This window comes from Arthrobacter sp. NPDC058097 (assembly GCF_042884885.1).
In the GTDB taxonomy this organism is placed as follows: domain Bacteria; phylum Actinomycetota; class Actinomycetes; order Actinomycetales; family Micrococcaceae; genus Arthrobacter.
Genome location: NZ_JBHVSZ010000012.1, coordinates 114,057 through 171,727, shown reverse-complemented (window position 1 = coordinate 171,727; position 57,671 = coordinate 114,057). Strand labels below are relative to the sequence as shown.

At 66.3% G+C, this 57,671-nt stretch carries 47 protein-coding genes and 1 pseudogene (2 of these 48 cut by a window edge); 15 read left to right on the top strand and 33 right to left on the bottom strand.

Going from position 1 to position 57,671, the window contains the following annotated elements; all coding sequences use genetic code 11:
• Both ACFVTE_RS19895 and ACFVTE_RS19890 read right to left on the bottom strand, forming a co-directional pair.
• Positions 1-301: the 5' portion of a hypothetical protein gene (locus tag ACFVTE_RS19895; protein ID WP_387103396.1), read on the bottom strand. The gene continues 5 nt to the left of window position 1, outside the view; only the first 301 of its 306 coding nucleotides appear in the window; it begins with the start codon at positions 299-301; the stop codon falls past the left edge of the window.
• 123 nt (positions 302-424) lie between these two features.
• A complete protein-coding gene (locus ACFVTE_RS19890; protein ID WP_387103394.1) occupies positions 425-1,360 on the bottom strand; it encodes an alpha/beta fold hydrolase in 936 nt (311 codons plus the stop codon).
• Between the two features lie 74 nt (positions 1,361-1,434).
• On the opposite strand from ACFVTE_RS19890, the gene ACFVTE_RS19885 reads away from it, so the two are divergent.
• On the top strand, positions 1,435-1,584 hold the full coding sequence (locus tag ACFVTE_RS19885; protein ID WP_387103392.1) for a hypothetical protein: 150 nt from the start codon (positions 1,435-1,437) through the stop codon (positions 1,582-1,584).
• A gap of 113 nt (positions 1,585-1,697) precedes the next feature.
• Positions 1,698-2,231: a hypothetical protein gene (locus ACFVTE_RS19880; RefSeq protein ID WP_387103391.1), complete on the top strand. Its 534-nt coding sequence runs from the start codon at positions 1,698-1,700 to the stop codon at positions 2,229-2,231.
• A gap of 305 nt (positions 2,232-2,536) precedes the next feature.
• Here ACFVTE_RS19880 and ACFVTE_RS19875 read toward each other — a convergent pair whose 3' ends face one another.
• Together ACFVTE_RS19875 and ACFVTE_RS19870 are read right to left on the bottom strand one after the other, a co-directional pair.
• A complete protein-coding gene (locus ACFVTE_RS19875; protein WP_387103389.1) occupies positions 2,537-3,757 on the bottom strand; it encodes a thiolase family protein in 1,221 nt (406 codons plus the stop codon).
• A gap of 1 nt (position 3,758) precedes the next feature.
• Positions 3,759-5,165: a class I adenylate-forming enzyme family protein gene (locus tag ACFVTE_RS19870; protein WP_387103387.1), complete on the bottom strand. Its 1,407-nt coding sequence runs from the start codon at positions 5,163-5,165 to the stop codon at positions 3,759-3,761.
• A gap of 60 nt (positions 5,166-5,225) precedes the next feature.
• Between ACFVTE_RS19870 and ACFVTE_RS19865 the strand changes: the two genes are divergently transcribed.
• Positions 5,226-6,122, top strand: a complete 897-nt coding sequence (locus ACFVTE_RS19865; RefSeq protein ID WP_387103385.1) for a neutral zinc metallopeptidase — start codon at positions 5,226-5,228, stop codon at positions 6,120-6,122.
• 183 nt (positions 6,123-6,305) lie between these two features.
• Here the strand turns inward: ACFVTE_RS19865 and ACFVTE_RS19860 are convergent, their stop codons facing one another.
• The 6 genes from ACFVTE_RS19860 to ACFVTE_RS19835 form a co-directional block, all read right to left on the bottom strand.
• A complete protein-coding gene (locus tag ACFVTE_RS19860) occupies positions 6,306-6,638 on the bottom strand; it encodes a metal-sulfur cluster assembly factor (RefSeq protein ID WP_102973549.1) in 333 nt (110 codons plus the stop codon).
• A 16-nt stretch (positions 6,639-6,654) separates the two neighbouring features.
• On the bottom strand, positions 6,655-7,443 hold the full coding sequence (gene sufC, locus ACFVTE_RS19855) for a Fe-S cluster assembly ATPase SufC (protein WP_387103381.1): 789 nt from the start codon (positions 7,441-7,443) through the stop codon (positions 6,655-6,657).
• Positions 7,444-7,541: 98 nt separating this feature from the next.
• Positions 7,542-7,901 carry a non-heme iron oxygenase ferredoxin subunit gene (locus ACFVTE_RS19850; protein WP_377950963.1) on the bottom strand — a complete coding sequence of 120 codons (360 nt, stop codon included), beginning with the start codon at positions 7,899-7,901 and terminating at the stop codon, positions 7,542-7,544.
• 55 nt (positions 7,902-7,956) lie between these two features.
• Positions 7,957-9,198 carry a Fe-S cluster assembly protein SufD gene (sufD, locus tag ACFVTE_RS19845; protein WP_387103378.1) on the bottom strand — a complete coding sequence of 414 codons (1,242 nt, stop codon included), beginning with the start codon at positions 9,196-9,198 and terminating at the stop codon, positions 7,957-7,959.
• Positions 9,198-10,661 (bottom strand): Fe-S cluster assembly protein SufB, encoded by a 1,464-nt coding sequence (gene sufB, locus ACFVTE_RS19840; protein ID WP_387103375.1) that lies wholly within the window; start codon positions 10,659-10,661, stop codon positions 9,198-9,200. The genes sufD and sufB overlap by 1 nt, the downstream gene beginning before the upstream one ends.
• Positions 10,661-11,515, bottom strand: coding sequence for a helix-turn-helix transcriptional regulator (locus ACFVTE_RS19835; RefSeq protein ID WP_387103372.1), 855 nt, complete (start codon positions 11,513-11,515; stop codon positions 10,661-10,663). The genes sufB and ACFVTE_RS19835 overlap by 1 nt, the downstream gene beginning before the upstream one ends.
• A 106-nt stretch (positions 11,516-11,621) precedes the next feature.
• Between ACFVTE_RS19835 and ACFVTE_RS19830 the strand changes: the two genes are divergently transcribed.
• From ACFVTE_RS19830 to ACFVTE_RS19815, 4 genes and pseudogenes are all read left to right on the top strand, one after another.
• The gene (locus tag ACFVTE_RS19830; RefSeq protein ID WP_387103369.1) at positions 11,622-12,590 is read left to right on the top strand and encodes an ABC transporter ATP-binding protein; all 969 of its coding nucleotides are present in this window, start codon (positions 11,622-11,624) and stop codon (positions 12,588-12,590) included.
• The gene (locus tag ACFVTE_RS19825) at positions 12,587-13,345 is read left to right on the top strand and encodes an ABC transporter permease (protein ID WP_387103366.1); all 759 of its coding nucleotides are present in this window, start codon (positions 12,587-12,589) and stop codon (positions 13,343-13,345) included. Before ACFVTE_RS19830 ends, ACFVTE_RS19825 begins: the two co-directional genes overlap by 4 nt.
• Before the next feature lie 7 nt (positions 13,346-13,352).
• A complete protein-coding gene (locus ACFVTE_RS19820; protein ID WP_387103363.1) occupies positions 13,353-14,297 on the top strand; it encodes a heme A synthase in 945 nt (314 codons plus the stop codon).
• A 265-nt stretch (positions 14,298-14,562) separates the two neighbouring features.
• Positions 14,563-15,838, top strand: a pseudogene (locus ACFVTE_RS19815) (IS256 family transposase).
• A gap of 322 nt (positions 15,839-16,160) precedes the next feature.
• Here the strand turns inward: ACFVTE_RS19815 and ACFVTE_RS19810 are convergent.
• Complete coding sequence (locus ACFVTE_RS19810) at positions 16,161-17,108, bottom strand: heme o synthase (RefSeq protein WP_387103362.1); 948 nt, start codon at positions 17,106-17,108, stop codon at positions 16,161-16,163.
• A gap of 519 nt (positions 17,109-17,627) precedes the next feature.
• Here ACFVTE_RS19810 and tkt point away from each other — a divergent pair.
• From tkt to pgl, 6 genes are read left to right on the top strand one after another with little or no spacing between them, the layout of a single operon-like run.
• Positions 17,628-19,745: a transketolase gene (gene tkt / locus ACFVTE_RS19805; protein ID WP_387103423.1), complete on the top strand. Its 2,118-nt coding sequence runs from the start codon at positions 17,628-17,630 to the stop codon at positions 19,743-19,745.
• A 30-nt stretch (positions 19,746-19,775) separates the two neighbouring features.
• A complete protein-coding gene (gene tal, locus ACFVTE_RS19800; protein ID WP_387103359.1) occupies positions 19,776-20,894 on the top strand; it encodes a transaldolase in 1,119 nt (372 codons plus the stop codon).
• 6 nt (positions 20,895-20,900) lie between these two features.
• Positions 20,901-22,535 carry a glucose-6-phosphate isomerase gene (locus ACFVTE_RS19795; RefSeq protein WP_387103356.1) on the top strand — a complete coding sequence of 545 codons (1,635 nt, stop codon included), beginning with the start codon at positions 20,901-20,903 and terminating at the stop codon, positions 22,533-22,535.
• A gap of 15 nt (positions 22,536-22,550) precedes the next feature.
• Complete coding sequence (zwf, locus tag ACFVTE_RS19790; RefSeq protein WP_387103354.1) at positions 22,551-24,110, top strand: glucose-6-phosphate dehydrogenase; 1,560 nt, start codon at positions 22,551-22,553, stop codon at positions 24,108-24,110.
• On the top strand, positions 24,107-25,048 hold the full coding sequence (locus ACFVTE_RS19785; RefSeq protein ID WP_003805571.1) for a glucose-6-phosphate dehydrogenase assembly protein OpcA: 942 nt from the start codon (positions 24,107-24,109) through the stop codon (positions 25,046-25,048). The genes zwf and ACFVTE_RS19785 overlap by 4 nt, the downstream gene beginning before the upstream one ends.
• The gene (gene pgl / locus ACFVTE_RS19780) at positions 25,038-25,856 is read left to right on the top strand and encodes a 6-phosphogluconolactonase (protein ID WP_387103351.1); all 819 of its coding nucleotides are present in this window, start codon (positions 25,038-25,040) and stop codon (positions 25,854-25,856) included. The genes ACFVTE_RS19785 and pgl overlap by 11 nt, the downstream gene beginning before the upstream one ends.
• Here pgl and ACFVTE_RS19775 read toward each other — a convergent pair.
• The 17 genes from ACFVTE_RS19775 to ACFVTE_RS19695 all read right to left on the bottom strand — a co-directional run bounded on the left by ACFVTE_RS19775 (position 25,827) and on the right by ACFVTE_RS19695 (position 45,651).
• Positions 25,827-26,204 carry an RNA polymerase-binding protein RbpA gene (locus ACFVTE_RS19775; protein WP_387103348.1) on the bottom strand — a complete coding sequence of 126 codons (378 nt, stop codon included), beginning with the start codon at positions 26,202-26,204 and terminating at the stop codon, positions 25,827-25,829. The genes pgl and ACFVTE_RS19775 overlap by 30 nt on opposite strands.
• A 151-nt stretch (positions 26,205-26,355) precedes the next feature.
• On the bottom strand, positions 26,356-26,613 hold the full coding sequence (gene secG / locus ACFVTE_RS19770; protein WP_306923517.1) for a preprotein translocase subunit SecG: 258 nt from the start codon (positions 26,611-26,613) through the stop codon (positions 26,356-26,358).
• 47 nt (positions 26,614-26,660) lie between these two features.
• A complete protein-coding gene (gene tpiA / locus ACFVTE_RS19765) occupies positions 26,661-27,476 on the bottom strand; it encodes a triose-phosphate isomerase (RefSeq protein ID WP_387103344.1) in 816 nt (271 codons plus the stop codon).
• Between the two features lie 95 nt (positions 27,477-27,571).
• Entirely contained in the window at positions 27,572-28,798 is a 1,227-nt protein-coding gene (locus tag ACFVTE_RS19760) for a phosphoglycerate kinase (RefSeq protein WP_387103342.1), read from the bottom strand.
• Positions 28,799-28,808: 10 nt separating this feature from the next.
• Complete coding sequence (gene gap, locus ACFVTE_RS19755; protein ID WP_003805562.1) at positions 28,809-29,819, bottom strand: type I glyceraldehyde-3-phosphate dehydrogenase; 1,011 nt, start codon at positions 29,817-29,819, stop codon at positions 28,809-28,811.
• A gap of 260 nt (positions 29,820-30,079) precedes the next feature.
• A complete protein-coding gene (locus ACFVTE_RS19750) occupies positions 30,080-30,703 on the bottom strand; it encodes a superoxide dismutase (RefSeq protein WP_076803204.1) in 624 nt (207 codons plus the stop codon).
• A gap of 133 nt (positions 30,704-30,836) precedes the next feature.
• Positions 30,837-31,817, bottom strand: a complete 981-nt coding sequence (gene whiA / locus ACFVTE_RS19745) for a DNA-binding protein WhiA (RefSeq protein ID WP_003805560.1) — start codon at positions 31,815-31,817, stop codon at positions 30,837-30,839.
• Between the two features lie 10 nt (positions 31,818-31,827).
• Complete coding sequence (gene yvcK, locus ACFVTE_RS19740) at positions 31,828-32,841, bottom strand: uridine diphosphate-N-acetylglucosamine-binding protein YvcK (RefSeq protein ID WP_387103337.1); 1,014 nt, start codon at positions 32,839-32,841, stop codon at positions 31,828-31,830.
• Positions 32,841-33,764 carry an RNase adapter RapZ gene (rapZ, locus tag ACFVTE_RS19735; protein WP_236803292.1) on the bottom strand — a complete coding sequence of 308 codons (924 nt, stop codon included), beginning with the start codon at positions 33,762-33,764 and terminating at the stop codon, positions 32,841-32,843. The genes yvcK and rapZ overlap by 1 nt, the downstream gene beginning before the upstream one ends.
• A gap of 122 nt (positions 33,765-33,886) precedes the next feature.
• Positions 33,887-35,956, bottom strand: a complete 2,070-nt coding sequence (uvrC, locus tag ACFVTE_RS19730) for an excinuclease ABC subunit UvrC (RefSeq protein WP_387103335.1) — start codon at positions 35,954-35,956, stop codon at positions 33,887-33,889.
• A gap of 104 nt (positions 35,957-36,060) precedes the next feature.
• Positions 36,061-36,729 (bottom strand): lysophospholipid acyltransferase family protein, encoded by a 669-nt coding sequence (locus tag ACFVTE_RS19725; protein WP_387103332.1) that lies wholly within the window; start codon positions 36,727-36,729, stop codon positions 36,061-36,063.
• The gene (locus tag ACFVTE_RS19720) at positions 36,716-37,432 is read right to left on the bottom strand and encodes an HAD hydrolase-like protein (RefSeq protein WP_387103329.1); all 717 of its coding nucleotides are present in this window, start codon (positions 37,430-37,432) and stop codon (positions 36,716-36,718) included. Before ACFVTE_RS19720 ends, ACFVTE_RS19725 begins: the two co-directional genes overlap by 14 nt.
• A gap of 295 nt (positions 37,433-37,727) precedes the next feature.
• Positions 37,728-40,652, bottom strand: coding sequence for an excinuclease ABC subunit UvrA (uvrA, locus tag ACFVTE_RS19715; protein WP_387103327.1), 2,925 nt, complete (start codon positions 40,650-40,652; stop codon positions 37,728-37,730).
• 60 nt (positions 40,653-40,712) lie between these two features.
• On the bottom strand, positions 40,713-41,093 hold the full coding sequence (locus tag ACFVTE_RS19710; RefSeq protein ID WP_387103325.1) for a GntR family transcriptional regulator: 381 nt from the start codon (positions 41,091-41,093) through the stop codon (positions 40,713-40,715).
• Positions 41,090-42,949: an ABC transporter ATP-binding protein gene (locus tag ACFVTE_RS19705; RefSeq protein WP_387103323.1), complete on the bottom strand. Its 1,860-nt coding sequence runs from the start codon at positions 42,947-42,949 to the stop codon at positions 41,090-41,092. Before ACFVTE_RS19705 ends, ACFVTE_RS19710 begins: the two co-directional genes overlap by 4 nt.
• 13 nt (positions 42,950-42,962) lie before the next feature.
• Positions 42,963-44,756 (bottom strand): ABC transporter ATP-binding protein, encoded by a 1,794-nt coding sequence (locus ACFVTE_RS19700; RefSeq protein ID WP_387103320.1) that lies wholly within the window; start codon positions 44,754-44,756, stop codon positions 42,963-42,965.
• A gap of 121 nt (positions 44,757-44,877) precedes the next feature.
• Positions 44,878-45,651: a trans-aconitate 2-methyltransferase gene (locus ACFVTE_RS19695; RefSeq protein WP_387103318.1), complete on the bottom strand. Its 774-nt coding sequence runs from the start codon at positions 45,649-45,651 to the stop codon at positions 44,878-44,880.
• A gap of 103 nt (positions 45,652-45,754) precedes the next feature.
• On the opposite strand from ACFVTE_RS19695, the gene ACFVTE_RS19690 reads away from it, so the two are divergent.
• Positions 45,755-48,301: a DEAD/DEAH box helicase gene (locus ACFVTE_RS19690; protein ID WP_387103317.1), complete on the top strand. Its 2,547-nt coding sequence runs from the start codon at positions 45,755-45,757 to the stop codon at positions 48,299-48,301.
• Between the two features lie 17 nt (positions 48,302-48,318).
• On the opposite strand, the gene ACFVTE_RS19685 is transcribed toward ACFVTE_RS19690, so the two are convergent.
• The 5 genes from ACFVTE_RS19685 to ectB all read right to left on the bottom strand — a co-directional run bounded on the left by ACFVTE_RS19685 (position 48,319) and on the right by ectB (position 56,538).
• Positions 48,319-48,558: a hypothetical protein gene (locus ACFVTE_RS19685; protein WP_387103315.1), complete on the bottom strand. Its 240-nt coding sequence runs from the start codon at positions 48,556-48,558 to the stop codon at positions 48,319-48,321.
• Between the two features lie 106 nt (positions 48,559-48,664).
• On the bottom strand, positions 48,665-49,255 hold the full coding sequence (locus ACFVTE_RS19680; RefSeq protein WP_387103314.1) for a hypothetical protein: 591 nt from the start codon (positions 49,253-49,255) through the stop codon (positions 48,665-48,667).
• Positions 49,256-49,271: 16 nt separating this feature from the next.
• A complete protein-coding gene (locus ACFVTE_RS19675; protein WP_387103311.1) occupies positions 49,272-53,648 on the bottom strand; it encodes a Pls/PosA family non-ribosomal peptide synthetase in 4,377 nt (1,458 codons plus the stop codon).
• 42 nt (positions 53,649-53,690) lie between these two features.
• Positions 53,691-55,190, bottom strand: a complete 1,500-nt coding sequence (locus ACFVTE_RS19670) for an aspartate kinase (protein WP_387103309.1) — start codon at positions 55,188-55,190, stop codon at positions 53,691-53,693.
• A 76-nt stretch (positions 55,191-55,266) separates the two neighbouring features.
• Positions 55,267-56,538 carry a diaminobutyrate--2-oxoglutarate transaminase gene (gene ectB / locus ACFVTE_RS19665; protein ID WP_387103421.1) on the bottom strand — a complete coding sequence of 424 codons (1,272 nt, stop codon included), beginning with the start codon at positions 56,536-56,538 and terminating at the stop codon, positions 55,267-55,269.
• Positions 56,539-57,028: 490 nt separating this feature from the next.
• Here ectB and ACFVTE_RS19660 point away from each other — a divergent pair, with 490 nt between their 5' ends.
• A protein-coding gene (locus tag ACFVTE_RS19660; RefSeq protein WP_387103307.1) for a M28 family metallopeptidase crosses the window boundary here: on the top strand, positions 57,029-57,671 show its 5' portion. It continues 368 nt past the right edge of the window; only the first 643 of its 1,011 coding nucleotides appear in the window; the start codon lies at positions 57,029-57,031; the stop codon falls past the right edge of the window.

Here is a 57,671-nt window from a genome sequence, read left to right as displayed (position 1 = left end):
CGGCTTCGAACCCGAGGCGGTCGCGGACAAGTTTCGCGACGACGGCGGCGTGCTGGTTCTTGTCCGCGCGGGCTTCCGATTTGAGCGTCGCCAGATATGCGACGTACGCGGCAGTCCGGGTGTCGTAGGCCGCGGCGCGCGTTTCGAGTGCGAGGGCAAGAGTGGCGTGGGCCTGGGCCAGCCTGATCTGGAGTTCGGCGTCAACATCGGCGCCTGAGAGTGCTTGCTCGGCGGAGGCCAGCAGGGACCGGGCGATGTCGACATGCTCATCCGCGGCGCGCTGGCCGAGGTCTGGCTGCATTGGCTCTGCCTCTCTTCGTTCTGCTCCATGCTCAACCCGCGACGGCGGACGCGAGATGTGGAGTAAGCCTAAAGCACGATTCGCGGTCCTGGTTATGCCGCTTTCATGGCCCCGCCCGTCAGCTCAGGGCAGACCAGCCGCGATTTCCTCGACGGCGCCGATAAGCGCGGTCAGCGATTCCGGTCCGCCGTGCCCTTCGTTCTCGACGACGATGAGCCGGCTGCCCTCCCAGCGCTGATGAAGGGCCCAGGGCGTGATCACGGGCCCGCTCACGTCTCTACGGCCATGAATCATATAGCCGGGAATTCCATTGAGCTCGTGGATCCTTTCCATGATGGCTTGCCCGCCGCCAAGGAACGAGTCGTGGGACCAGTAGTGGGTGACAAGGATGGCCAAGGTCATGCGCCCGAGGTCGTCGTCAAACATCGGCCCAGGCTGCCACAGCGGATCCAGCGAGACGTGCGTCGACTCCCACCGGACCCATGCCAGGGCAGCCGCCTCGGCGTCGTCCCGGTCCTCGCCCGCGAGGCGCCGGGCGTACGCGTCCACCACCCGTTCCCCGGACCGGCATTTGGCATGGCTTGAGAACTCCGCCCACGCTTCCGGGAAGATCCGGCCCACGCCCTCGGTGATCCACTCGACCTCGTCGCGGCTCCCCGCGGTCACGGCCATCAAAGCGATCCCATGCACACGGTCCCGGTGCTGAAGGGCATATGCCAAGGCGAGCGTGCTTCCCCACGATGCTCCTGTGACTATCCATTTCATGACCCCGAGATGCTGGCGCACAGCCTCAATGTCCTCGATCAAGGCCTGGGTGGTGTTGGCCGGCAGGGAGGCAAGATCGTCCTGGACGGCCGGCGTGCTCTGCCCACAGCCTCGTTGATGCAGGCCGATAGTCCAGAATCTTGAAGCGTCATGGCGGGTCCGGTAGCCCTGGCCCGAGGGAGCGCCGGGGCCGCCGTGGAGGTAGAGCACGGGAATCCCCGCGGGGTTTCCCGACGTCTCCCAATAGATTTCCGCGCCACCCACTTTTACCCGGCCCGCATTCTCCCCCGTCATCCAACAAAGGCTACGAGATGGACCTCGGCAGGGGTAGGGTCGGTGCAGGCGTCGGATTGTGAATGGGGGAACCGATGAGGCTTGAGGGTTGGCACATCGTCGTGTTTTTGGTGTTGGTGTTAGTGGCAGTTGCCGTCGTCGCGGTGGTTTTCATCGCCCGCTGGATTCTGCGGATGGCCAAGGGACGGCCCGACGGCGAAGGTTCGGGGCCGTCGTGGCATTAGAGGATACTTCTGCGGTGCGCCCGGTTCGTCCTCACGGCCGTGGTCCGGGGACCGGGGAGGAACGCCGGGCGGTCACCCACCGAAGTGCTTCAGCCCGCCCACTGGCTGTGGCCTTGTGGCTGTTCGCCGCCGGCACGCTCACATGGCTCCTGGTTGCCGGAGCCACCAAAACCGGGCTTGAGGCGGCGCCCTGGCTGGTCCTTGTGTCCTGGTTCGCCTACGTTGCCCAGTGGCGTCCGTGCCTGCGCGTAGACGGCCACGGTTTAGAAGTGATCAACGGTATGCGCGATCACCGGATACCGTTTGGGGCGATAGAGGACATCGAGGTTCGCTACACCACGGTCATCTGTACCGCCGGCAAAAAGTATGTCAGTTGGGGCGCGCCCACGCCTCCGTCCGCATTTGAATCCGGATTCCAGCATCTCAGCGACTTGAAGAGCCGCCCGTACACCGTCCTCCCGAGCAACGAGCGGATCAGCCAGCCGGAGGCGAAAACCGGGCGTGACGCCATTGTGGCCGCCTGGCAAAACGCCCGTCATGCAGGATTCTCCGCTAGCCGGGACGGAGTCACGTCAACTTGGAACATGCCTGTGGTCGCCGTCGGAGTTGTTGCGGTACTTGCAGTGGCTGTTACGGCTCTGTTCTAACCCGGAGCACCATCGGGACCACGTCGAACGGCAGGAGCTGATAGGGGGTTTCGCCCTAAGCGACAGGAGCTGAGGAAGCGTCGGGGGAAAACCCGCAGGAGCTGATAGAGCGTCGAAGTTAGAGCCATTACGCTGGAGCCCCTGACGGCGAGCGGGGGCGGCACCAGAGTCCATTTCAGCCTCGACCTCAAGCTGCCGGTCCTCATGCCGGTCCTGGACTCACTCGTGACCAAGACCATGGAATCCGAGGTTGCCCAGCTTCAAAAGCTGAAGGAAGTCTTCGAAGCCCGGTAAGTTACCCGGATCTACAGCCGGATGTGGCGGAACAGCGCGGCAGTCCCCATGCCGCCGGCGATGCTGATCATGGCCAGGGCCAGCTTTCCATCGGGAGCCGCGGCCGGATCCCGCCGGGCCTGCGCCAGAAGGCGGGTCACCAGCACGGCGCCGGACGCACCGTAGGCATGGCCCAAGGCCAGCGCCCCGCCGTCGGCGTTGGCCCGCAGCGGATCGATCCCCAGATGATCCAGGCAGGCAAGGGTCTGTGAGGCGAAGGCCTCGTTGAACTCCACAAGGTCCACGTCAGCCGCGTCCACCGACTGCGCGGCCAGCAGCCGTGAGGCGGCGGCGGCTGCACCGATACCGAGCAGCTGCGGCTCCACCCCGGCCGTGTCCGTGCCGAGTACGGCCAGCCCGTCGGCAGCGCCCAGTTCCCGGGCCCTGGCCAGGGAGGTGATCACGACGGCGGCCGCCCCGTCCGCGTCGAAGCACGAGTTTCCGGCGGTGACAGTCCCGGACTCCACGAATGCCGCGGGGAACCGAGCCATGAGGGCCTCGCTGAGTTTGGGCCGGGGACCGTCGTCGGCCGTCACCGCCGGTGATTCCGGTGCGGTTCCTGACGCGGCGGGCAGCGCCACCGTCTCCCGGGCAAACGTGCCGCTGGCCTGTGCGGTCACTGCCCTGCGGTGGCTGCGCAGGGCAAACTCATCCTGCCGTGCCCGGCTGATGCCGTACTCCCGGGCCACGTTCTCGGCCGCGACCCCCATGTCCGGGTCGCCGTGGCTGGGCGGCGCAAACTGGGCGCGGCTGAAAAAGGCGGGTTCGCCGTCGTCGTTCCTGTGTGCGCGCAGCGGTGCCGTGCTGATGCTTTCGACGCCGCCCGCAAGGTAAGTGCCGCCGCCGGCCGCGACGAGCCGGGACGCGAGGACGATGGCGTCCAGGCCGGAGCCGCACTGCCGGTCGACGGTGAGGCCCGGGACGGTGACGGGCAGGCCGGCCTCGAGGGCCGCGAGCCGCGCGACATTTCCGCCGGCACCCACGGCGTTGCCGATGACGACGTCCGCCACGTCGCCAGCACCGACTCCCGTTTCCGCAAGCAGGGCCGTCAGAACCGGTGCCAGGAGCTCGTGGGAACGCAGGTGCTTCAGCGCGCCGTTAGCCCGGCAGACGGGCGTGCGGAGCGCGGCGATGATCACCGGCTGCCGGTCGTCGGAAAGCCGGAATCCAGGAAGCCCCGCCCCCGAGGGCACGCTAGACAAGGTGCCGGACCCGGCTGTCACGGGCCGCGATCCAGTCGAGCAGCAGCCGGCGGCTCACCTTTCCACGGTCGGTCACCGGAAGCTCGTCGAGGGCGAAGTACTGCAGCGGCCGCTTGTCCTTGGCCAGCACGTCCTCGAGACCGGTCTTGAGCTGCGTGGCGGTAACCCCGCCGTGAGAGGGAACGATGCCGGCCACCACACGCTGGCCGCGGAGGTCATCCGCCATGCCGGCGGCAATGGCCGAGGCGACCCCGGGCACCGAGGACAGCGCCAGCTCCACCTCATGCGGGTAGACGTTCTTGCCTGCTGTGATGATCATGTCGGCGCGGCGGCCGAGGATGTGCAGCACACCGTCCAGCAGATAGCCCTGGTCGCCCACTGTGAACCAGCCGTCAAAGCAGCGCAGCGCCTGGCCGTCGTCGCCCCAAAGGTAGCCGTTGCTGACCATCCCGCTTTGGACGCCGATGTTGCCGGCGGCCCCTTCAGGGAGCTCCGTGCCGGAGTCGTCCAGGATCCGGACTTCGACGCCCGGGAACGGCCGGCCGATCGCGGTGCTGCCCGCGGCGAACGGCTCCCCCGCGGCCAGCCCGGCGCCGGAGACGAAGCTCAGCTCCGAGGCGCCGTAGTACTCAAAAATTGTGGCGTGCGGAGCCCACCGGCGGGCGGCTTCCAGCGTGCGCGCATCCAGCTTCGAGCCCGCACAGATGATGGTCCGCACGCTCGACGCGTCCACGCAGCCCAGCAGTCCGCGTTCGCTGAGCAGCCGCAGCATGGTGGGAACCAGCACGAGCCGGGTGATGCCGTCGTGGGCGATGGCGGCGTGGACGTCGCCGACGTCGAACGATTCAAGCGTGTGGAACTCAGAGCCCGCGTAGAGGCATTCGGCCAGCGCATACAGGTTAAGGCTTGCGGCCAGCGGTCCCGGCGCCAGCGTCCTGTCGTCCTGGCTGAGCCCGAAGAACTCCATGGACGCATCAAAGGACTGCTGCCAGGAGCGGCGCGATCGGGTGAACGCCTTGGGCACCGAGGTGGTGCCGGAGGTCAGGCCGATCAGGAAGGAGGATGCGGGGTCGCCGTCTGCCAGGTCACCGCCGGCACCCCCGGGAACCGGGTCAACGCCGCTGCCCAGGCGCTGGACGATCTCGTCCCGCAGCTCGTCCGGCCAGGTAGGGTCCAGGACCGCGCACTCACGGTCACCGGCAACGGCTGCGGCGAAGTCAACCGCGAACCGGGTGGAGTTGGGCTGGGCGAGAACGGTGATCGCAGCCGTGCTGTCGCCTGCGGCAGCCTGCGCTTTGTCGCGCAGTTCAGCCCAGCTGAGCCGTTTTCCGGCCACGACGACGGCGGTGTCGTCGGGGCGTTCATCGGCCCAACGCTGGAGGTTGTTGAGAAAAGGCATCGGATCAACTTTACCGGCCAAAACCCGGCGCTGCCCTGCGGCCGGGGCTATTGTGACAACATGAGCTTCAATGACGGGGTCGAGCTGGACCCATCACAGGTAGAAGACCGGCGCGGCGGCGGAATGGGCCGCGGCACGAAGATCGGCGGAGGCATCGGGGGCGGAGTGGTCCTGCTTCTGGCGGCGCTTTTCGGGATCAACCCGCAGCTGCTTGGCCCGCTCCTGGGCTCCGGGCAGGAGCAGCCCGCCCAGAGCACCGGGACACCCCTCACCCAGTGCAAGCTGGGTTCCGACGCCGACAGGGACCTCGACTGCCGGATTGCCGGGACGGTGAACAGCCTCAACGCGTTCTGGCCCGCGTATCTGGCCGACTACAACGTGAAGTACCCGCGGCCGAAGGCTGTGCTGTTCCAGGGGGCCACCCGTACGGGCTGCGGCACGGCCACGTCCGAGGTGGGCCCGTTCTACTGCCCGCCGGACACGACGGCCTACTTCGATCCCGGCTTTTTCCAGGACCTGGTGACCCGCTTCGGTTCCTCGGGCGGTCCGCTGGCCCAGGAATATGTGGTGGCGCACGAGTTCGGACACCACGTCCAGAACATCCTCGGTGACCTGGACAAGGCCCAGCAGGATCCGCAGGGCGCAGAGTCCGGTGCTGTCCGGGTGGAACTGCAGGCTGACTGCTACGCCGGGCTCTGGACCCGGTACGCCACCACACAAAAGGACCCGAAAACCGGCAAGCCCTTCCTTGAGCCGCTCAAGCAGCAGGACCTGAACGACGCGCTCTCCGCAGCCTCCGCCGTCGGCGACGACAGGATCCAGAAGGCCGCCACGGGACGCGTGAACCCGGAGGGCTGGACGCACGGGTCCAGCGCGCAGCGGCAGAAGTGGTTCTACCAGGGCTACAAGACCGGTGACATCAATCAGTGCGACACGTTCAGCGCCGCGACGCTCTGACCCCCCGCATCCGTTGTTCCTCCCCACCGGACCCCTCGCCCCGCAAGCTCGGCCAGGGAACCCTGCCCTTATGGCCAGCCGTTTTGGCCGGCCATAAGGGCATCTACGGAGCAATCGATGGGTGGGTACGACGACGGCCGGTTACCTTCGCTGGGAAGGTAACCGGCCGTCGTCGTACTTTATTTAGATGTTGAAGCCGAGGGCCCGCATCTGGTCCTTGCCGTCGTCGGTGATCCGCTCCGGACCCCATGGCGGCATCCAAACCCAGTTCAGGCGCCAGTCGTCCACGACGCCGTCAAGCGCCTTGCCGACCTGCTCCTCGAGCACGTCGGTCAGCGGACAGGCGGCCGTGGTGAGGGTCATGTCGATCAGCAGGGCGCCGTCGTCCTCCGAGTACTTGAGCCCGTAGAGCAGGCCCAGGTCCACGATGTTGACCCCAAGCTCGGGGTCAATGACGTCCTTGAGTGCCTCTTCGACATCCTCCAGCCCGGTGCGGGCTGCGTCGATTTCGGTCATGGTCGGTCAGTCCTTACTAGGCCTGGACCGCAGCGGCAGCCGTGGCGGTTCCGGCGGCACCGGCGTAGCGGTCGTAGCCTTCTTCTTCGAGGCGGTCGGCGAGTTCCGGGCCACCCTCTTCCACAACCTGGCCGTTCACGAACACGTGAACGAAGTCAGGCTTGATGTAGCGCAGGATGCGGGTGTAGTGCGTGATGAGCAGGGTGCCCATGTTGCCCGTGGCGTGTGCACGGTTGACGCCTTCAGAGACCACCTTGAGGGCGTCGACGTCCAGGCCGGAGTCGGTCTCGTCGAGGACGGCGAACTTCGGCTTGAAGAGTTCCAGCTGCAGGATCTCCACGCGCTTCTTCTCACCGCCGGAGAAGCCTTCGTTGACGTTGCGCTGGGCGAAGTCGGCGTCGATGCGCAGCTGCTGCATGGCGGCCTTGACGTCCTTGGTCCAGGTGCGCAGGGCCGGGGCTTCGCCGTCGATGGCCGTCTTGGCGGTCCGCAGGAAGTTGGTCATGGTGACGCCCGGGACCTCAACCGGGTACTGCATGGCGAGGAAGACGCCGGCACGGGCGCGCTCGTCAACGCTCATGGCGAGCACGTCTTCGCCGTCCAGCGTGATGGTGCCGCCGGTGACGTTGTAGCGCGGGTGGCCGGCGATGGTGGACGCCAGGGTGGACTTGCCCGAGCCGTTGGGGCCCATGATGGCGTGGGTCTCACCGGTGCGGATGGTCAGGCTGACGCCCTTCAGGATCTCCTTGGTGCCCTGCTCCGTGTCGATGCTGACGTGCAGGTCCTTGATCTCAAGAGTAGACATGTGTCTTGTTCTCCTCTGCACCGTGCCGTTCTGTCGGCGGTGCGGTCTTTGGTCTGGAAGTTGTTAAGTTCTGGTTCAGGCCCGGCGGGTTAGCCGGATTAGCTGAAGTTCGGCGTTTCGGCGCCGTTCAGGACGTTGGTGAAGTCCACGTAGACGTCGTCTCCGTGGATCTCCACCGCGAACACGGGAACGGGGTCGTAGGCCGGCAGCTGCAGGGGTTCGCCGCTGCGCAGGTCGAACTGGGAGCCGTGGCCCCAGCACTCGATGGCGCAGCCTTCCACTTCGCCCTCAGAGAGGGAGATATCGGCGTGCGAGCACGTGTCGCCGATTGCGTGGATTTCTCCCATGGAGTCCTTGACGATCGCGACGGGGAAGTCGTCGATCAGGATCCGCAGGGCCTGCTTGGGCTGGATCTCGTTTGCTTTGCAGACGAGCTCACCCTTTGGCTGTTCAGTCATCCGTTGTCCTGTGCTGTCGTTTCCGGCCGGGTGGGCCGGGCCTGGTTCCGTACGGTCAGTTCTCGTTGGCGGCGAGCTCGCGCTCGACTTCCTCGGTCAGGCGCTCTTCGAGGGCCGGAACCTTGATCTGCTGGATGATCTCGTTGAGGAAGCCGCGCACCACGAGACGGCGGGCCACGTCTTCGGGAATGCCGCGGGCCATCAGGTAGAACAGGTGCTCATCGTCGAAACGTCCGGTGGAGCTGGCGTGGCCGGCACCCTCGATGAGGCCCGTCTCGATTTCGAGGTTCGGCACGGAGTCCGCGCGGCAGCCGTCGGTGAGCACCAGGTTCTGGTTCTTCTCGTACGAGTCGGTGCCCAGGGCCTGCTTCTGGATCAGCACGTCACCCACCCAGACGGTGTGCGCGTTCTTGCCCTGCAGGGCGCCCTTGTAGAGCACGTTGGACTTGCAGTTGGCCACGTTGTGGTCAACGAAGGACCGGTGCTCCAGGTGCTGGCCGGCGTCGGCGAAGTAGAGGCCCAGCAGCTCGGCCTCGGCGCCCTCGCCGGAGAAGCGGACGTTGGAGTTCAGGCGCACCACGGAACCGCCGAGGGAAACGGCGATGTGCTTGTAGACGGCGTCCTTGCCCACCTGGGCGTCGTGCTGGCCGAGGTGCCGCGCGTCGTCTTCCCAGAGCTGCACGGAGATCACGGTGAGCTGCGCGCCGTCGCCGACGATCACTTCCAGGTTTCCGTTGTGGTCAGCGGCACCGGTGTGCTCGACGATGACCACGCTGCGGGAGTTGGCGCCCGCTTCCAGCACGAAGTGTGCGTTGGAGCGGCGGCCTGCACCGGCGCCGTTGACCAGGATGCGGACCGGCTCGGCCGGCTCAGCGTCGGCCGGGATGACCACGTGCAGCGCTTCGTCCGTGTTGGCGGAAGCGACGACGGCGGCCCGGTCGGCCGGGGTCAGGACGGTGCCGCGCGGGGCGGCTCCCTGTGCCAGGGTGCCGCGGACGTAGCCCTCAGGGGCTTCGACGGTGAACGCAGCTGCTGCGCCGTCCGTCGCGGTGTCGGAGAACAGGTTGGCCAGTCCGCGGACCGGGGTGAAGCGCCATTCCTCTTCGCGGCCGGTGGGCAGCGCGAAGTCGGCGACGTCGAAGCTCGTGAGCCGCTCGGCGCGCGAGGACATGACGGTGACGCCGTGGTTGTGGCTGTGGTCCACCTTTGCGGGGACCAGCGCCTCGCCTTCCTCCGTGAACCCGGCGATGGAAGGAGCTCCGATGCGGGCCTTTTCAGTAGTAATTTCGGCAGTCATTAACCGACGGATCCTTCCATCTGGAGTTCAATGAGGCGGTTCAGCTCGAGGGCGTATTCCATCGGCAGTTCGCGGGCGATCGGCTCGATGAAGCCGCGCACGATCATGGCCATGGCTTCGTCTTCGCGCATGCCGCGGGACATGAGGTAGAAGAGCTGCTCTTCGGAAACGCGCGAGACGGTCGCCTCGTGCCCCAGCTGCACGTCATCCTCGCGGATGTCGATGTACGGGTAGGTGTCCGAGCGGCTGATGGTGTCCACCAGCAGCGCGTCGCAGCGCACCGTGTTCGCGGAGTGCTTGGCGCCCTCGCGGACCTGGACCAGGCCGCGGTAGGCCGCGCGTCCGCCGCCGCGGGCAACGGACTTGGAGATGATGGAGCTCTTGGTGTTCGGCGCGATGTGCACCATCTTGGAGCCGGTGTCCTGGTGCTGGCCCTCGCCGGCGAACGCGATGGACAGGGTCTCGCCCTTGGCGTGCTCGCCCGTGAGGTACACAGCCGGGTACTTCATGGTGACCTTGGAGCCGATGTTGCCATCGATCCACTCCATGGTGCCGCCTTCTTCGCAGATGGCGCGCTTGGTCACGAGGTTGTACACGTTGTTGGACCAGTTCTGGATGGTGGTGTAGCGGACGCGGGCGCCCTTCTTGACCACGATCTCGACGACGGCCGAGTGCAGCGAGTCCGAGGTGTAGATCGGCGCCGTGCAGCCTTCGATGTAGTGGACGTAGGAGTCCTCGTCGGCGATGATCAGCGTGCGCTCGAACTGGCCCATGTTTTCCGTGTTGATGCGGAAGTAGGCCTGCAGCGGGATGTCGACATGGACGCCCTTGGGCACGTACACGAAGGAACCGCCGGACCAGACAGCCGTGTTCAGCGAGGCGAACTTGTTGTCGCCCACCGGGATGATCGTGCCGAAGTATTCCTGGAAGATCTCCGGGTGCTCGCGCAGCGCGGTGTCCGTGTCCAGGAAGATGACGCCCTGGGCCTCAAGGTCCTCGCGGATCTGGTGGTAGACGACCTCGGACTCGTACTGGGCTGCCACACCGGAGACCAGGCGGCTGCGCTCAGCTTCCGGGATGCCGAGCTTCTCGTACGTGTTGCGGATGTCCTCGGGCAGGTCCTCCCAGGAAGCGGCCTGCTTCTCGGTGGAGCGCACGAAGTACTTGATGTTGTCGAAGTCAATGCCGGAGAGGTCGGCACCCCATGTGGGCATGGGCTTGCGGTCGAAGTACTTCAGACCCTTGAGGCGCAGGTCCAGCATCCACTCCGGCTCGCTCTTCTTCGCCGAGATGTCGCGGACCACGTCCTCGTCGAGGCCACGGCGGGCGTTAGCGCCGACGTCGTTCTTGTCGGCCCAGCCGTACTCATAGGTTCCGATGCCGTGCAGCTCGGGATTCTTTTCCAGAATCTCGGCGATAACACCAGGCTCGGCAACCTTCTTCTCTGATAGTTGGTCCGTCATCACGGCCTTTCTTGCAGATGGTTGGATACTTCGTCCAGGTTGTCCGGAGCGCTGCCGGCGGCCGGGGCCACCGTCACGGCCGGACGGCCTGTGGGTATGTGGGTGGTGCAGACGTGTCCCCCGCGGGCGAGCGTGGAAAGCCTGCGGACATCGACACCGACGAGGCGCGAAAACATTTCCGTCTCTGCGTCGCAGAACACGGGAAACTGGGTGGCAAGCTGCTGGATGGGGCAGTGGCCCTGGCACAGCTGGACGCTGGAGAGGGCTGCGGGCAGCGGAGCCTTGGCTTCGATGGTGGCAGTGGAAGCGACGAAGCCGTCCCGGGACAGGGCGGCGGACAGGGCCTGTGCGCGGGCTGTGATGTCCGTTCCGGCTGCTTCCACCTCGGGGGCGTAACGGCGTTCCATCTCCGCGAATCGTTCGACGGCGAACTGGCGGACGGCTTCATCGCCCGCCACCGCGCCGAGCTGCTTGAGCGCCAGGGTGGCGATGTTCAGGTAGTCGTCGCCCAGTGAGGACTGGCCCTGGGAGCTGAGGACGTAGCGGCGGGCGGGGCGGCCGGCACCGGCGCCTGCGCGGGCCACTCGCTTGACCTCGATGACGCCGGCGCGTGAGAGGTGGTCCAGGTGGCGGCGGACGGCAGCCGGGGTGAAGCCAAGCAGGTCGCCCAGTTCCGCGGCGCTGACCGGCCCGTGTTCCAGGACGGCGCTGAGGACGCGGTCGCGCGTGCGCTCGTCGGAGTCGGCCGCGGCCGGCACGGAGGCCAGGGCAGCACGTTTTCCACCGCGCAGCGCACCTGCAGGCGCGCCCTGCCCGGCCAAAGGCGCGGAGGTGGCATTGGTCATGGAATACACAACACAATCATGTCGTAATTTATTGCGGCGTTCCAGTAAGGCAAGGCTGACCTGCGCCCGGCACGTGGCTCCAGCGTGACAGTACTACTTCACGTAGAATATTGGGGTGCGATCCCCCAAATCCCCCGTATTGACCATCGACGGGCTCATCAAGGACGTCGGTCCGCTCCCCACCCTCGATGGCAAGATGCTCAGGGTGGTGAGCGACGTCTCACTCGTCGCCGGCCGCGGCGAGGTCACGGCGCTGCTCGGAGCCAACGGTGCCGGCAAGACTACCACCATCGAATGCGCCCAGGGGCTCCAGAAGCGTTCGGGCGGATCTATTACGCTCCTCGGCGCCGACCCCGGGACTGCCGGAGCGGAACTGCGCGCCCGCGTCGGCGTCATGCTCCAGGACGGCGGCCTCCCGCCGTCGGCCCGTCCCATTCCCCTGCTTCGGCACATTGCCGGCATGTACCGCAATCCCAGGCCGCTGGATGAGCTGGTGCAGCGGCTGGGCATCGACACGTTCAGCAGGACCAATGTCCGCCGGCTGTCCGGCGGACAGAAGCAGCGGCTGGCCCTCGCCGCTGCCCTGATCGGCAACCCGGAGGTCCTGTTCCTAGACGAGCCGAGCGCCGGTCTGGACCCGCAGTCCCGCCAGCTGGTGTTCGAACTGATCGGCGAACTCCGGGACGGCGGGATGGGGATCATCCTCACCACCCACCTCATGGATGATGCGCAGCGGCTGGCCGATTACGTCTACATCATCGATTCCGGCAGGAATGTTGCGGAGGGCACCGTTGCCCAGCTGCTGCAGCACAACATGCCGGAGACGCCCCACCGGGACCATGTCCGGACGCTGCACTTCGAGGCATTGCCGGGTCTGGACTTTGACGGTGTGCTGCCTGCCGAGATCGAGATCCGCGAGACGCGTTCCGGCAGCTACACGGCCACCGGGGCGCTGACCCCCGAGGATCTTGCCGCCTTGACGGCTTGGTGGGCACACCACGGCATCATGCCGGGCTCGCTGAGCATGGAGGCCCGGAGCCTCGAAGATGTGTTCCTTGACATTTCCGGAAGGGAAATCCGATGACGACAGCCACGGGCGGCGCGCCCGCTCCCCTGCTCCGCCGGATCCTGCTGCAGGGCAAATACGAGGCCGCCACCATGCTCCGGAACGGCGAGCAGCTGATCCTCGCCGTGGTCCTGCCACTTCTTGCCCTGGTCGGTCTGACGGTCACGCCGCTGCTCGACGGCATCGGGGACAGCCGGGTCAACGTTGCCGTCCCCGGCATCCTGGCGCTCTGCGCCATGTCCACGGCGTTCACCGGGCAGGGCATCGCCACCGGCTTCGACCGGCGGTACGGCGTGCTGCGGTTCCTGTCCACCACGCCGCTGGGACGGGCCGGCCTCATCGCCGGCAAGATCCTCGCCGTCCTGGCCGTCCTGGTGATCCAGGTGGTCATCGTCGCCGCCGTCGCCCTTCCCCTGGGCTGGCAGCCCAATGCCTTGGGGATTCTGCCCGGCCTGGGCCTGCTGGTCCTGGGCGCGGCCGCGTTCACCGCCCTGGGCCTGCTGGTGGCCGGCACCGTCCGGCCCGAGGCCACTCTGGCCATCACTAACCTGCTGTGGATACTGCTCGGCGCCCTGGGTGGCATCGTGATCCCCATGCAGCGGCTGCCGGAACTCGCCCAGAACACCGTCCACCTGCTCCCGTCCGGTTCCCTCGGCGAAGGCCTGCGGGACGCATTCCTGCACGGCGCCGTGAACGGCAACGCTGTCATTGTCCTGCTGATGTGGACGGTTCTCGCCGGCGCAGCAGCCATCCGCTGGTTCAAATGGAATTGAGAATAAAGTGAGCACGGCTTCACGCCTCCCCCAGTTCGTCGGCCGCCTGGCATCCAAGCTGCCCGTCACCGTCGATTCGACCGTCCGCCGCCTGGCCGTGCTGTCCCTGATCGGACAGACGGTGCTGGTGGTCACCGGCGGTGCCGTGCGGCTGACCGCCTCAGGCCTGGGCTGCCCCACGTGGCCCAGGTGCACGAGCAACTCCCTGGTGAACACCCCCGAGATGGGCATCCACGGCTTCATCGAGTTCGGCAACCGCCTCCTGACGTTCGCCCTGGCCGCCGTCGCCGCACTCATGCTCGTCTACCTGTGGAACCTCCGCAAGGAGCGCAAGGACCTTTTCCTGCTGGCCCTGGGCCTGCTGGCGAGCATCCCGGCGCAGGCCATCATCGGCGGCATCACCGTGCTCACCCATCTGAACCCGTGGGTGGTTGGCCTGCACTTCCTGGTGTCCATGGCCCTCGTGGTTTTCGCCACGCTGCTGGTCAACCGGGCGTACGGCAGGACGGGCGGGTTTCGGACCTCGCCGCTCGCTGCCCTGCCGGGCGTCCTGCGGCCGGCGATGACCGCCGTCGCGGTGTTTGCCTGGATTGCGGTCATGCTGGGTGTCGTGGTGACCGGCGCCGGCCCGCACGCGGGTGACGCGAAGGCGCCGCGCAACGACCTGGACTGGGACCTGTTCTCGCACATCCACGCCGTACCCGCCTACCTGGTCACCGCGGGGACGCTGCTCGCCGTGTACTTCGTGTTCCGCCGCGGCATCTCCGGCACGTTCCGGACGGCCGTGCTGATGCTCCTCGGCGTTACGCTGCTACAGGCGGTCATCGGCTTCACGCAGTACTACAACGGCATCCCTGTGCTCCTCGTGGGCACGCACATGCTGGGGGCCGCCCTGCTGATGGCCGCCGCAACCAACGCCGCCGACATCGCCCGCTCCAGCCCCGTCAGGTAACTCCCGCCCGGCCGGTCCTCCCCCGACGCTCGATCACTCCTGCGGCCGGGGGACGCGTCCTCACGTCCCGTCGCTTCCCTCATGACGCGTCCTCACATCCCGTCGCTTCCTTCTTGACGCGTCCTCACGTCCCGTCGCTAACTTCCCGACGCGTCCTCACATCCCGTCGCTTCCTTCCCGATGCGTCCTCACGTCCCGTCGCTTCCCTCCCGATGCTGCCGGCTAGGAGACTGACTGTGGGACTGTAAATTTCGCGGTGTAACTCCTGAGGAAAAAAGGAGAGCGCCGTGACAGATGCGCTGCGCTCGACGCGGTGGACGAGGAACTGGTTCGGCAGCTGACGGAGCGTGCCCGGGCTGAGCGGCTGCAGCTGACCGGGGAGGGCGGTCTGCTGCAGAAGCTCACCAAGCTGGTGATGGAGTCCGTGCTGGAGGGCGACTGGACGATCATCTCGGCTATGGCAAGCACGATCCGGCCGGGCGCGACGGGGGCACTCCCGTAACGGCCGGCGTTCCAAGACAGTGCTGACTGAGGCCGGGCCGGTGGAGCTCTCCATGCCCAGGGGCCGCGACGCGTCGTTCGAGCCCCGGATCGTGCCCAAGCGGCAGCGGCGGCTGACCGGGTGGACGACCTGGTGCTGTCCCTGTCGGCCAAGGGCCTGACCCGTGGCGAGATCTCGGCGCACCTGGCAGAGGTCTACGGCGCCGAGGTGTCCAACAGACCATTTCCACCATCACCGACCGGGTGCTGGAGAGGATGGGCGAGTGGCAGAACCGCCCGCTTGACCCGGTCTACCCGGTGATCTTCATCGACTGCGTGAACGTGAAAATCCGCGACGGCCAGGTCGCGAACCGCCCGATCTACGTAGCCCTGGCCGTCACGGTGGACGGCACCCGGGACATCCTCGGACTGTGGGCCGGCGAACACGGCGACGGCGAGGGCGCGAAGTGCTGGCTGCGGGTGCTGACCGAGATCAAGAACCGCGGCGTGGCCGAGTGCTGCATCGTGGTCTGCGACGGCCTCAAGGGCCTGCCGGACGCCGCAGGGACGGTGTAGCCGGGGACCATTGTTCAGACCTGCATCGTTCATCTGCTGCGCAACAGCTTCCGCTACGCCGCGAGGAAGGACTGCTGCCAGATCGCCAAGGACCTCAAGCCGGTCTACACCGCTCCCAGCGAGTCAGCAGCGCTGGACCGGTTTGCCGAGTTCGCCGGCACATGGGGGAAACGGTACCCGGCCATCATCGGACTCTGGACTAACGCCTGGGCGGAGTTCGTTCCGTTCCTCCAGTTCGACAACGAGATCCGCACGGTGATCTGCTCCACCAATGCAATCGAGAGCATCAACGCCCGGATCCGCCTGGCATGAACGCCCGAGGCCATTTCCCCACGGAACAAGCCGCGCTGAAGTGCATCTACCTCGCGATCATGAGCATGGGTCCCACTGGCAAAGGCCGAAGACGCTGGAGCAACCGCTGGAAGGCCGCCCTGAATGCCTTCCAAATCACCTTCGACCGACGCCTCGTTGCAGGCAGGAACTAGAAAAAGCAACAACCCCAGCTACACCGAATAATTGACAGACCCCATTCAGCGCAGGACGTGAGGAGGCGTCGCGGGAGAACCTGCAGGAGGTGAGGAAGCGTCCGGGTAGAACCTGCAGGAGGTGAGGAGGCGTCGCCGGAGAACCTGCAGGAGGTGAGGAAGCGTCCGGGTAGAACCTGCAGGAGGTGAGGAGGCGTCGCCGGAGAACCTGCAGGAGGTGAGGAGGCGTCGCCGGAGAACCTGCAGGAGGTGAGGAGGCGTCGCCGGAGAACCTGCAGGATCTGAGAGAGCGTCCTGAAGGGCTGGGGTGCTGGGGGTTGGGTTAGCCCATGATCGGCGAGCCGACGAAGGGGTCGACGGCCAGCGCGATGAAGAGGAGCGTCAGGTAGCTGATGGAGCCGTGGAAGACCTTCATGGCGCCCTTGTCCGAGAGATCCCCGCCCTGTGCCCGGCTGTAAAGCGCGTGGGACTCGTACAGGAACCAGGCACCGGCCAGCACGGCAACGGCGGTGTAGACCCAGCCCGCGCTGCCCGCGGGGATCATGAGCAGCGAGCAGGCCACCATGGCCCAGGCGTAGAGGACCACCTGCACGGACACGACCTTGGCGCCGGCGATGGCACCGAGCATCGGCACGTTGGCGTTGCGGTAGTCCTCGCCGTAGCGCATGGACAGCGGCCAGTAGTGCGGCGGGGTCCAGAGGAAGATCACCATGAACAGGACGATGGCCGGCCACTCAACCGTGTTGGTCACGGCGGACCAGGCGATCAGCACCGGGAAACAGCCAGCGGCGCCGCCCCAGACAATGTTCTGGGCCGTCCGGCGCTTGAGGATCATCGTGTAGATGACGACGTAGAAGACGATGGCGCCGAGTCCGAGCCACGCGGAGAGCGGGTTCGCGCCGAACCAGAGGATGGCGATGGCCGCGGCGCCCAGCAGCCACGCAAAGATCAGCGCCTCGCGCGGCGTGACTTCGCCGGTCACGAGTGGACGCTTCTCGGTGCGGTGCATCAGCTTGTCGATGTCGCGGTCGATGTAGCAGTTGAAGGCACCGGCGCTGCCGGCCGCGAACGCGCCGCCCACGAGGGTGGCCATGATGAGGCCGAGGGACGGGAAGCCGCGCTGGGCGTAAATCATGGTGGGCAGGGTGCTGACCAGCAGGAGCTCAATGACCCTGGGCTTGGTGAGTGCAAGGTACGCCTTCGCCTTGCGGGCTAGTCCGGCTCTTCCGTGGACCCGGGACGAGGTCAGCGGCGTATCTGTTGTGCTCACGTGGCAGTCACTCTGTTTCTGTCTGGCTGTTTATCTGATCGGCCGCTCTGGACTCGCGGTCCGGACCGATCCCTCAACGGCGGCTGGCGGGGCTGTCATGTGCGCAGTTGACCCCGCCCTGTCCGCCGGTGGCCTCCCGATATCATACCGCGGTCCCGCATGGATCGTTGGCATCGGCGTGTGACGGCAAATCACTGAAAATGATTCGTTCGTGCTTGCTTCAATCACATTAACGCAGCCTCACGGCACGAATGTTTCACAAAAGAGAAATTGCGTCCAACTGGTGAGATTTTGGCCGCCCGAAGTGTGGAATAGAGCTAAGCTGTCTGCAGATCAGCGCACACTGGAAGACCGGGTAGAAACCGCATTCCGGACCGTCCGGCGACTGAATGAAGATCAACGATTCAATGGTGAACGGCTGGTACGCACTAAATGCAGCGGGGCACCAAATTCTGCCCTGCCGCTGTGTGTTCTTACCGCTGCCGTTAACACAGAGAGGGGCCCGGTTACGTGGCACATTTGAAAGAGCAAGAACTGACTTGGACCGACCTCGACCAGCGCGCCGTTGACACTGTGCGCGTCCTGGCCGCCGACGCCGTCGAGAAGGTGGGCAACGGCCACCCCGGCACCGCTATGAGCCTGGCCCCGGCCGCCTACCTTCTTTTCCAGAAACTGATGCGCCACGACCCGGCGAACCCGGACTGGATCGGCCGCGACCGCTTCGTCCTCTCCCCCGGCCACACGTCCCTGACGCTCTACATCCAGCTCTTCCTCTCCGGCTATGGCCTGGAACTGAAGGACCTGGAAGCCCTCCGCACCTGGGGCTCGCTGACCCCCGGCCACCCGGAATACATGCACACCGCCGGCGTTGAGATCACCACCGGCCCGCTGGGCCAGGGCCTCGCTTCCTCGGTTGGCTTCGCATACTCCCAGCGCCGCCAGCGCGGCCTGTTCGACGCCGACGCCGCCCCGGGCACCAGCCCGTTCGACCACACCATCTGGGTAATCGCTTCCGACGGCGACCTGCAGGAAGGCGTCACCTCCGAGGCTTCCTCCCTCGCCGGCCACCAGGAGCTCGGCAACCTTGTGGTCATCTACGACGAGAACCACATCTCCATCGAGGACGACACCGACATCGCCTTCACCGAGGACGTCCTGAAGCGCTACGAAGCCTACGGCTGGCACACCCAGCGTGTGGACTGGACCAAGACCGGCGACTACAAGGAAGACGTCCAGGAGCTGTACTCGGCCCTGCTGGCCGCCAAGGCGGAAACGTCCAAGCCGTCCATCATCTCGCTGCGCACCATCATCGGCTACCCGGCCCCCAAGAAGCAGAACACCGGCAAGATCCACGGCTCCGCCCTGGGTTCGGAAGAAGTGGCAGCACTGAAGAATGTCCTCGGCTTCGACCCCGAGAAGTCCTTCGAGGTTGACGAGGACGTGCTCGCCCACGCCCGTGCCGTCGTCGACCGCGGTGCCCACGCACGCAAGGAATGGGAAGAGTCCTTCTCCGCATGGCAGTCCGCCAACCCGGAAGCCGCCGCCCTGCTGGAGCGCGTCGAAGCCCGCGAGCTTCCCGCCGAGCTCGACGGCGTCCTGCCGGTCTTCCCGGCCGGCAAGGATGTTTCCACCCGCGCCGCGTCCGGCAAGGTCCTGAACGCCATCGGCCCGGTCATGCCGGAACTCTGGGGCGGCTCGGCCGACCTCGCGGAGTCCAACAACACCACGATCGAGGGCTCGCCGTCGTTCATTCCCGCGGGCAAGCAGACCAACGCCTGGTCCGGCAACCCGTACGGGCGCGTCCTGCACTTCGGCATCCGTGAGCACGCCGCCGCGTCGATCGTGAACGGCATCAGCCTGCACGGCAAGACCCGCGCGTTCTCCGGCACGTTCCTGATCTTCAGCGACTACCAGCGTCCCGCCATCCGCCTCGGCGCCCTCATGGGCGTACCGTCCCTGTACGTCTGGACGCACGACTCCATTGGCCTCGGTGAGGACGGCCCGACGCACCAGCCGGTTGAGCAGCTCGCGTCGCTGCGTGCGATCGTCGGCCTCGACGTCGTCCGTCCGGGCGATGCCAACGAAGTCGCGGCAGCGTGGAAAACCATGCTGGCGAACCACGAGAACCCGGCCGGCATCATCCTGACCCGCCAGAACATCCCCACCTACGAGCGTGGCGAGGGCGCGGCCGAGGGCGACACGTTCGCTTCGACCGCTGGCGTTGCCAAGGGCGGTTACGTCCTGGCCGAGGCGTCCAGGGACGGCAAGACCGTGGACGCGCAGGTCATCCTGATCGGCACCGGCTCGGAAGTCCAGCTGGCCGTCGAGGCCCGCGAGGCACTCCAGGCCGAGGGCATCGCCGCCCGCGTGGTGTCCATGCCGTGCGTTGAGTGGTTCAACAAGCAGGACGCTGCCTACCGTGAGGCAGTCCTGCCCGCATCGGTCAAGGCCCGCGTGTCCGTCGAAGCCGGACTTGCCCTGGGCTGGAAGGAATTCGTCGGCGACGCCGGCCGTTCCGTCAGCCTCGAGCACTACGGTGCCTCCGCCGACTACAAGCGCCTGTTCCAGGAATTCGGCATCACGGCAGAAGCAGTTACCGCCGCCGCCAAGGATTCCCTCGCCGGACTCCAGTCCTGACAGCACCCCCAAAGTTCAAGGAGATTAGAAATGACTAGCACTCCCACCCAGCAGCTTTCCGATGCCGGCGTTTCCATCTGGCTCGATGACCTCTCCCGCGGCCGTCTTAAGACCGGCACGCTGCAGAAGCTGATCGAAGAGAAGAACGTTGTGGGTGTCACCACGAACCCCAGCATCTTCCATGCCGCCATCACCTCCGGCACGGACTACGACGCCGTTATCGCCAAGGAGGCCGCCGCCGGCGCCTCCGTCGAAGAGACCATCTTCGAAATCACGACGACGGACGTCGCCGACGCCTGCGACCTCTTCGCCCCGATCGCCGCCGCCACCAACGGCGTCGACGGCCGCGTCTCCATCGAGGTGGACCCCCGCCTCGCCTGGGACACCGCAGGCACCATCGCCGAAGCGAAGCACCTCTACAAGAAGGTCAACCGCGACAACGTCCACATCAAGATCCCGGCAACGCTTGAGGGCCTGGAAGCCATCACGGCAACGCTGGCCGAGGGCATCAGCGTCAACGTGACCCTGATCTTCTCGCTGGAACGCTACCGCGCCGTGATCAACGCCTTCCAGAGTGGTCTGGAGCAGGCCAAGGACAACGGCCACGACCTCTCCAAGATCCACTCCGTCGCCTCGTTCTTCGTCTCCCGCGTGGACACCGAGATCGACAAGCGCCTGGACGCGATCGGCACCGAGGAAGCCAAGGCTCTCAAGGGCAAGGCCGGCGTCGCCAACGCGCGCCTCGCCTACCAGGTCTACGAGGAGCTCTTCTCCACCGAACGCTGGGCCGTGCTCGCCGAAGCCGGCGCCCTGCCGCAGCGCCCGCTGTGGGCCTCCACCGGCGTGAAGGACCCGGCCTACCCGGACACCCTGTACGTCACGGAACTCGTGGCTCCCGGCGTGGTGAACACCATGCCGGAGAAGACCCTGGACGCCACGTTCGACCACGGCGTGGTAACCGGTGACACCATCACCAGCCGCTACGATGAAGCCAACGCCACCCTCAACGCCCTCGACGCGCTCGGCGTGTCCTACAACGAGGTCGTCGCCCTGCTGGAATCCGAAGGCCTGGACAAGTTTGTGGCCAGCTGGAAGGAACTGCTGGCCGACGTTGAAGGCGCACTCGCCACCGCACGGAAGGCTTCCTAACCCAACATGAGCACACTCAGCTACGACGCCACCGGTGCCGCCCGGAAGGCCCTTGAGCAGCACCTGCCGGCCCTCGTGGAAGACCGCGTCGCCACCCGGATCTTCGCGAAGGACCACACCCTGTGGGGCCCGGACGCGGAAGCCGAGTCGGCCATCCGCCTGGGCTGGGTCGAGGCGCCCACCGTCTCCCGGCCCCTGGTGGACGGCATCCTGGAACTTCGGGATGCCCTGAAGGCCGAAGGGGTGACCCGCATTGTCCTGTGCGGCATGGGCGGTTCCTCCCTCGCTCCTGAAGTGATCGCCGGCACCGCCGGCGTCGAGCTGACTGTGCTGGACAGCACCGACCCCGAACAGGTCGGTGCTGCCCTCGCGGACCGTCTGACGGAAACCGCGATTGTGGTCTCCTCGAAGTCCGGTTCGACCCTGGAAACCGATTCGCAGCGCCGGATCTTCGAGCACGCCTTCACCGAGGCCGGCCTCGACGCCAAGAGCCGGATTATCGTTGTCACGGATCCGGGTTCCCCGCTGGACAAGGCCTCGCGCGACGCCGGTTACCGCGCTGTTTTCAACGCTGACCCGAACGTGGGCGGCCGGTACTCGGCGCTGACGGCCTTCGGTCTGGTTCCCTCCGGCCTGGCCGGCGTGGACATCGCGGCCCTGCTGGACGAGGCTGAGGAAGCCGCCGAGATCCTGAACGAGGACGCGCCCGAGAACATCGGGCTGGTCCTGGGTGCCGCCCTGGGCGGCACCAGCCCGCTGCGGAACAAGGTGGTCATCGCCGAGGACGGCTCCGGCATCGTCGGGTTCGCTGACTGGGCCGAACAGCTCATCGCCGAATCCACGGGCAAGTCCGGCACCGGCATCCTGCCGGTGGTCGCCGGCCCGGACGCTCCGGAGGTCACCTCCGGCGCCGAGGACATCCTGGTGGTCCGGCTGGTCAGCACGGATGCCGACGTCGAACTGGGCGAGAACGAAGTTGCCATTGCCGGCGGCCTCGCCTCGCAGATGATGGTGTGGGAATTTGCCACCGCCGTGGCCGGGCGCCTGCTGGGCATCAACCCGTTTGACCAGCCCGACGTCGAAGCCGCCAAGGTAGCTGCGCGCGGCCTGCTGGATGCACAGCCGGAACCGACGCCGGCCCGTTTCACCGACGGCGCCATCGAGGTCCGCGGCGGAGAGTGGCTGGGCGGCGCCGCCACGGCAGCCGATGCGGTGTCGGCGCTGCTGGCACAGCTCGACGACGACGGGTACCTGAGCGTGCAGGCCTACTTCGACCGCCTGGCCTATGCCCAGTTCGAGGGCGTCCGCGACGAGCTCGCCGCCGTGTCCGGCCGTCCGGTCACCTTCGGCTGGGGACCCCGCTTTCTGCACTCCACCGGCCAGTTCCACAAGGGCGGCCCCGCCATCGGTGTCTTCCTGCAGGTCACGGCGGCTTCCGCCATGGATCTCGCGATCCCGGAACGCCCGTTCACCTTCGGCGAGCTGATCGCGGCCCAGGCCGCCGGCGACGCCCAGGTGCTCAGCGAGCACGGCCGGCCCGTGCTGCGCCTGCACCTCACCGACCGCGCAGCGGGCGTTGCCCAGCTGCAGGAGATCGTTTCGTCGCTGGCCAGCAACGCAGCATCCGCCACTGAGAGCTAAGGCACCGATTCCACCATGCCAGATACTTTGAACGGCAAAAGGCCAGCCAGCCGGTCCGGGAACCCCTTGCGGGATCCGCGGGACCGGCGGCTGAACCGGATTGCCGGACCGTCCTCGCTTGTGCTCTTCGGAGTCACGGGGGACCTTGCCCGCAAGAAGCTCATGCCCGCCGTGTATGACCTCGCCAACCGTGGCCTGCTGCCGCCCAGCTTCGCGCTGGTCGGCTTCGGCCGGAGGGACTGGGACAACGAGGACTTCGCTGCCGAGGTGAAGGACGCTGTGAAGTCGTACGCACGGACCCCGTTCGATGAGGCGGTCTGGAACCAGCTCTCCGAGGGCATCCGGTTCGTGCAGGGCGCGTTCGACGACGACTCCGCGTTTGAGCGGCTCGGCGAGACGATCAAGGAACTCGACGAGAACCGCGGCACCCGCGGCAACCACGCGTTCTACCTCTCGATCCCGCCGAAGGCCTTCGAGCAGGTCTGCCGGCAGCTGTCCAAGCACGGCCTGGCGCAGGCCGAGGGCGAGAAGTGGCGGCGTGTGGTGATCGAGAAGCCGTTCGGGCACGACCTGGAGTCGGCCCGGCAGCTGAACGACATCGTCGAGTCGGTGTTCCCGCAGGACGCGGTGTTCCGGATCGACCACTACCTGGGCAAGGAGACGGTCCAGAACATCCTGGCCCTGCGGTTCGCGAACCAGCTGTTCGAACCGCTCTGGAACGCCAACTACGTGGACCACGTCCAGATCACCATGGCCGAGGACATCGGCACCGGCGGCCGCGCAGGGTATTACGACGGCGTGGGCGCGGCCCGCGACGTGATCCAGAACCACCTGCTCCAGCTCTTGGCACTGACCGCGATGGAGGAACCCATCTCCTTCAACGCCGACGACCTGCGCGCGGAAAAGGAAAAGGTCCTGGCCGCGGTCCGGCTCCCCGAAGACCTCTCGACGCATTCTGCACGCGGGCAGTTCGCCGGCGGCTGGCAGGGCGGCGAACAGGTCCAGGGCTACCTGGAGGAAGAGGGCATCCCGGCCGACTCCACCACCGAAACGTATGCCGCGATCAGGGTGGACATCAACACCCGGCGCTGGAACGGCGTGCCGTTCTACCTGCGCGCCGGCAAGCGGCTCGGACGCCGGGTCACGGAGATCGCGGTGGTGTTCAAGCGGGCACCGAACCTGCTCTTCCGGGACAATGGCGACGACGATTTCGGGCAGAACGCGGTCGTGATTCGGGTCCAGCCCGACGAGGGTGCCACCATCCGGTTCGGGTCCAAGGTTCCCGGCACCCAGATGGAAGTCCGGGACGTGACCATGGACTTCGGCTACGGCCACTCGTTCACGGAGTCCAGCCCCGAAGCGTATGAGCGGCTGATCCTGGACGTGCTCCTTGGCGAGCCGCCGCTGTTCCCGCGGCACGAGGAAGTGGAGCTGTCCTGGAAGATCCTGGACCCCTTCGAAGAGTACTGGGCCGGCCTCGGCGAACAGCCCGAGCCGTACGCGCCCGGCAGCTGGGGCCCGGCCTCGGCTGACGAGCTGCTCGCCCGCGACGGACGCACCTGGAGAAGGCCATGATCGTAGACCTGCCGAACACCACCACCTCGAACGTCTCCAAGAAGATCCAGTCCCTGCGCGAGCAGGGCGGCGTGATCGCCCTGGGCCGTGTCCTTACCCTCGTGGTGGTCACCAAGTCCGGGCTCGAGGAAGAAGCGATCGAGGCGGCCAACGAGGCCAGCCGCGAGCACCCGTGCCGGATCATCGTGCTCGCCGACGCCGGCTCGTCCGCGCCGAACCGCCTCGACGCGCAGATCCGCGTCGGCGGGGACGCCGGCGCCTCGGAGGTCATCGTGCTGCGCGGCTTTGGTGAACTCGCCGAGGAGAGCGAGTCCCTCGTCGCCGCGCTGCTGCTGCCCGACGCCCCGATCGTGGCCTGGTGGCCGCACGGGGCACCGAAAAACGCGTCCGAAACCTCGATCGGCCGCATCGCGCACCGCAGGATCACCGACTCGGCGAACGAGGCCGAACCGCAGGTGGCGCTGGAGAACATCCGGAACACCTACAAGGCTGGCGACACCGACCTCGCCTGGACCCGGCTGACCAACTGGCGCATCCAGCTCGCCGCGGTCCTGGACCAAGCCGACTCATCACCTGTCACCGCCGTTGCGGTCGAAGGCGCCTCGGACTCGCCCAGCACCATCCTGCTCGCAGCGTGGCTGACCCTGTCCCTGGACGCCCCGGTCACGATCGTCGCCGACCCCGCAGGCACCGGCATCCGGCGCGTCCGGCTCACCCGCCCCGGCGGCGACGTCCAGCTCTTCCGCCCCGGACTCTCCGTCGCCGAACTCACCCAGCCCGGCCAGCCCGCGCAACGGATCTCCCTCCCCCGGCGCAGCCTCCGCGACTGCCTCGCGGAGGAGCTCCGCCGCCTGGACCCCGACGAAGTGTTCGGCGAAGTGATTACTATTGGACTGCCACGTACCAATCTAAGGAGTGTCCGTCCCAGTGAGCGCTGAGCCCAGAGTAAGCATCCATCCTGACTCTTCCGTACTCATGGCCGCCATTGCGGCCCGCCTGATCACCAAGCTCGTGGACGTGCAGGACCGATTCGGGGAAGCGACGGTGGTGCTTACCGGAGGCACGGTGGGCATCGGAACGCTGAAGGCCGTGGCCGATTCGCCGGCCGCGCCCGCGGTGGACTGGGCGAAGGTGAACTTCTGGTGGGGCGACGAGCGCTTCGTCGGCTCGCAGGACCCGGACCGCAATGCGGTCCAGGCGCAGGAGGCGCTCCTGAAGCACATCGATGTTGATCCCGCGCGCGTCCACGTGCCCGGGTCGACGGATGACTTTGGATCACCGGAGGAGGCTGCAGAGGACTACGCACGCCGCCTCAGCGAGGCGGCTGCCGCCGAGCACGCCGCCGACGCTTCGGACAACCGCCCGGAGGAACCGGGCCGGCTTCCCCGGTTCGACGTCGTGCTGCTGGGCGTGGGCCCCGACGCGCACGTGGCGTCCCTGTTCCCGGAGCAGGCCGGCATCCGCGAGAAGCAGCGGACGGTGGTCGGGGTGCGCAACTCCCCCAAGCCGCCGCCGGAGCGCATCTCCCTGACCCTGCCGGCGATCAACACCTCCGCCGAGGTGTGGATGGTGGTGGCAGGCGAGGACAAGGCCGGTGCGGTGGGACTGGCCCTCGCCGGGGCCAATCCCGTGCAGGTGCCCGCGTCCGGTCCCGCGGGCCGGTCGCGGACGCTGTGGCTGATCGATGAAAACGCAGCCTCGCGTGTTCCTGAACAGCTAGTCAGGAAGGCGCCTGCCGGCTCTTAGCCGCTGCAGCGCTCCAGCCAGAACGTCTTCGGCGTCCTGGCTGGAGCGTCTTTCTTTAACGTATTCGAGGTGCGTCTTGAAGCCCTCCTCCTGGGCTTCGCCGGGCACGCCGGCACCGGGATTACGGGACGCCGGCCGGCCGCAGTGGCGGCAGTCCCACACCTCCGGAATCTGGTCGTCCGGCAGTTTAAGAAAAACGGGCCGCGTCTCGTGTCCCATGGCGCACCAATAGGAGACACAAATACGCGGCAGGGGCTCCCCGAGAGGATCATCCCCCTGGTTCTTCAATCCGGCCCCTTGTATGACACCCACGCGGGTGCCGCGGAATCCTGAAGAGGTATGCACCATGGGAACTCCCTCGCTACTAATGGCGGCGCTGCCGTTAGATCCGATAGCGACAGTTTAGTGCGTGCTTCGCTCTGGCGGCACGGAAAAGCCCGGCCCAATCAGGAACGGATCCTGATCGGGCCGGGCTTTTAAGCCGGACGGGTGTGTCAGCCTAGGAGTCAGCCACACCCGTGAAGCGCATCAGCAGGCCGAGCGCGATGATTACGACGCCCCAGGTGACGCCGAGGATGATGGTGAACCTGTTCAGGTTGCGCTCAGCAACGCCTGAGGAGGCCAGGCCCGAGCTCATGCCGCCGCCGAACATGTCCGAGAGGCCGCCGCCGCGCCCCTTGTGCAGCAGGATGAGCAGGGTCAGCAGAAGGCTGGTAATGCCCAGCAGGATCTGCAGAATCACATGAAGAACGTCCACGACGGCCTTTCCAAAGTTGGTGGATGCGGGAGCGTGCCGGTACCGGACTAGCCCGTTACGAGGTGGCTCTCGAACTTGACAATATTAGCAAACTCAGCGGGATCAAGGCTGGCGCCGCCCACCAGGACGCCGTCGACGTCGCGCTCCTTGAGGATGGCGGCAGCGTTGCTGGCCTTGACCGAACCGCCGTACAGCAGGCGGGCCTTGGCAGCCACGTCGGCGTCGAACAGTTCGGTGAGTTCGGCACGGATCGCGGCGCACATTTCCTGGGCGTCCTCCGGGCCGGCAACCTCACCGGTGCCAATGGCCCAGACGGGCTCATAGGCGACGACGAGCTCTGCCGCCTGCTCGGCGGTGAGGCCTTCGACGTCGGCGCGGAGCTGGTCCAGCGTGTGCTGCACGTGGGTGCCGGCCTGGCGGATCTCCAGGCCCTCCCCGACGCACAGGATGGAGATGACATTGTGGCGGTAGGCCGCCTTGACCTTGGCGTTCAGGACTTCGTCAGACTCACCATGGATAGTCCGGCGTTCGCTGTGGCCCACGAGGACGTACTTGCAGCCGAGCTTGTTCAGGAACTGGCCGGAGATGTCCCCGGTGTAGGCGCCGGAATCGAACTGCGACAGGTCCTGGCCGCCGTAGACGATGTCCAGTTCGTCGCCCTGGACGAGGGTCTGCACACCGCGGAGGTCGGTGAAGGGCGGGAAGACGGCCACTTCCACACGGCTGTAATCGTGCTTGGCGTCGGACAGTGTCCAGGCCAGCTTCTGCAGGAGGGTGATGCCCTGGACGTGGTCCATGTTCATCTTCCAGTTGCCTGCGATCAAAGGCGTACGGTCAAAGGTGCCGTTGGTTGACGTAGTCACGTGTTCTCCAATAGTGCCGGTCAATCTGCTGATCATGTGAACAGCCGGCAGGGCGCCTTCGCGGTGCGGAAGGTGCCCTGCCGGCTGGTGTGTCTTTAGCGGTCCAGAACGCTCAGGCCGGGAAGTTCCTTGCCTTCAAGGTATTCCAGGCTGGCGCCGCCGCCGGTGGAAATGTGTCCGAACTGGTCGTCGGCGAAGCCGAGCGTGCGCACGGCAGCCGCGGAGTCGCCGCCGCCGACGACGGTGAACGCGTCCGTCTCCGTCAGCGCCTGGGCGATGGCCCGGGTCCCCGCGGAGAATGGCTCGAACTCGAAGACGCCCATGGGGCCGTTCCAGAACACCGTCTTGGCGCCCTTGATCTGCTCCGCAAACGCCCGGGCGGACTCGGGTCCGATGTCCAGGCCGATGCCCTGCGCCCCGAAGCTGCTGCCTTCGATGGCGTCGGCGCTGACCGTCTCATGGTCGGCGTCGGCGGCGAACCTGGCTGCCACCACGACGTCCGTGGGGATCACGAACTCCGTGCCGGCGTCGGCTGCGCGCTTGAGGTAGTCCTGGACGATCGGGATCTGGTCCTCTTCCAACAGGCTGCCGGCCACCTTGTAGCCCTCGGCTGCGAGGAACGTGAACAGCATGCCGCCGCCCACCAGGATGGTGTCGGCCTTGCCGAGCAGGTTGTCGATGACCGCGAGCTTGTCAGAAACCTTCGAGCCGCCGAGGACCACCACGTAGGGACGCTGGGTATCTGTGGTCAGCTTGCGGAGGACCTCCACTTCGGTTGCCACAAGGTCGCCCAGGTACGACGGCAGCCGGGTGGCGACGTCGTACACGCTGGCGTGCTTGCGGTGCACAGCGCCGAAGGCGTCGTTCACGAAGGCGCCGTTTTCGCCGGTGAGTCCCACCAGCTCGTCGGCGAACGCGCCGCGCTCGGACTCGTCCTTGCTGGTCTCGCGTGGGTCGAACCGCACGTTCTCGAGGACCAGGACCTGGCCGTCCTGCAGCGCAGCCGCCTTCTCCTTCGCCGAGGGTCCCACCGTGTCCTCCGCGAGGGAGACAGGGAAGGAAGCCAGCTCGGCCAGGCGGGCAACTGCCGGCTTCAGCGAGTACTTGTCTTCAGGGGCGCCCTTGGGGCGGCCAAGGTGGGCTGTTACCAGCACGCGGGCACCGGCGTCCGTGAGCTTTCCCAGCACTGGCAGTGAGGCCCGGATACGGCCGTCGTCAGTCACTGTAGAGCCGTCGAGCGGCACATTCAGGTCACTTCGAACCAGAATGTACCGCCCGCGGACACCTTCAGCGATCAGTTCGTTGAGGGTGTGAGATGTCATGTAGCTAACCCTAGCCCAGCTTTGCCGCAACAAGCTCCGTGAGGTCCACGAGGCGGTTGGAGTAGCCCCACTCGTTGTCATACCAGGAAACAACCTTGACCTGGTTGCCAATGACCTTGGTCAAACCGGAGTCAAAGATGGACGATGCGGGGTCGCCGACGATGTCCGAGGAGACGATCGGGGCGTCCGTGTAGGTCAGGATGCCCTGCCACTCATCGGACTCTGCAGCCTTCTTGAGCGTGGCGTTGACTTCCTCGACGGTGGTCTCGCGGGAGACCGTGACGGTGAGGTCGGTGGCGGAGCCGGTGGGGACCGGTACGCGGATGGCGTAGCCGTCCAGCTTGCCCTTGAGCTCCGGCAGGACCAGGCCGATGGCCTTGGCCGCACCCGTGGAGGTGGGGACCATGTTGATGGCGGCGGCGCGGGCACGGCGGAGGTCGTTGTGCGGGCCGTCCTGCAGGTTCTGGTCTGCGGTGTAGGCGTGCACGGTGGTCATCAGGCCACGCTCGATGCCGAAGGCGTCGTTCACAACCTTGGCCAGCGGGCCGAGGCAGTTGGTGGTGCAGGAAGCGTTGGAGATGATGTGGTGGTTCTCGGGGTCGTACAGGCCGTCGTTGACGCCCATCACGATTGTGATGTCCTCGTCGGAGGCGGGGGCGGAGATCAGGACCTTCTTGGCGCCGGCTTCGATGTGCTTCTTGGCGGCAGCAGCCTTGGTGAAGAAGCCGGTGGACTCGATGACGATGTCAACGCCCAGGTCCTTCCACGGGAGGTTGGCGGGGTCGCGCTCGGCCAGGACCTTGATGGCGTTGCCGTTCACGACGAGGTTGCCTTCCTTGACCTCGATGGTTTCGGCCAGGCGTCCGCCCACGGAATCGTACTTGAGCAGGTGGGCCAGCGCCTCGGGGCTGGTGAGGTCGTTGACGGCTACGATCTCAAGATCCGCGCCCTGGGCAAGCGCTGCGCGGAAGTAGTTGCGGCCGATGCGGCCGAAGCCGTTGATACCAATACGGGTCGTCACTTTTGTCTCCTTTGTGCCTTGGAAGCACAACTAGTAAGCGGGCGTTCAAGCCAACTAACAGATCCCGCACGCCATTGGGCAGAGATATTTTTCAGATAGGAGGGCGACCAGCCTCATTGCTGAAGGCTAACCGCCTTCCGTGATCCATCTTACGTTTAAGTAGGTCCGCCCCCGCAAGTGCGGGGGCGGACCGTCCGGAATTCAGCCCTAAACTGGCCGAATGTGAAGTTTGTTACTGCATTGTGTACGACAAATCACACTTAGAGGGTGATGAGGCCCGTCGCATTGGCACGTGCCGCAGCGAAGCGGGCGGACACGTCAGCCCAGTTGACGATGTTCCAGAATGCCTTGACGTAGTCGGCCTTGACGTTGACGTAGTCCAGGTAGAAGGCGTGCTCCCACATGTCCAGCATCAGCAGCGGGGTGGTGCCCAGCGCGACGTTGCCCTGCTGGTCGTAGAGCTGCTCGATGACGAGGTTGCCGCCGATGGGCTCGTAGGCCAGGAAACCCCAGCCAGAACCCTGCAGGCCGAGGGCGGCTGCGGAGAACTGTGCACGGAAGGCGTCGAACGAGCCGAAGGCGTCGTCGATGGCTGCGGCGAGCTCACCTTCGGGCTTGTCGCCTCCGTCCGGGGAGAGGTTGTTCCAGAACACGGAGTGGTTGACGTGGCCGCCGGTGTGGAAGGCCAGGTCCTTGGAAAGGCGGTTGATGTTGGCGAAGTCGCCCTTTTCGCGTGCCTCGGCCAGCTGGGCCAGCGCGTTGTTGGCGCCCGTCACGTACGCGGCGTGGTGCTTGCTGTGGTGCAGCTCCATGATCCGTGCAGAGATGTGGGGCTCGAGCGCTGCGTAGTCGTAGCTGAGTTCGGGCAGAACGTACTCGGTCACAAAATCCTCCAATGTCGTGGACAGTTTGTCCGGTTGTGCTAACTCTCGGATTGTGCATCCCGGATGACGGGTCATCCGGAAAACTCCGGTGGCGGCAACTGCCGCCACCTGGTCTTGATTCTATGGGCGCCGTTTACTCGTCCAGCATTTCCGGCGTCACATTGGCATCCGTGCCCGGGATGCCGAGATCGGAGGCCCGTTTGTCCGCCATGGCCAGCAGCCGGCGGATGCGCCCGGCGATGGCGTCCTTGGTCATGGGCGGATCGGCGAGCCGGCCAAGTTCGTCGAGGCTGGCCTGCTTGTGGGCCACCCTGAGTTCACCGGCGTACTTGAGGTGGTCCGGGACGTCGTCGCCGAGGATTTCCAGGGCCCGGTCCACCCGGGCACCGGCCGCGACGGCGGCCTGGGCGGAGCGGCGGAGGTTGGCGTCGTCAAAGTTGGCGAGCCGGTTCGCCGTCGCCCGTACTTCCTTGCGCATGCGCCGCTCTTCCCAGACCATGAGGGCGTCGTGGGCGCCCATCCGGGTGAGCAGCGCGGCGATGGTATCGCCGTCGCGGATCACCACGCGGTCCACTCCCCTGACCTCCCGGGCTTTGGCCTGGATTCCGAGCCGGCGCGCCGCGCCGACCAGTGCGAGGGCGGATTCCGGACCGGGGCAGGTCACCTCCATGGAGGAGGACCGGCCGGGTTCGGTGAGCGAACCGTGCGCCAGGAAGGCCCCGCGCCACACCGCTTCCGCGTCGGCGGCCGAGCCGTTGACGACGACAGACGGCAGCCCGCGCACGGGCCGTCCCCGGCCGTCAAGGAGGCCGGTCTGCCGGGCCAGCGCCTCGCCGTCGCGGACGACGCGGACGACGTACCGGCTGCCGCGGCGCAGGCCGCTGCCGGATACGACAATGATCTCGCTCTGGTGCCCGTAGACCTCGGCGATTGCGGCGCGCAGGCGCCGGGCGGTGGAGGCAAGATCCACTTCGGCCTCGATGACGATCCGGCCCGAGATGATGTGCAGTCCTCCGGCGAAGCGGAGCATTGCCGAGACCTCAGCCTTGCGGACTGATGATTTCTTGATGTCCAGGCGGGAGAGTTCTTCCTTGACTGATGCTGTCAGTGCCATGGCACCTTTCCTAACTGTTCCCGAAAATATCCTGGTAGGCCGTGGCCAGCCGCAAGGGGTCGTGGACCGGTCGCCGGCCCGAAGCCCCTACTCTACCCAAGACAACCTCGGCGCCGATCATCCCCGCTGCCCGCTCAAACTCGGCCAGGTCCGAAACCGAAGCCGGGTCCGCGAGCACCACGTCGGCGCTGAACTCCGGGGCGTAGTCGCGCAGGACGTGAAGGTGGTCGGCGGCTGACATGCCGGACGTTTCCTTGGTGTCCATGGCGAGGTTCATGGTGAGGCAGCGCTTGGCCGGCGTATCGCACAGCGCCTGCCGCATTTCCGGCAGCAGCAGGTGCGGGAGCACGGACGTGTACCAGGAGCCGGGGCCAAGCACCACCCAGTCGGCCAGTTCGACGGCGGTCAGGGCCTCAACGCAGGCCGGAGCCTGCTCGGGCAGCAGCCGGACACTCTCCAGCGAGCCCGCCACCGCGCAGCGTGCCTGGCCCGTGATGGTGGTGACCGTGCTGCTGCCGTCCGGGGCCGTCACGCGGACGTCGCCCTGGATGGTGAGCGGAACGGTGGACATGGGGAGCACCTGTCCGCGGGCGCCGAGCAGGGCGCCGGCCCATTTCAGGCCGGCCACGGCGTCCCCGAGCAGTTCCCAGAGGGTGACGATCAGCAGGTTGCCCATGGCGTGCTCATCCAGGGAGGCCCCGCCCCGGGCGGACCGGAAGCGGTGCTGCATGACGTCCCGCCAGGTGCGGCCCCAGTCGGTGTCATCGCACAGGGCGGACAGCGCCATCCGGAGGTCACCGGGCGGGAGGACGCCGTACTCCTCACGGAGACGGCCGGAGGACCCGCCGTCGTCCGCCACGGTGACCACCGCCGTCAGTTCGGATGTCAGCAGGCGCAGCGCCGAGAGGGAAGCCGAAAGGCCGTGGCCGCCGCCGAGCGCGACGACGGTGGGCCCCTTGGCCTGTTGGGAACCGGTCAGGCCGGCCGGCGGAATCAGGGGCAGCGGGCCGGTAAGAACACCCATTACTCGCGGCCCAGGTCCCGGTGCGTTGTGGTCACGGTAACCCGCGGATATTGCGCGAGCCGTTTGGAGAGCTCCATGGCGACCGCAACCGAGCGGTGCTTGCCCCCCGTGCAGCCGACGGCGATGGTGGCGTAGTGCTTGTTTTCCCGGCGGTAGCCCTCCAGGACAGGCTCCAGGGCAAGGACGTAGCGCTCCACGAAGTTCGGCACACCCTCGGCTCCGAGGACATACTCGCTGACGTCCTGGTCAAGGCCGGTGTGCGGCCGCAGCGCGGGCACCCAGTGCGGGTTCGGGATGAACCGGACGTCGGCCACGTAGTTGGCGTCCACGGGCAGGCCGTACTTGAAGCCGAAGCTCATGATGTTCAGGCGGATCGCGATGGGTCCGGTCTCGGTGAACAGCTCAGTGATGGCGGTGGCGAGGCCGTGCACGTTCAGGGACGAGGTGTCCAGGACGAGGTCGGAGGAATCCCGCAGCTCCTTGAGGAGTTCACGCTCCGCGGCGATGCCGTCCAGGATCCTGCCGCCGCCCTGCAGCGGGTGCGGACGCCGGCCCTGTTCGAAGCGGCGGACCAGGACGTCGTCGCTCGCGTCAAGGAAGAGCACCCGGAACGTGACACCGCTGGCTTCAAGCGCCCGCAGTGCCGCCCGGATATCGGCGAACAGCGCCTTACTGCGGACGTCCATCACCACGGCAAGCTTGGGGATGGACTGCGGGGCGTGGGACACGAGTTCGGCGAGCGTCCCCAGCATCTGCGGCGGAAGGTTCTCGACGACGTACCAGCCGTGGTCCTCCAGCGCATCGGAGGCGGTGCTGCGGCCTGCGCCAGACATTCCGGTCACGATGAGCAGTTCCGCTTCGGCGGGCTTGACCGGTGTCAGGCCGTCCTCTTCCGTGCTGGACTCCGCCGTCGACTCTGCCATTGATTCCAGCCTCATTCCTGCTGTTGCTTCCCGCGCGCCGTTGCCGCGCGGGAGCCGTTCGCTAGTGTTTGCGGCACACGCCGATTTCCCGTACTTACCCTAACCAAGTTTCCGGGCACGGGCTAAGTTTCCAGCACTTCACCCGTGGTCATGTTGATCGCCGGAACCGCGTCGCCCGAATCGACGCCGGCTCCGCCCGGAGTGAAGTGCGTGACGATGGCCGCGGCCAGCGCCGGGCCGACCCCCCTGGCAGCGGTGAGTTCCTCCGCCGTCGCCGCCTTGATCTTCTTGACGGAACCGAAGTGGGCGAGCAGCGCCTTCCGCTTGGAATCGCCCAGGCCGGGCACACCGTCGAGAGCCGAAACAGTCATCGCCTTGCCGCGCTTTTGCCGGTGGAACGAGATGGCGAACCGGTGGGCCTCATCGCGGATGCGCTGGAGCATGTAGAGACCCTGTGAGGAGCGGGGCAGGATAACCGGGAAGTCGCTGTCCGGCAGCCAGACCTCCTCCAGGCGCTTGGCGAGCCCCACCACGTAGACGTCGTCGATGCCCAGCGATTCGAGGGCCCGGGCGGCCGCGTTGACCTGGGGCTTGCCGCCGTCGACCACCACGAGGTTGGGCGGGTAGGCGAATTTCGCGCGCGAGGCGGGTGTGGTGGTGTCGGACAGCGCGGCATCCAGGGCTGCGGCGGTGGCCTTGTTGGTCCCGTTGGAGACGGTCCCGTTGGTCCCGTTGGCGGCGGCGCCAGCCGTCGGCGCCGCGACGAGTTCGGCGGCCTCGACCTGGGCCGTCTTGTCCACGAGGTAGTGCCGGAAGCGCCGGGTCAGGACGTCGTGCATCGCAGCCGTATCGTCCGTGGCCGCCGCCCCGGTGATGGAGAACTTCCGGTAGTCGGACTTCTTGGGCAGGCCATCCTCCACCACCACCATGGACGCCACCACGTTGGTGCCCTGGACGTGGGACACGTCGTAGCATTCGATGCGCAGCAGCGGAACGGGGAGTTCCAGGGCTTCCTGGAGTTCCTGCAGCGCCTGCGAGCGGACGGTCAGGTCGCCGGCCCGGCGGGTCTTGTGCAGCTTGAGCGCATGCTCGGCGTTCTCGCGGACTGTGGACATGAGGGCGGCTTTGTCGCCGCGCTGCGGAACGCGGATGTCCACCTTGGCTCCGCGGATGCCGGCCAGCCAGACAGCCAGGTCCTGCGCGTTGCTCGGCTCGACAGGCACGAGGACCTCGCGGGGAAGCCTGCCCTGGACCTCGGCGTCCTCGCCGTAGACCTGCTGGAGGAGGTGCTCGACGAGGTCGGGGGTGGTGAAGTCCTCCACCTTCTCGACCACCCAGCCGCGCTGGCCGCGCACCCGTCCTCCCCGGACGTGGAACACCTGGACGGCCGCTTCGAGCTCGTCCTCGTGGAGGGCGAAAACGTCGGCATCGGTGTCTTCGGCGAGCACCACGGCGTTCCGCTCGAAGACCTTGCGGAGAGCGGTGATGTCGTCACGCAGCCGGGCGGCGCGCTCGTAGTCAAGGACGGCGACGGCGGCCCCCATCTCCTTTTCGAGCCGTGAGATGAACCGCTTCGCCTCGCCTCCCATGAAGGCGCAGAAGTCCTCGGCCAGGGCGCGGTGTTCCTCAGGCGTGACCCGGCCGACGCAGGGCGCCGAGCACTTGTCGATGTAGCCCAGCAGGCAGGGCCGGCCACTGGCTTGGGCACGCTTCAGCACGCCCGGGCTGCAGCTCCGCACGGGGAAGACCCGCAGCAGGGTGTCCATGGTCTCCCGGATGGCACCGGCCGTGTAGGGACCGAAGTACCGGGTGCCCTTCCGCCGCTCGCCGCGCATGACCTGCACGCGCGGCAGCTTCTCCCCCATGGTGACGGCGAGGTACGGGTATGTCTTGTCGTCCCGGAAAACCACGTTGAACCGCGGCTTGAATTCCTTGATCCAGGTGTATTCCAGCTGCAGGGATTCCAGCTCGCTGCCCACCACGGTCCACTCGACGCTGCTGGCCGCGTACACCATGGCGTGGGTCTTGGGCAGCAGCCCTGCCGGGTTCGCGAAGTACGAATTCAGGCGCGACCGGAGGTTCTTGGCCTTCCCGACGTAGATAACCCGCCCATGGGGATCCCTGAACCTGTAAACACCCGGATTGGTCGGAATCTCACCCGTCTGGGGCCTGTAACTCGATGGATCTGCCACGGTTCCAGTCTACTGAGCTGAGGGGCTGCGGATTGCCGCCGGGCTGCCTGGGCGACCGGCCGTAACCCTTGGGGGACTCGCCGGCTGCCGTGAAGGCAGCCCGCCTACTCGATGACCTTGCTCTGGTTGTAGCTGGTTGAGCGCTGTTGGCCGCTGAGCTCGGCGATGGCGTCCATGATCTTGTCGGTCACCTGGCGCCGGGCGGGAAGCGAATGGTCCGGGCCGGTCTTGTCGAAGTAGAGAGGCTCCCCCACCTTCATGGTGAAGTGCTGGGGCTTGACGGCGTTGCGGCCCGCGGGCTGCAGCTTCTCCGTGCCGATCAGTCCCACCGGAATCACCGGCGCACCGGTGGTGAGGGCCAGCCAGCCGACGCCGGTCCGGCCGCGGTAGAGGATTCCGTCGCGGGACCGGGTCCCCTCGGGGTAGATGCCGATGCCCCTGCCGTCCTCGAGGATGTCCAGCAGTGTCTTGAGGGCCTGCACGCTCGCGGCCTGCTCGCCGCGCTCGACCGGAATGGACCCAACCGCGGTGAAGAAGGACTTCATCACGCGGCCCTTGAAGCCCTTGGTGGTGAAGTATTCCGCCTTGGCGAAGAATGCGACCGGACGGGGCATGAGGGCCTGGACAATCACGCTGTCCAGAAAGGAGAGGTGGTTGGGCGCCACAATGAACGGCCCGCTCTTGGGCACATTCTCCAGCCCGATGACAGTCGGCCGGCAGCTGCCGGCGATGAGTGTCCGCGTGGTCCAGCGGACGCCGTCAAACAGCTCCATCGTTGCGCACCTCGCTCAGGGCTGCGGAACGGACGCTTTCCAGCTCTTCCACTTTGTTGCGCAGGCCGTCGGCGTCGTCTACCACGGCCACGGCCCCGGCCGCCTCCAGTTCGCCGTCGGGCGCAAAGCCCCAGCTGACGCCGATGCAGTCGAGTCCGTTGGCCAGCGCACCGGCCACATCCTGCGCCCGGTCACCCACCATCATGGCGTGCTGCGTGCCGAGGGCCATCATGGCCGCCGCGATGATACCGGCCTTGCCGACCGGACCGGCCGCTGCTGCGGTCTCGTCAGCGGCAGACCCCTTGATGGCGAGGAACTGGCGGGCGATCTTGTGGTGCTCCAGCACGATGTGGGCAAGGGCTTCCGGCTTTTGCGTCGCGACGGCTACGGGCCGCCCAGCCTCCACGTACTCGTCCAGCAGCTCGACAATGCCCGGGTACAGTCGGCTCTGGGAAATGCCGACGTCCAGGTAATGCATCCGGTAGGTGCGGATGACCGCCTTCAGCATGGCCGGGGGCACAGCCGCGACATTCAGCAGGGAATCACTCAGCTTGGGCCCCACCATCGCATCGAGGAGGTCCTGGCCGGGGACGGGAAGGCCATGCTCCCGAAGGGCGGTGGCTATTCCGTCCGTTATTCCACCGGCCGGATCGACAAGAGTGCCGTCCAGGTCGAAGATCACGGGCACAGTTGTTGAAGTCACCGGCTTAGTTTCTCACGATGGCACGCCTGCTCAAACTCGTATGCCCTCTGAGGAATACTTCTGCCCCTACGAAGGAGTTTTTGTCCACGTATCGCGACTTCGGAGGCATTCAGCGGCCATTATCTGGACAAAAACTCCAAGGACGGAGGACGACGGCGACCCGCCAGTTGGTCTGGCGGGCCGCCGTTGCGCCGTTGGTGCGATCGCGGGCTGGAGTGTTGCTGAGCCGGAGTGTTGCTGAGCCGCAGTGTCCGTGGTTCGGGGCGTTGCGGCTCGGTGCTTGCTTTAGGCGTTCCTAGCTGAGGATTTCTGCCAGGAACTTCGCCGTGTGGCTCTCCGAGGACTTGGAGACCTGCTCCGGCGTACCCGTGGCGACGATCCGGCCGCCGCCGGAGCCGCCGTCCGGGCCAAGATCCACGATCCAGTCCGCGCTCTTGATGACGTCGAGGTTGTGCTCGATGGTGATGACCGTGTTGCCCTTCTCCACGAGGCCCTGCAGCACCATGAGCAGCTTCCGGATGTCCTCGAAGTGCAGCCCGGTGGTGGGTTCGTCCAGGACGTAGACGCTGCGCCCGTTGGACCGCTTCTGCAGTTCGGCCGCGAGCTTTACGCGCTGGGCCTCGCCGCCGGACAGCGTGGTGGCGGGCTGGCCGAGCCGGACGTAACCGAGTCCGACGTCCACGAGCGTCTTGAGGTGGCGCGCAATCGGGGAGAAAGCGGCGAAGAACTCGGCGCCCTCCTCGATGGGCATGTTCAGCACGTCGGCGATCGTCTTGCCCTTGTAGTGCACCTCGAGGGTCTCGCGGTTGTAGCGCGCACCGTGGCAGACCTCGCACGGCACGTAGACGTCCGGCAGGAAGTTCATCTCGATCTTCAGCGTGCCGTCGCCGGAGCAGGCTTCGCAGCGGCCGCCCTTGACGTTGAAGGAGAACCGTCCGGGGAGGTAGCCGCGGACCTTGGCCTCGGTGGTCTCGGCGAAGAGCTTCCGGATGTGGTCGAACACGCCCGTGTACGTGGCCGGGTTGGAGCGCGGGGTGCGGCCGATCGGGCTTTGGTCCACGTGCACCACCTTGTCCAGGTGCTCGAGGCCCTGGACGGTGCGGTGGCGGCCGGCCACCTGCTTGGCGCCGTTAAGCTTGTTGGCCAGTACCTTGTAGAGGATCTCGTTGACCAGGGTGGACTTGCCGGAGCCGCTGACGCCGGTCACCGCGGTGAACAGGCCCAGCGGGAAGGCGGCATCGACGTTGACGAGGTTGTTCTCGCGGGCGCCCACCACCTTCAGCTCGCGCTTCTTGTCGTATTTGCGCCGCTTCTTGGGGACGTCGATGCTCTTCCTGCCGGAGAGGTAGTCGCCGGTAAGGGACTTCGTGTTCTCCAGGAGTTCCTTGTAGGAACCGGAGTGGACCACCTCTCCGCCGTGCTCGCCGGCCCCCGGGCCGATGTCCACGATCCAGTCGGCCTCGTGGATGGTGTCCTCGTCATGTTCGACCACGATGAGGGTGTTGCCCAGGTCCCGGAGCCGGGTCAGGGTTTCGATCAGGCGCCGGTTGTCCCGCTGGTGCAGGCCGATGGAAGGCTCGTCGAGGACATACAGGACGCCCACCAGGCCGGAGCCGATCTGGGTGGCCAGCCGGATGCGCTGGGCCTCGCCGCCGGAAAGGGTGCCGGAAGGGCGCTCCAGGTTCAGGTACTCGAGGCCCACGTCCAGCAGGAAGGTCAGGCGGGCCTGGATTTCCTTGAGGACCTGGTGGGCGATCTGCGCCTCACGGCCGGTCAGCACGAGGTTGTCCAGGAACGCCGCGCATTCGCGCATGGGCAGCCGCGCGACGTCGGCAATGGACTTGCCGTTGATGAGAACCGAGAGCGACGCCGGGTTCAGCCGCGCGCCGTCGCAGGCGGGGCAGGGGATCTGCCGCATGTATTCCTCATAGCGGTCCCGGGCGTAGTCAGACTCGGTTTCGGTGTGCTTGCGGTGCACGTACTGCACCACGCCCTCAAAGCCGGTGCTGTACTTGCGTTCCCGGCCGAACCGGTTGCGGTACTGCACCACAACCTTGTGGTCCTTGCCGTGGAGGACAGTCTGCCGGATGTCGGACGGAAGGTCCTGCCACGGCGTGGTCATGGAGAAACCGAGTTCCTTGGCGAGACCGCCGAGCAGCCGGTTCCAGTACTCGGTGGTGGCGGTGCCGAGCGACCACGGTGCGATGGCTCCGTCCTCCAGCGCCAGCTCCGGGTTGGGAATGATCAGTTCCTCGTCGACTTCCAGCCGGGTGCCGATGCCGCTGCAGGCCGAGCAGGCACCGAACGGGTTGTTGAACGAGAAGGAGCGGGGCTCGATCTCGTCGATGGCCAGCGGGTGCTCGTTGGGGCAGGCCAGGTTTTCCGAGAAGGCACGTGTGCGGTGCGGGTCGTCGGCCTCGAGGTCGACAAAGTCGGCCAGGACCCGCCCCTCGGCGAGGCCGAGCGCCGTCTCGATCGAGTCGGTCAGCCGCTGCCGGATGCCTTCCTTGACCACGAGCCGGTCCACCACCACCTCGATGGTGTGCTTGAACTGCTTGCCCAGCTTGGGTGGATCGCTCAGCTGGATGAGGTCGCCGTCGACCCGGGCGCGGGAGTAGCCCTTGGCCGTCAGCTCCTTGAAGAGATCGACGAATTCACCCTTGCGGCCGCGCACCACCGGGGCGAGGATCTGGAACCGGGTGCCGTCCTCCAGCTCGAGCAGCTGGTCCACGATCTGCTGGGGCGTCTGCTTGATGACGGGCTCGCCGCAGATCGGGCAGTGCGGACGGCCCACACGTGCCCACAGCAGACGCATGTAGTCGTAGATCTCGGTGATGGTGCCCACGGTGGAGCGCGGGTTCTTGCTGGTGGATTTCTGGTCGATCGAGACCGCAGGCGACAGACCCTCGATGAAGTCGACGTCGGGCTTGTCCACCTGGCCTAGGAACTGCCGGGCGTAGGCGGAGAGCGATTCGACGTAGCGGCGCTGGCCTTCGGCGAAGATGGTGTCGAAGGCGAGGGATGACTTTCCGGAACCGGACAGCCCCGTGAAAACGATCATGGCGTCGCGCGGCAGGTCGAGATCGACGTTGCGGAGGTTGTGCTCGCGGGCGCCCTTGACCACCAGCCGGGACAGGTCCGGGCGCGCCGGTTTGGCGGGGCTCAGGGGGACGACGGCGGAGGGGGCAACAGCGGTTTCTTCAGCTACGGCTTTAGGCACCCACTAATGCTAGTCGAAAACTTCTTCGAATATCCACGCGGGTGTGCTACGCCACCTTCGCTACTCGGCGTCGTAGGCGGCCGCCAGCAGGTGGACGGCCTGGGCGAAGGTTGCGCCCTGCGATTTGGCGGCTGCGGCATAGTCGGCTGCGGCCTCGGACAAAGCACCCCAGCGCTCGTCCCGGGCGCAGACCACCGTGCCGTTGCGGCCCTTGGTGGCGACGACGCCCGCGGCCTCGAGTTCTTTGTACGCCCGCGCGACGGTGTGGGGTGCTACGCCCAGGGTTCCGGCGAGGGCCCGCACCGCAGGCAGCCGCGTGCCCGGCGCAAGCTTTCCCTGGTCGGCCTGCTCGATCACGTGGAGCCGCAGCTGCTCAAAGAGGGCCACGGAGCTGGCGGTGTTTGGCTTCCACTGTCCCGGGAAGGCGTCGCCGGCGGTCACAGGCCGGACTCCCGGTAGCGCTGCTGGCCGGCGGCGTGCCTGCCGTGGTGCCGGCGGATGGCGCCGAGTTCGCGGTCCACCCCGCGGAACTGGGCCTCATACAGGTGCCGGTAATGTCCGTCCACGGACAGCAGGCTGCTGTGCGTCCCCTGTTCAACGATGCGTCCGTGATCCATGACGAGAATTAGATCAGCGTCGCGCACCGTGGACAACCTGTGCGCAATGATGAAGCTCGTCCTGCCCTGCCTCAGCCGGTTCATCGCGAGCTTGATCTGCACCTCGGTCCGGGTATCCACGGAGCTGGTTGCCTCGTCCAGGATCAGGATGCTGCGGTCGGCGAGCCGGGCCCGGGCGATGGTGATCAGTTGCCTTTGGCCCTGGCTCAGCGAATCGCCGTCGTCCCCCAGGACGGTGGCGTAGCCGGCGGGCAGCGACCGCACAAAGTGGTCCACGTGGCTGGCCTCGGCAGCTGCCAAAACCCGGTCATCATCGGCGCCCGGCCAGCCGTACTCGATGTTGTCGCGGACCGTTCCGCTGAACAGCCAGACGTCCTGCATGACCACGGCGAAGTTGGACCGCAGCGAGTCCACAGGCACGGTGGCAATGTCCGTGCCGTCGATCGTGATGCGCCCGGAATCAAGTTCATAGAAGCGCATCAGGAGGTTCACCACAGTGGTCTTGCCGGCGCCGGTGTGGCCCACGATGGCCACGGTCTGGCCCGGCAGGACGGAGAAGGACAGCCCGCTGACGGCCGGCGCCCCGGGCGTGTACGCAAAGGTGACGTCCTCGAAGTCAATCCGGCCGCGCAGGTTTTCCTGGCCGCCAGGTGCCTCATCCTCGCGGGGGATCTCGGGCTCGTCAAGCAGCTCGAAGACCCGCTCAGCCGAGGCCGCGCAGGACTGCATCAGGGTGAGCATGCCGCCGATCTGCCCCATCGGCTGGGTGAACAGGCGGCTGAACTGGATGAACGCCTGGATGCCGCCGATCGTCATGGCCCCGCCGGCCACCTGCAGGGCGCCCACGACCGCCACCGCCACGTAGTTGATGTTGGCGACGAGGACCATCAGCGGCTGCACGGCTCCGGAAACGAACTGGGCGCGCGCGCTGGCGCGGGCCAGCCGGTCGTTGCCGTGGCCGAAGATGGCCGACGCCGTGTCCTGCTGCCCGAACGCCTTGATCACCTCGTGTCCGGTGATGAATTCCTCGACGTGGGCGTTCAGCTCCCCGGTGGAGGCCCACTGGGCGGCGAAATAGGTCTGGGCCTGCCGCGCCATGTACACCGTTATCAGCGTTGAGACGGGCACAGACACGAGCGCGATGGCCGCCAGCAGCGGCGAAATCCACAGCATCATCGCCAGTGAACCGCACAGCATCAGAACGGACATGATCAGCTGCGTGAGCACCTGGTTGAGGGCCTGGGTGATGTTGTCGACGTCGTTGGTGGCCCGGCTGAGGACATCACCACGCGCCTGCTCGTGGAAGTGCGACGACGGCAGCCGGTGCAGTTTGTCCTCGACGGCGGCGCGGAGGCCGAAGACCAGCCGCTGCACCGCCTGGGCGGTCAGCGCACCCTGGACCCAGTTGAAGATGGACGTGCCGACATACATCAGCGAGACCACACCGAGCAGCATGGCAAGTTTCCCGGCGTCGAGCGCGCCGTGCATGAAACCGTCGACGACGACGTCGGTGGCGTCACCGAGGAGCTTGGGGGCGGCCACATTGAGGGCGGCGAAGCCGCAGGTTGCCGCGACTGCCAGAGCCATTCTGCCCTTGGACGGGCGCAGCAGCCCCAGAAGGCGCTTGGCCGCCGGCAGGAAACTGCTGTTGGCGCGTCTGGCTGCGTGAGTGCCACTCATGGCGGTCCGCTGCTCATGGCTGCTCGTCCAGGGCCAGCTGGGACTCGGCGGTCTCGCGGTAGGTGGACGACGATCCGAGCAGTTCGGCGTGGGTACCCTGGGCCACCAGCCGGCCCTCCTCCAGCACCAGGATCCGGTCCGCGCCCATGATGGCGGGAATGCGTTCGGCCACCATCAGCACGGTGGCTGATTCCAGCGCGGGCGCAAGTGCCTGCCGGACCGCGGCTTCGGTGGCGTAGTCCAGGGCGGAAAAACTGTCGTCGAAGAGGTACAGATCCGCGGCGCGGAGCATGGCGCGGGCGATGCAGATGCGCTGCCGCTGCCCGCCCGAAAGCCCCGCGCCGCCCTGGGCCACGGCCGACTGGAGGCCGTCCGGGAGCTTGCGGACGAATTCCTCGGCCTGTGCCAGCCGCAGGGCATGCCACAGTTCGTCGTCGGTGGCCTCCGGCGCAGCCATGCGCAGATTGCTCGCCAAGGTGCCCGAAAACAGGTAAGAATGCTGCGGCACTGCGGAAATCCGTTGCCGCAGCCGGTCGGCGGGCAGAGTACGGACGTCGGCGCCGCCTAGACGGACCTCACCGGAGGTGGCGTTCAGGAAGCGCGGCAGGAGATTCAGCAGCGTGGTCTTGCCGCTGCCGGTGGCGCCGATGATGGCCGTGGTGGTGCCGGGGAGGGCAGAAAAAGAGATGTCGGCCAGGACCGGGGACTCCGCCCCGGGGTAGGCGAACCAGACGTGGCTGAATTCCACTCCCCCGCCGCCGCGGGTCTCAGAAGCAGCGGTGGCAGGCCGTATCCTCACCGGCGCCGTCCCGGCAAGCCGCGCTCCGGCAGGCCCTGCCGCAGCAGGTCCAGCCACCGCCGGGGTCACATCCAGCACGTCCTGGATCCGTTCCGCGCAGACGGCCGCGCGAGGTGCGGTGCTGAATACGTACATGGCCATCATGATGGCCAGCAGGATCTGCAGGATATAGGCGATGAAGGCGGTCAGGGCGCCCACCTCCATGGCGCCGCTGCTGATCAGGTGCCCGCCAAACCAGACCACAGCCACGGAGGAGAGGTTCACCACGATCATGATCATCGGCAGCATGCCGGCCACCAGGAGCGCAGACTGGAGGTTGTTTCGGGTCAGCAGCCGGTTGGCTTCCGCGAAACGGGCAACCTCGTGCTTCTGCCGGACGAAGCCGCGGATGACGTTGGCGCCGATGATCTGCTCGCGGAGGATCCGGGTGATGCCGTCGATGAGCGCCTGCCCCTGCCGGTAGAGCGGAATGAGGCGCCGCACGATCAGGTACATGATGAGGACCAGCACCGGGACGATGACGATCACGACGGAGGACAGGACCGCATTCTGCTGGACGGCCAGGATGATTCCGCCGATGCCCATGACGGGCGCCGCGGCAAGCATGGTGAAGACCAGGACGGCAAAGGTCTGGATTTGCTGGACGTCGTTGGTGGCCCTGGTGACGAGGCTGGGGGTGCCGAAGGTGCCGATTTCCTGCGACGACATCGCCTGCACCTGGTCGAACAGCTCCCGCCGCAGCCGGTGGCCGATCTTCATGGCGACGCCGGCGCCGAGGTACCCGGCGCCCAGGGCGGCTGCGGCCTGCACTGCCGTGATGATCAGCATCCAGCCGCCAAGCCCCAGGATCACTCCGGGCTGGTTGGCCAGGATGCCGTCGTCGATGATGCTGGCATTCAGAGTGGGCAGCAGCAGGTTTCCCGCCGTCTGCAGAACCTGCAGCATGATGATCGCCCAGACCGCGGCCCGGTGCTCGCCGAGGAGGCGGAGCATTAAGCGAATCAGCACGGCGCCTCCTCCATTGCCAAGGCGTACGGGAGCCCGGGCAGGCCCCCAATAGCCGCTTGGCCATTGTAAGCCAGATCACAGGGACGCGCGGGAGATTGCCCTCGCGGCGGGTGCAGCGGCCTTAAAGCTTGCGTGCCACCGCGAAGATCCTGCGGAACGGGTACACCGTCCCGTGCGCCGTAGCCGGATAGGCCTCGGTCAGCCGGGCGCCGTATTCGGCCTCGAATTCGGCGGCGTCCTCCGACGCCAGCGCGGCCAGCACCGGCCGCAGGCCGGTGCCGCGCACCCAGTCCAGCACCGGGTTGTCTCCGGAAAGCACCTGCTGGTAGGTGGTTTCCCACGCGTCCGCCGCGCACCCGGCGTCGAGCATGATCTCCAGGTACCGTGCAGGCGCGGCAATCGCCTCGTCGTGCCGCAGCACGCCGGCGAGTTTTCCGGCCCACCTGGGCGACTCGGCGACGTCGCGCATCAGCGTGTGGGACGCGGAAGTGAAGTTGCCCGGCACCTGGAGGGCGAACCACGCGCCCGGCTTCAGCGCCGCCAGCCAGCCGGCCAGCAGTTCGGGGTGCCCCGGGACCCACTGCAGCGCCGCGTTGGTCACCACCACATCGGTGTCGGCGGACGGCTGCCAGGAGGCGATGTCACCGAGGCTGAACTCCAGCCCCGAAGCGGACTGCCGGTGCTGTTCGGCGGTGGCCAGCATCTCTGCGGAGGAGTCCAGGCCCACCACCCGCGCGTCAGGCCAGCGCGCCGCGAGCGTGGCGGTCAGGTTGCCGGGGCCGCAGCCCAGGTCCACCACCTCCCGCGGGGCGTCGGCGAGGACGCGGCCGGTCAGGTCAAAAAACGGACGCTGCCTGTAGTCACCGAACTGGACGTATCTGGCGGGATCCCACACATGGCCTCCGGTTGCCTGTTGATGGTTTGTGCTGGCAGAGCGAGCCTAGCGCCGGGCCGGCCTGAAAGCGTTGCGGGACGCGCTGGCACTAAGCTGGAAGGCAATGAAACTCGTTGAACAGCTCCCCGCCCCGTCCGCACGGATCGCCACCGGAACCGGCGCGGACCCGGACACGCTGTACGAGCGCTTCGTGGAGTGGACCGAAAGCCGTGGCCTGCAGCTTTACCCGGCCCAGGACGAGGCCATCATGGAACTGGCTTCCGGCGCCAACGTGATCCTCGCGACCCCCACCGGATCCGGCAAATCCCTCGTTGCCATCGCAGCGCACTTCCAGGCGATGGCCCGCGGCGAGCGTAGTTACTACACCGCGCCCATCAAGGCCCTGGTGTCCGAAAAGTTCTTTGCCCTCTGCGAGATCTTCGGTGCGGAAAATGTCGGCATGATCACCGGTGACTCCGGGGTGAACCAGGACGCGCCGATCATCTGCTGCACGGCCGAGATCCTGGCCAACACCGCCCTGCGCGAAGGCTCCGCTGCCGAGCTGGGGTCCGTCATTATGGACGAGTTCCATTTCTACTCCGATCCGCAGCGCGGCTGGGCGTGGCAGGTTCCGCTGCTGGAACTTCCGCAGGCACAGTTCCTCCTGATGTCCGCCACGCTGGGCGACGTCAGCCGCTTCGAAGCCGGCATCACCGAACTCACGGGACGGCCCACCACCACCGTCAGCTCGGCCGAGCGCCCGATTCCGCTGCACTACTACTACCGCGAGACACCGGTCCACGAGACCCTCGAAGAGCTGCTGGGCACCAGGGAGGTGCCGGTGTACGTGGTGCACTTCAGCCAGGCGGAAGCGATTGAGCGCGCCCAGACGCTCATGAGCATCAACGTGTGCACACGCGAGGAGAAGGACAAAATCGCCGAACTGATCGCGAACTTCCGCTTCGCGGCGGGCTTCGGCAAGACGCTGAACCGCCTGGTCCGGCACGGCATCGGCGTGCACCACGCGGGCATGCTGCCCAAGTACCGCCGGCTCGTGGAGCAGCTGGCCCAGGCCGGCCTGCTCAAGGTCATCTGCGGCACGGACACGCTGGGCGTGGGCATCAACGTGCCCATCCGTACCGTCGTGCTCACCGCACTGAGCAAGTACGACGGCGTACGCACCCGCCTGCTCAACTCCCGTGAGTTCCACCAGATTGCCGGCAGGGCCGGCCGGGCCGGCTATGACACGGCCGGCACCGTGGTGGTCCAGGCCCCCGAACACGTGGTGGAGAACGTCAAGGCCATGGCCAAGGCCACCGCGAAGTTCGGCGATGACCAGCGGAAGCTGCGCCAGGTGGTGAAGAAAAAGCCGCCGGAGGGGTTTGTGTCCTGGGGCCAGCCCACGTACAACCGCCTGGTGGAGTCCGTCCCGGAGCCGCTGAGCTCCAGCTTCACCGTGACCCACGCGATGCTCATGAACCTCATGGAGCGTCCGGGCGACCCGTTTGCCGCCGCCAGGCGCCTCCTCACCGAGAACCACGAAAGCCGTCCTTCCCAGCTGCGGCTCATGAAGAAGGCCCTCGGGATCTATCGGGAGCTGCTCGCGGCCGAGGTTGTGGAGCGCATTCCGGCCGCGGAGCAGGGGCCCGACGGCCGCACGGTGCGCTTGACTGTCCACCTGCAGCCGAACTTCGCCCTGAACCAGCCTCTGTCCCCGTTTGCCCTGGCCGCGCTGGACCTGATGGATCCCGAATCCCCGTCCTACGCCGTCGACGTGGTCTCCGTCATTGAGGCGACGCTGGAGAAACCGCGGCAGATCCTCTCCGCGCAGCAGAAGAAGGCACGCGGCGAGGCCGTGGCCGCCATGAAGGCCGACGGCATCGAGTATGAGCAGCGGATGGCCATGCTCGACGACGTCACCTATCCCCAGCCGCTCGCGGAAATCCTCGGCGAGGCGTTCGAGGTGTACCGCAAGGCAGCGCCGTGGGTAGGCGACTTTGAACTTGCCCCCAAGTCGGTCATCCGCGACATGTACGAGCGCGCGATGAACTTCGGCGAGTTCGTGCAGTTCTACAGCCTTGCCCGCTCCGAGGGCATCGTGCTGCGGTACCTGGCGGACGGCTTCAAGGCGCTCCGGCAGACCGTGCCGCAGGATGCGCTGCGCGAGGACCTCGAGGACCTGATCGCCTGGCTCGGCGAGCTGGTGCGGCAGGTGGACTCCAGCCTGCTGGACGAGTGGGAGGAACTGACCTCCGGGGCCGCCCCGACGCCCCACGACGCACCCCCTCCCCCGCCGCCGTCGCTCACGTCCAACATCCGGGCGTTCCGGGTCATGGTCCGCAACGAAATGTTCCGGCGCGTCGAGCTCTTTGCCGACGAGGATGCCACAGCTTTGGGCGAACTCGACGGCGATGCCGGCTGGGATGCGGACCGCTGGGAAGACGTCCTGGACGACTACTTCGACGAGCACGACGACATCGGCACCGGCCCTGACGCCCGCGGCCCCGGGCTGCTCATCATCACCGAGGAGCCCGGCGTCTGGAAGGTCCGGCAGATCTTCGACGACCCGGCGGGCAACCACGACTGGGGGATTTCTGCGGAGGTGGACCTTGCCGCCTCGGACGAGACCGGCACGGCTGTGGTCCGGGTGACCGGAGTGAACCGGCTCTAGCGGCCGGCGGGGCGCTGCTAGCCGGCCTGGGCCTCATCGTCGAGCGCGTCCTGGCGGCCGATGGTTCCGGAGCCAATGACTCCGGAGTCCTCCCCGGCAACCAGTGCCGCGGCGTCAATGGCGCCACCCAGGATCAGCGTGCTCAGGTCGGCCACGGCCTCCATATAGCTGCCCCGCTTGGGATGGTCCGCAAAATCCTCGAGCCACTTCATCGCGACCCGCCCGACGAACTCCATGGTGCTTGCGTCATCGGCCATTGCGTTCTCCTAAGCTGCGGCTGGCTTACCCATTCAGGCTATTTCGACAAACTGAAACCTCCGTGTGAACGAGCAGTGTATTACCAAACACCAGGGCCGTAAACGGCTAACGCGGGGCGAACCTCAGCAGTTTCAGGACCAGGCTCGCCTGGCCGGACGAGAACCGGTCACCCGATTCGGGATCGAGCCATGGTTCCGGGTCCTCCAGGGGCCCGGCAAACTCCAGGACCGGCAAGGGAAGGGCGGGCGCTGTCCCGTTCCCGGTGAACAACAGATCCGGCCTGGTGGCGGGGTCGTAGTAGATCCGTGGCTTCCGTTCCCGGGTGATCTCGTCCGGGCTGTGGCAGGTGTAGCCGGCCCAGTGGACTGGTCCGGGCGGGTTATCGTGCGGACCCGCCGGGGTGCGGGGCGCCGGGGCCGCCGGCACCGCTGTCCCCGACGGCGGGGCGGACTTTACGTATTCCACCCACTGCCCGTCGACCTCAACATAGAGCAGATCCTGCCCGCCGCCCAGGAAGTAGACAGTGACGCCCGCCTGCACGTTCGCTGCGGGATGGGTCTGCACTGGGGGCGGCATGCTGCTGCCTGTCGTCATCTCATGCATCTGACTAACCACCGTCGGTACCGGTTCCTGATGCTTGGCGGTGGCCGTGGTCAGCAACGGGCGGGTTCCGGCGATGGAAGACGGCGCTTCCATGGGCCTGGCAGTTCCGTCACCGTGACACCGTCCTCCGGTGCCGGTGGGACCGGGCGTGGGACCTCCGGTGCGTGTCTTCCCCAGTGGACACCCCGCCTTCGTTCCACCTGTCCGCCGTTGCCCGGTGGCGGGGATGCACGGAGGCCACAGGGTCACGCCGCCCCCCAAGCGGCACCCTGTCCTGAGCCGCTCTGTCCGGTGCCTGGTTGTCGGCAAGTGCACTGTGGCGCGGGCTGGAGGAGACTTTCGGCGAAGGCGCCTTGATGCCTCGCGGTGGGGTCACGTCCCGGGCCGGGTTGCCCACAAACACGGAGTTCTCCGGCACTTCAGCGCCTTTCATCAGGAAGGCGTCGGCCCCAACGGTTGATCCGTTGCGCATCGTCACTCCGTAGTGGACAAATGCCCGCACTGCAAGCGAACATCGGTCGCCCAAAACAATATAGCCGGACTTGAAGGTCCCGTCCTCGAGCGAGTGGCCCTGAATGATCGACCCTTCATTGAAGGCACAGTCATCGCCGATGGTCACCAGTGTCTTTTCGGGCATATTAACACCGGCGTCGTAGAGCCGTTTGCCGACCCTCACTCCGAAGAGCCGCCAGATCAGGGGTTTGAACGGTGTCCCATTGAACGTTGCAGCCGCCATCAGCTTCCACACCCGTTCGTGGTGCCAGAAATAGGGATCGTAGATAGAGCAATACTGTGGCCTCAAGCGGTGGAAACCCAAGACAAAGCCCTCCACCAGTCCGGCAAACAGGATGCGGAACAACATGAAGCCAACAAATGCCGCGGATATCGCCAGTGCTCCGAGGACGGTCTGGCCGGCAACTGCTATGCCACCGTCGATCGTGCCCACAAACAGCATGAACCAGTTCTCGGCCAAATACAGGAGCATGGTCAGGATGTTGTGCCGGTTCTTCGCTGGAAGAAGCCTGCTCTTGGCTTCTTCGGTCTTGAGATTATCGAACCGGGCGTCGCGCTGAACAGACCGCGGGATCTCGAATGCCGGAGAGCCCAGCAACCCCACGTCCGTCCGGACCGGACCGTCAATTGGAATCATCACCTTCGTTGCCAGAAGGCAGTTCTCGCCAACGCGCGCTCCTACCGGGATGCTGATGTCATTTCCCAGGAAATTCCGCCCGGCAACACGTACCCGCGAAAGGCGGAATGAGGTGCTTGAGAAGTCGGCGTTCATCATGTTGAGGCCGTCCGAGACCATCGTTCCGGTTCCCACAGTACTGAGGAACGGTGATTCGTGGGCGACGCCGGGGCCGAAGTTCGAGCCCGTTTGCTCCACCTTGCCCAGGTTGTAGCCCAATGCGAGCAGATAGTGGACGATGTACGAGCTGTCGCCGAAGAGGATCAGATATCTATTGGCGTTGGAAATCCTGGAGATCATCCTCTGGATCGAGAAGTGAACGCCGTACAGCGGATAGACCTTGTCCGGCTTGATGAAGAGATTAAGCAGCCTCGGAACACTTATGACGAAGAGAAGCCCTACGATCAGCGTTCCTACGAAGAGAACGAGTGTGGCCGCAAGCACCTGAAGAATCAGATTAGGGTCGTCCAGTCGCATATCGGTAAAGTGCAGGTACGAAGGCAGTACTCCGGCAAACGCCAGGATGACGGCGGGAACAAACACGACAAAGCGACTGACCAGCTGGAAAACGCTGTAGGTCACTCTGCGGCGCGTGGTGCAGCGAGCGGCGGGGACTCGTCCGTAGTTTGCGCTGCTGCGTACTGCGGGAGACCCGTGCCAGACCTGGCCCTCTGGGACGGACTGCGATGTCTGCAATGAGGAGGCGTGGCCGAGTTGGGAGTCGTTCCCCATTGAGGTTCCGATGTCCAGAACAGTGCTTTCGGAGACCAGTACATTGCGGCCTAATGTCACGGGGCCCGTTTCAATGTAGCCGGGCCGGGCGCGGTAGCACAGGAAGGAGGAGTTTTTGTGGATCACCGTGTTCTCGCCGATGGTGAGCAGATCGGGACAGGCCGGCACCGCCCGGGAGAAAATGGCCACGCCTTTGCCGATTTTAGCCCCGAGCAGGCGGAGGTAAAGAACGTAGAGCGGTGAACCGGCGAACAGCACGAAGGGGTTTATCCGTGTCAGGGTTTTGACTGCCCAGAACCGAAGGTAGTCCAGGCTCCAAATCTGGATTTGCCGTGGCTTCCACCGTCCGATCAGAACCCATTTTAGGATGATGGGCGTCACCGCGAGTGCCGCGAATATACCCGACCCGAAACCGATGCAACGCAGCCAGGTATCGAGGAGGTCCCGTCCGGCTGTGGTCCATGCGGTGCCTACGACCAGCAGCCACGCCGCATACGTTGTGTAGCCGAGGTAGATGGCCAACTGGATGACGCCGCAGGAGACGTACTGGAAAGTGCCGGGGAGGGGCGCGGCCGGCTCTATCGCAAGGTCAAGCCCTCGGCCGTCGGCCGCGACGGCCGTGGCGGGTTCCACAGTTCCGTCAGGTTCCGCGAGAGTCAGCACGCGGGCGAGCTGGCGGACGGTCGGGTTCTGGTAGACGTCCTGCATGGCCGGGGCTGTCAGGTCCGTGTTGTTCCTGACGCGTGCGCAGAAGTGCGCCATCAGGAGGGAATTGGCACCCAGGTCGCTGAAGAAGTGCGCGTCGGCAGAGACCCGGTCAAGGCCGAGGACTGCGCCCAGTTGCCCGGCGAGTGCGACTTCGGCTGGTGTCTCTGGGGCGGTGTAGATTCCGGACACGGCCAGGCTGACCCGCTCGGACGGCCGCGGTAGCCGCTTCCGGTCGGCCTTGCCGCTGGCCATCATCGGAATGGAGTCGAGCTGCTCGTAGTAGGCGGGCACCATGTAGCCGGGCAACCTGGTGCGCAGCATTTGATAGATGTCCGGCGTATCGACGGTTCCGGCATCGTGGCGCAGCGTGAAGTACGCCGCCAGTTCCACCAACCCCGGCTCCGGTTCAAAGGTGTTGACCACTGCGTGTGCGATTCCTGGGAACTGCAAGAGGAATGACTCGATCTCCGCGAGTTCGATGCGGTACCCGCGGATCTTGACCTGGGTATCGATGCGGCCCAGGTACTCGATTTCCGCGTCCTTGTTGATCCTGCCCAAATCACCGGTGCGGTAGATCCTGCCCGATGGATTGTTGCTGATGTCCAGGAAATCCGGGACGAAGGCCTTCTCTGTCAGGTCCGGGCGGTTGACGTATCCCCGGGCCAGGCCGACGCCGGCCAGCCCGATCTCACCCGATTCTCCCTGCGGAAGACAGCGGCTTTCGACGGGATCCAGGATGACAGCAGAGTAGGTGGGAAGCGGGACGCCCAAGGAGACAGGAGCGTCCGGGTCCACGAGCGCCCAGGTGGCTGTGACGGTGGCTTCCGTCGGTCCGTACACATTCAGGAAACGCCGGCCTGGGATGTGCCAGCGGGTCACCAGGTCCCGCGGGCATGCCTCGCCGGAAACCAGCAGGAAGCGAAGCTCGGGGAGGTCCTCGTCGATGGTGGCCAGCAGCGTGGGCACGCAGCACAGTGCGCTGATCCGCTTGGCGACCAGGTAAGCGGCAAGATCGGCGCCCAGCAGGGTGGACCCTGCGGGTTTGGGCACCAGGGTGGCTCCAGCGAGCCAGGAAACCCAGATTTCCTCAACGGAGAAGTCGAAGGCAATGGTCATCCCCTGGTACACGCGGTCGGTGGGCTCGATCCCGTAAAGGGCGGAGGCGACCCGCACGAAGTTGCAGATGCTGGCGTGCTCGATCGCGACGCCTTTTGGCCTGCCGGTCGATCCTGAGGTGTAAATGATGTAGGCCAGCTCATCCTTCGTCCCGCCCGGCAGGGACGCTTCATCCAGGCGGGCCGGGTCCTGGGCGTCAACGCTTTCACGAACGTCGTCCAGGCAGACCGTCAGGGCGGCCACTTCCGGCAGCAGGTCCCGCAGGTGGGACAGGGAAAGGACAGCCGTCACATCGGCGTCCTCGACAATGTACTTGAGCCGGTCCGGCGGGAAGCCCGGATCCAGCGGGACATAGGCGGCGTGGATCTTGAGCACGCCAAGCATCGCGACGTAGGCGAAGGACGGCTGATCGAACAGCAGAGCTATCCGGTCCCCTGGCCGCGCACCGGAGTCGTGCAGGTAGCGTGCCAGCTGGTTGGCACGCCGGTCCAGCTCCGTATACGTGAGGACCGCGTCGTCGGCGTCAACGGCGAGCTGGTCCGCCCTGCCCTGCTCTGCATAGGCATCACACCGGTCCTCAAACAGCTTGTTTAGCCGCTCGCCTGTGCTCCAGCGAGCCACATGGTCCGGAAAGGCCGAGGTCAGGACCGGTCCTGCCCCGTCCCGGCCTGTTGTCAGGATTCCGCGCAGCTCGGCGGGCCGGAGGCCACCGCGGCTCCGGGTCTTCACGTTTTTGGTCATCGTGCTGGTTCCTTCATTGGAATCGATCCCCTGAGCCGGGCCCTATGCCCGCCGTGTCAGCTTCGCCGGAGCGCTCCGTGAAGGGTGCTGATGGCTAGCCGGGCCGCGGGCGGCTGCGAGCCGCGTGGCCGCTGAAGTCTTCGCCGCCGCCCTGTCCGTGCTGAGGCCGAAGGCCGCCCGGACAGCCCGAACGGCATTCTCCAGCTGGTCGGCCCGCGTCAGTGCCCCGAGGCCAGTCTCTGAAATTTCGATCAGGTCCAGGTCCACCCGGGCCTTTGACAGCGCATTGAAAAAGGTGGAGAAGACTGCGGGAGACGACCTCATGCCGAGCCCGGACAGCATGACCTTGCCCGCCAGCCCGTTGTGCTGCAGCCCCTCGAAGCCAAGATCCGGCTGCCGGGAGCGGAGCAGGGACAGGGCACTGGCGGACTGGGCTGCCGGCAGTGAAAACACGACGTCGGCACGCCGGGCGGTGCCGGGCCTCTTCTCGACGATCGACTGGACACCGATGCCCGGCTGGGCAAGGCTGCGGAAGAGTGCCGACATGCTGGCGGCGTCATCAGGCAGCCCGGCGACTGTGATTTCCGCCAGCGCCTCGCATCCGGAGACCTCGGTGATGACTGCCTGCTCCGGCGCGGGCCGCTGGAAGGGGCTCCGGTCAAGGCCGGGCAGGATCAGGGTTCCCATCTCGTCCGAGAATGACGACCGGACATGGATGGGCAGGCCGAAGCGGCGGGCGTACTCAACGCTGCGCAGGTGCATGACCTTGCTGCCGCAGGCTGCGAATTCGAGCATCTCCTCGCTCGACAGGGCGGCGATCTTCCGCGCCATCGGAACTATGCGGGGATCCGCCGTGTAGACGCCGTCCACGTCCGTGTAGATCTCGCAGATGCCTGCCCCGAGGGCGGCTGCGAGTGCCACCGCTGTCAGGTCAGATCCGCCCCGTCCGAGCGTCGTCACCCGCCGGCCTTTCTGGGTCCTGCCTTGGAAGCCCGCCACGATCGGTACGGTGTCATGGTCAAGGCAGGTGCGGAGCCGTCCGGGCCTGACATCGGTGATCCGCGCCTTGCCGTGGACGCTGTCCGTTATCAGCCCGGCCTGGCTTCCGGTGAAGGTCCGGGCCGCCTGGCCGCAGTCCACGAGGGCCATGGCCAGCAATGACGAGGAGACGGCTTCCCCCATGCTGAGCAGGGAGTCCAGTGCCCCTGGATTCGGATTCTGCGAAACGCCCGCTGCCAGTTCACACAGCTGGTCGGTGGTGTCTCCCATGGCGGACACCACTGCGACCACCTGGTATCCCGCCTCGCGCGTCTTGGCTATCCTGCGGGCGGCCCGGCAGATGCCGGCGGCGTCGGCGACTGATGAGCCGCCGAACTTCTGCACGATGAGCGACCCTCTGGGTACTGTGGGCCCCGCGTCCGTGTACAGGGAGTGAGTCCACTCCGTCCAGAGCGGTGTCCTGGCTGTGGCTTCAACTGGGCCGGCGGGCGGTGCAGATCCGAAGGAATGGTCATCGGCCGGATGTTCAAATGGCATGCTCATTGGATTTCCCGGATTCCTTACGTCGTCGTACGGCGGTGTTCCTGTTCAGGCACAATCTGCTGACACAGGCGGAGGGTCAGGCGACAGTTTTCAGTACCGTCCTGCGGCCGGTGACAGATTCGGCTGCTCCGGCGAGGATCGCCAGTCCGCGGCCCAGGTCCTCGGCGCTGATGGTCAGGGCCGGCATGGTCTTGAGCACCTCGTCTTCCGGTCCCGAGGTCTCCACCAGGAGGCCTCGGGCGAATGACTCGGCCGCGATCTTTCCGGCCACTTTGGCATCGCTGTAATGGATTCCCGCCAGCAGGCCCCGGCCCCGGACTGTGGCGCCCTCGGCCCCGTCTGCGATGCGGGCCAGTCCGGCGTGCAACTGTTCCGATCGCGCCGCTATTTTGGCCTCAAAGCCTTTGTCCTGCCAGAAGTGCTCCAACGCTGCGGTGCCCGTGACGAATGCCAGGTTGTGCCCGCGGAAGGTTCCGTTGTGCTCCCCCGGCTTCCAGACATCCAGTTCGCGTTTGAACAGGGTGAGGGCCAGCGGCAGCCCGAAGCCTGAAATGGATTTGGAGAGGCACACAATGTCCGGGACTATTCCTGATTCCTCGAAACTGAAGAAGGTCCCCGTCCGCCCGCATCCGGCCTGAACATCGTCCACGATGAGCAGGATCCCGTGCTGGCGGCAGATGTCTGAGAGCTCCCGAAGCCAGGCAGCCCGTGCGGTCCTGAGGCCGCCCTCGCCCTGAACGGTTTCAACGATGACCGCTGCCGGCTTTTCCAGCCCGGAGCCACGGTCGTCCAAGGCCAGGCGGAGCCATTGGAAGTCGGGGGCATCGCCGTCGAGGAAACCGTCGTACGGGATGCTGGATGCGTTGGTCAGGGGGACACCGGCGCCGTGCCGTTTCATGGAGTTGCCCGTGACAGCCAGCGAACCAAGGGTCATCCCGTGGAATGCGTTGGTAAAACCGAGGACGTGCGGGCGCCCGGTCACCTTTCTGGCCAGCTTCAGCGCGGCCTCCACGCAGTTTGTCCCGGTTGGCCCGGGAAACATGACCTTATAGTCGAGGTCCCGCGGCTTCAGGATCAGCTCGTGGAATGTCTCCAGGAACCGTCGTTTCGCGGCAGTTTTCATGTCAAGGGAGTGGACCACCGCGCCGGAGAGCAGATACTCCACCAGCGGGCGAAGCAGCGCCGGGTGGTTGTGTCCGTAGTTCAGGGCACCAGCACCGGAAAAGAAATCGACGTACTCGCGTCCGTCCTCGCTGTAGATCATGCTGCCGGCCGCACGCTCGAAAACGGTGTCCCAATTTCGGCAATAGCAACGGACTTCGGATTCCAGGGATTCAAAAATATCCATCATGGGGATGTTCCTGCCAGCTTGTGTGTGAAGGGTGGCGGACATCTGCGTCCAGACCCAGATCACGTTTCAAGAAGAGCCGCGCACAGCGGCACGGACGGAACACTGCGGCCGCCGCTATTTCCCCCAGCAGCGAATACCTGGCTTCCCCACCGCGAGTACTCCGGAATGCAGTTGAGGCTTCAAACCTGCTGATTCGACAGTAGGCAGAATCCGTGGCCCACCGCAACCACCCTGAGTACCTGCTTCCCGGACACTGTTAGTACCTACTTACTCGCACTCGCAGCATTTTGTGCGGTGCCCTACCTGACTCTTGTTGAAGTCCTTCCGGCTCCCCCGAAGCAGGCGGTAACTTTCAAATATGGACGCGTTCCGCTCGATGCGCAGACCGCGAAAGAACACAGCAGGAGTCTTATTTGCTGCGGTCGCTGTCTTGCTGGCGGGGTGTTCGTCGCCCGGCGCGAGGCCCCCCAACGAGGCGCCGCCGGCCGTGACTTTGCCGGCGGAGGAAACTCCGCGGTCTGCCCGGCCGTTGCCCACGCTGCCGGAGACCGTGACCCCCGCGCCGGAAGCCGTCACCCCCGCGCCGAAGGCAAAGGCCAGCCAGGTACATGCAGCCTTCGCCAGCAGGAACCTGATGAAGCACCTTGAGGCGCTGCAGAAGGTTGCGGACGATGCGGGCGGAAACCGTGCCGCGGGCACCTCGGGCTACGAAGCCTCCGCCCGGTACGTTGAAGAGCAGCTGCGCGCCGCCGGCTACAAGCCGGTCCGCCAGGTCTTCACGTACCGGGACGACGATGCGGATGTTGAGACCTTCAACATCCTCGCGGACACCGGGGGCGATCCGGCGCATACGATCGTCGTGGGCGGGCACCTGGACTCTGTTCGCCGCGGACCCGGGATCAACGACAACGGCAGCGGCGTAGCCGCCATGATCGAAACGGCCCGCTGGATGGCCGAAACGAAGATCCAGCCAAAGAACAGGGTGCGCTTTGCCTTCTGGGGAGCCGAAGAGGTTGATTTGCTCGGTTCCAAGCACTACGTGGACTCCCTCAGCGACAGCGAAATCTCCCAAACGATGTTGAACGTCAACCTGGACATGGTGGCGTCGCCCAACGGCGGACGGTTCGTCC

Excerpts from the sequence above, each read along its gene's own strand:
- sufB (WP_387103375.1), bottom strand. The coding sequence starts at position 10,661 with ATGACGGACCAACTATCAGAGAAGAAGGTTGCCGAGCCTGGTGTTATC.
- ACFVTE_RS19670 (WP_387103309.1), bottom strand. The coding sequence starts at position 55,190 with ATGAGCATGCCATTTGAACATCCGGCCGATGACCATTCCTTCGGATCT.
- ACFVTE_RS19705 (WP_387103323.1), bottom strand. The coding sequence starts at position 42,949 with ATGAGTGGCACTCACGCAGCCAGACGCGCCAACAGCAGTTTCCTGCCG.
- zwf (WP_387103354.1), top strand. The coding sequence starts at position 22,551 with ATGCCAGATACTTTGAACGGCAAAAGGCCAGCCAGCCGGTCCGGGAAC.
- ACFVTE_RS19860 (WP_102973549.1), bottom strand. The coding sequence starts at position 6,638 with ATGACCGAAATCGACGCAGCCCGCACCGGGCTGGAGGATGTCGAAGAG.
- ACFVTE_RS19775 (WP_387103348.1), bottom strand. The coding sequence starts at position 26,204 with ATGGTGCATACCTCTTCAGGATTCCGCGGCACCCGCGTGGGTGTCATA.
- tal (WP_387103359.1), top strand. The coding sequence starts at position 19,776 with ATGACTAGCACTCCCACCCAGCAGCTTTCCGATGCCGGCGTTTCCATC.
- ACFVTE_RS19870 (WP_387103387.1), bottom strand. The coding sequence starts at position 5,165 with ATGCCTTTTCTCAACAACCTCCAGCGTTGGGCCGATGAACGCCCCGAC.
- ACFVTE_RS19890 (WP_387103394.1), bottom strand. The coding sequence starts at position 1,360 with ATGACGGGGGAGAATGCGGGCCGGGTAAAAGTGGGTGGCGCGGAAATC.
- ACFVTE_RS19725 (WP_387103332.1), bottom strand. The coding sequence starts at position 36,729 with ATGGAGCTGTTTGACGGCGTCCGCTGGACCACGCGGACACTCATCGCC.
- ACFVTE_RS19690 (WP_387103317.1), top strand. The coding sequence starts at position 45,755 with ATGAAACTCGTTGAACAGCTCCCCGCCCCGTCCGCACGGATCGCCACC.
- ACFVTE_RS19825 (WP_387103366.1), top strand. The coding sequence starts at position 12,587 with ATGACGACAGCCACGGGCGGCGCGCCCGCTCCCCTGCTCCGCCGGATC.
- ACFVTE_RS19865 (WP_387103385.1), top strand. The coding sequence starts at position 5,226 with ATGAGCTTCAATGACGGGGTCGAGCTGGACCCATCACAGGTAGAAGAC.
- sufD (WP_387103378.1), bottom strand. The coding sequence starts at position 9,198 with ATGACTGCCGAAATTACTACTGAAAAGGCCCGCATCGGAGCTCCTTCC.
- ACFVTE_RS19785 (WP_003805571.1), top strand. The coding sequence starts at position 24,107 with ATGATCGTAGACCTGCCGAACACCACCACCTCGAACGTCTCCAAGAAG.
- ACFVTE_RS19680 (WP_387103314.1), bottom strand. The coding sequence starts at position 49,255 with ATGGAAGCGCCGTCTTCCATCGCCGGAACCCGCCCGTTGCTGACCACG.
- whiA (WP_003805560.1), bottom strand. The coding sequence starts at position 31,817 with ATGGCACTGACAGCATCAGTCAAGGAAGAACTCTCCCGCCTGGACATC.
- ACFVTE_RS19685 (WP_387103315.1), bottom strand. The coding sequence starts at position 48,558 with ATGGCCGATGACGCAAGCACCATGGAGTTCGTCGGGCGGGTCGCGATG.
- ACFVTE_RS19885 (WP_387103392.1), top strand. The coding sequence starts at position 1,435 with ATGAGGCTTGAGGGTTGGCACATCGTCGTGTTTTTGGTGTTGGTGTTA.
- ACFVTE_RS19760 (WP_387103342.1), bottom strand. The coding sequence starts at position 28,798 with ATGACATCTCACACCCTCAACGAACTGATCGCTGAAGGTGTCCGCGGG.
- ACFVTE_RS19675 (WP_387103311.1), bottom strand. The coding sequence starts at position 53,648 with ATGACCAAAAACGTGAAGACCCGGAGCCGCGGTGGCCTCCGGCCCGCC.
- sufC (WP_387103381.1), bottom strand. The coding sequence starts at position 7,443 with ATGTCTACTCTTGAGATCAAGGACCTGCACGTCAGCATCGACACGGAG.
- yvcK (WP_387103337.1), bottom strand. The coding sequence starts at position 32,841 with ATGGGTGTTCTTACCGGCCCGCTGCCCCTGATTCCGCCGGCCGGCCTG.
- ectB (WP_387103421.1), bottom strand. The coding sequence starts at position 56,538 with ATGGATATTTTTGAATCCCTGGAATCCGAAGTCCGTTGCTATTGCCGA.
- ACFVTE_RS19850 (WP_377950963.1), bottom strand. The coding sequence starts at position 7,901 with ATGACTGAACAGCCAAAGGGTGAGCTCGTCTGCAAAGCAAACGAGATC.
- ACFVTE_RS19795 (WP_387103356.1), top strand. The coding sequence starts at position 20,901 with ATGAGCACACTCAGCTACGACGCCACCGGTGCCGCCCGGAAGGCCCTT.
- rapZ (WP_236803292.1), bottom strand. The coding sequence starts at position 33,764 with ATGGCAGAGTCGACGGCGGAGTCCAGCACGGAAGAGGACGGCCTGACA.